49 protein-coding genes and 2 tRNA genes (2 of these 51 only partly in view) are annotated in these 57,284 nt (G+C 70.8%); 21 read left to right on the top strand and 30 right to left on the bottom strand.

Translation table 11 applies throughout. The features are described 5' to 3' along the window. The 4 genes from AB0G79_RS07310 to AB0G79_RS07295 form a co-directional block, all read right to left on the bottom strand. Positions 1 to 3,369, bottom strand: the 5' portion of a protein-coding gene (locus AB0G79_RS07310; protein ID WP_360801507.1) for an Rne/Rng family ribonuclease. The gene continues 345 nt to the left of window position 1, outside the view; 3,369 of the gene's 3,714 nt are visible here — the first part of the coding sequence; the start codon lies at positions 3,367 to 3,369; the stop codon falls past the left edge of the window. Between the two features lie 232 nt (positions 3,370 to 3,601). Beyond that, a complete protein-coding gene (locus AB0G79_RS07305; protein ID WP_360801504.1) occupies positions 3,602 to 4,393 on the bottom strand; it encodes a TIGR03936 family radical SAM-associated protein in 792 nt (263 codons plus the stop codon). 256 nt (positions 4,394 to 4,649) lie between these two features. Beyond that, positions 4,650 to 5,300, bottom strand: coding sequence for a hypothetical protein (locus AB0G79_RS07300; protein WP_360801502.1), 651 nt, complete (start codon positions 5,298 to 5,300; stop codon positions 4,650 to 4,652). Between the two features lie 181 nt (positions 5,301 to 5,481). Then, complete coding sequence (locus AB0G79_RS07295) at positions 5,482 to 9,078, bottom strand: CDP-glycerol glycerophosphotransferase family protein (protein ID WP_360801499.1); 3,597 nt, start codon at positions 9,076 to 9,078, stop codon at positions 5,482 to 5,484. Between the two features lie 435 nt (positions 9,079 to 9,513). Here AB0G79_RS07295 and AB0G79_RS07290 point away from each other — a divergent pair, with 435 nt between their 5' ends. After that, positions 9,514 to 11,808 (top strand): bifunctional glycosyltransferase family 2 protein/CDP-glycerol:glycerophosphate glycerophosphotransferase, encoded by a 2,295-nt coding sequence (locus tag AB0G79_RS07290; RefSeq protein WP_360801496.1) that lies wholly within the window; start codon positions 9,514 to 9,516, stop codon positions 11,806 to 11,808. Between the two features lie 64 nt (positions 11,809 to 11,872). Here AB0G79_RS07290 and AB0G79_RS07285 read toward each other — a convergent pair whose 3' ends face one another. The 10 genes from AB0G79_RS07285 to AB0G79_RS07240 form a co-directional block, all read right to left on the bottom strand. Beyond that, positions 11,873 to 13,801 carry a TIGR03960 family B12-binding radical SAM protein gene (locus tag AB0G79_RS07285; RefSeq protein ID WP_360801492.1) on the bottom strand — a complete coding sequence of 643 codons (1,929 nt, stop codon included), beginning with the start codon at positions 13,799 to 13,801 and terminating at the stop codon, positions 11,873 to 11,875. 52 nt (positions 13,802 to 13,853) lie between these two features. Then, positions 13,854 to 15,383: a CYTH and CHAD domain-containing protein gene (locus tag AB0G79_RS07280; RefSeq protein WP_360801489.1), complete on the bottom strand. Its 1,530-nt coding sequence runs from the start codon at positions 15,381 to 15,383 to the stop codon at positions 13,854 to 13,856. A 19-nt stretch (positions 15,384 to 15,402) separates the two neighbouring features. Beyond that, entirely contained in the window at positions 15,403 to 16,599 is a 1,197-nt protein-coding gene (gene rodA, locus AB0G79_RS07275; RefSeq protein ID WP_360801486.1) for a rod shape-determining protein RodA, read from the bottom strand. A gap of 19 nt (positions 16,600 to 16,618) precedes the next feature. Further along, complete coding sequence (mrdA, locus tag AB0G79_RS07270) at positions 16,619 to 18,808, bottom strand: penicillin-binding protein 2 (protein ID WP_360801483.1); 2,190 nt, start codon at positions 18,806 to 18,808, stop codon at positions 16,619 to 16,621. Between the two features lie 19 nt (positions 18,809 to 18,827). Next, positions 18,828 to 19,496, bottom strand: coding sequence for a rod shape-determining protein MreD (gene mreD / locus AB0G79_RS07265; protein ID WP_360801480.1), 669 nt, complete (start codon positions 19,494 to 19,496; stop codon positions 18,828 to 18,830). Further along, the gene (mreC, locus tag AB0G79_RS07260; RefSeq protein ID WP_360801477.1) at positions 19,493 to 20,521 is read right to left on the bottom strand and encodes a rod shape-determining protein MreC; all 1,029 of its coding nucleotides are present in this window, start codon (positions 20,519 to 20,521) and stop codon (positions 19,493 to 19,495) included. The genes mreD and mreC overlap by 4 nt, the downstream gene beginning before the upstream one ends. Before the next feature lie 158 nt (positions 20,522 to 20,679). Further along, the gene (locus AB0G79_RS07255; RefSeq protein ID WP_046905593.1) at positions 20,680 to 21,699 is read right to left on the bottom strand and encodes a rod shape-determining protein; all 1,020 of its coding nucleotides are present in this window, start codon (positions 21,697 to 21,699) and stop codon (positions 20,680 to 20,682) included. Positions 21,700 to 21,923: 224 nt separating this feature from the next. Next, positions 21,924 to 22,337 carry a nucleoside-diphosphate kinase gene (gene ndk / locus AB0G79_RS07250; protein ID WP_360801474.1) on the bottom strand — a complete coding sequence of 138 codons (414 nt, stop codon included), beginning with the start codon at positions 22,335 to 22,337 and terminating at the stop codon, positions 21,924 to 21,926. A gap of 112 nt (positions 22,338 to 22,449) precedes the next feature. Beyond that, a complete protein-coding gene (locus AB0G79_RS07245; protein WP_360801471.1) occupies positions 22,450 to 22,821 on the bottom strand; it encodes a DUF4233 domain-containing protein in 372 nt (123 codons plus the stop codon). A 4-nt stretch (positions 22,822 to 22,825) separates the two neighbouring features. Next, positions 22,826 to 24,346, bottom strand: a complete 1,521-nt coding sequence (locus AB0G79_RS07240) for a folylpolyglutamate synthase/dihydrofolate synthase family protein (protein ID WP_360801468.1) — start codon at positions 24,344 to 24,346, stop codon at positions 22,826 to 22,828. Between the two features lie 100 nt (positions 24,347 to 24,446). On the opposite strand from AB0G79_RS07240, the gene AB0G79_RS07235 reads away from it, so the two are divergent. Further along, entirely contained in the window at positions 24,447 to 25,469 is a 1,023-nt protein-coding gene (locus AB0G79_RS07235) for a rod shape-determining protein (RefSeq protein ID WP_360801465.1), read from the top strand. A gap of 98 nt (positions 25,470 to 25,567) precedes the next feature. Here the strand turns inward: AB0G79_RS07235 and AB0G79_RS07230 are convergent, their stop codons facing one another. Then, positions 25,568 to 26,707 carry an ATP-binding protein gene (locus tag AB0G79_RS07230; protein ID WP_360801462.1) on the bottom strand — a complete coding sequence of 380 codons (1,140 nt, stop codon included), beginning with the start codon at positions 26,705 to 26,707 and terminating at the stop codon, positions 25,568 to 25,570. Positions 26,708 to 26,973: 266 nt separating this feature from the next. Beyond that, positions 26,974 to 29,601, bottom strand: a complete 2,628-nt coding sequence (locus tag AB0G79_RS07225) for a valine--tRNA ligase (protein WP_360801459.1) — start codon at positions 29,599 to 29,601, stop codon at positions 26,974 to 26,976. Between the two features lie 138 nt (positions 29,602 to 29,739). On the opposite strand from AB0G79_RS07225, the gene AB0G79_RS07220 reads away from it, so the two are divergent. Then, complete coding sequence (locus AB0G79_RS07220; RefSeq protein WP_360801456.1) at positions 29,740 to 30,696, top strand: hypothetical protein; 957 nt, start codon at positions 29,740 to 29,742, stop codon at positions 30,694 to 30,696. 93 nt (positions 30,697 to 30,789) lie between these two features. Here the strand turns inward: AB0G79_RS07220 and clpX are convergent, their stop codons facing one another. From clpX to AB0G79_RS07195, 5 genes are all read right to left on the bottom strand, one after another. Next, a complete protein-coding gene (gene clpX / locus AB0G79_RS07215) occupies positions 30,790 to 32,073 on the bottom strand; it encodes an ATP-dependent Clp protease ATP-binding subunit ClpX (protein WP_015033605.1) in 1,284 nt (427 codons plus the stop codon). A gap of 156 nt (positions 32,074 to 32,229) precedes the next feature. Beyond that, complete coding sequence (locus AB0G79_RS07210; protein ID WP_360801453.1) at positions 32,230 to 32,889, bottom strand: ATP-dependent Clp protease proteolytic subunit; 660 nt, start codon at positions 32,887 to 32,889, stop codon at positions 32,230 to 32,232. A gap of 62 nt (positions 32,890 to 32,951) precedes the next feature. Beyond that, on the bottom strand, positions 32,952 to 33,569 hold the full coding sequence (locus AB0G79_RS07205; RefSeq protein ID WP_360801450.1) for an ATP-dependent Clp protease proteolytic subunit: 618 nt from the start codon (positions 33,567 to 33,569) through the stop codon (positions 32,952 to 32,954). 218 nt (positions 33,570 to 33,787) lie between these two features. Further along, positions 33,788 to 35,173 carry a trigger factor gene (tig, locus tag AB0G79_RS07200; protein WP_360801447.1) on the bottom strand — a complete coding sequence of 462 codons (1,386 nt, stop codon included), beginning with the start codon at positions 35,171 to 35,173 and terminating at the stop codon, positions 33,788 to 33,790. A 170-nt stretch (positions 35,174 to 35,343) separates the two neighbouring features. Beyond that, positions 35,344 to 35,420, bottom strand: a tRNA-Pro gene (locus tag AB0G79_RS07195). Between the two features lie 133 nt (positions 35,421 to 35,553). On the opposite strand from AB0G79_RS07195, the gene AB0G79_RS07190 reads away from it, so the two are divergent. The 6 genes from AB0G79_RS07190 (at position 35,554) to AB0G79_RS07165 (ending at position 40,388) form a co-directional block, all read left to right on the top strand. After that, a tRNA-Gly gene (locus AB0G79_RS07190) sits at positions 35,554 to 35,627 on the top strand. A gap of 163 nt (positions 35,628 to 35,790) precedes the next feature. After that, positions 35,791 to 37,227 carry a tyrosine-type recombinase/integrase gene (locus AB0G79_RS07185; protein ID WP_360801444.1) on the top strand — a complete coding sequence of 479 codons (1,437 nt, stop codon included), beginning with the start codon at positions 35,791 to 35,793 and terminating at the stop codon, positions 37,225 to 37,227. Positions 37,228 to 37,296: 69 nt separating this feature from the next. Further along, positions 37,297 to 37,947 (top strand): hypothetical protein, encoded by a 651-nt coding sequence (locus AB0G79_RS07180; protein ID WP_360801441.1) that lies wholly within the window; start codon positions 37,297 to 37,299, stop codon positions 37,945 to 37,947. A gap of 136 nt (positions 37,948 to 38,083) precedes the next feature. Then, on the top strand, positions 38,084 to 38,332 hold the full coding sequence (locus AB0G79_RS07175) for a helix-turn-helix domain-containing protein (RefSeq protein ID WP_360801438.1): 249 nt from the start codon (positions 38,084 to 38,086) through the stop codon (positions 38,330 to 38,332). Beyond that, positions 38,329 to 39,291, top strand: a complete 963-nt coding sequence (locus AB0G79_RS07170) for a bifunctional DNA primase/polymerase (protein WP_360801435.1) — start codon at positions 38,329 to 38,331, stop codon at positions 39,289 to 39,291. Before AB0G79_RS07175 ends, AB0G79_RS07170 begins: the two co-directional genes overlap by 4 nt. Next, on the top strand, positions 39,288 to 40,388 hold the full coding sequence (locus AB0G79_RS07165; RefSeq protein ID WP_360801432.1) for an AAA family ATPase: 1,101 nt from the start codon (positions 39,288 to 39,290) through the stop codon (positions 40,386 to 40,388). The genes AB0G79_RS07170 and AB0G79_RS07165 overlap by 4 nt, the downstream gene beginning before the upstream one ends. 77 nt (positions 40,389 to 40,465) lie before the next feature. Here the strand turns inward: AB0G79_RS07165 and AB0G79_RS07160 are convergent, their stop codons facing one another. Then, complete coding sequence (locus tag AB0G79_RS07160; protein ID WP_360801429.1) at positions 40,466 to 40,750, bottom strand: hypothetical protein; 285 nt, start codon at positions 40,748 to 40,750, stop codon at positions 40,466 to 40,468. 4 nt (positions 40,751 to 40,754) lie between these two features. Continuing rightward, entirely contained in the window at positions 40,755 to 41,099 is a 345-nt protein-coding gene (locus AB0G79_RS07155) for a hypothetical protein (protein ID WP_360801426.1), read from the bottom strand. 479 nt (positions 41,100 to 41,578) lie between these two features. Here AB0G79_RS07155 and cutA point away from each other — a divergent pair, with 479 nt between their 5' ends. Further along, positions 41,579 to 41,896, top strand: coding sequence for a divalent-cation tolerance protein CutA (gene cutA / locus AB0G79_RS07150; protein WP_360801423.1), 318 nt, complete (start codon positions 41,579 to 41,581; stop codon positions 41,894 to 41,896). 49 nt (positions 41,897 to 41,945) lie between these two features. Here cutA and AB0G79_RS07145 read toward each other — a convergent pair whose 3' ends face one another. After that, positions 41,946 to 42,302, bottom strand: a complete 357-nt coding sequence (locus AB0G79_RS07145; protein ID WP_360801420.1) for a hypothetical protein — start codon at positions 42,300 to 42,302, stop codon at positions 41,946 to 41,948. 17 nt (positions 42,303 to 42,319) lie between these two features. After that, a complete protein-coding gene (locus AB0G79_RS07140) occupies positions 42,320 to 43,504 on the bottom strand; it encodes a helix-turn-helix transcriptional regulator (RefSeq protein WP_360801417.1) in 1,185 nt (394 codons plus the stop codon). A 192-nt stretch (positions 43,505 to 43,696) separates the two neighbouring features. On the opposite strand from AB0G79_RS07140, the gene AB0G79_RS07135 reads away from it, so the two are divergent. The 3 genes from AB0G79_RS07135 to AB0G79_RS07125 all read left to right on the top strand — a co-directional run bounded on the left by AB0G79_RS07135 (position 43,697) and on the right by AB0G79_RS07125 (position 45,638). Next, complete coding sequence (locus AB0G79_RS07135; RefSeq protein ID WP_360801414.1) at positions 43,697 to 43,864, top strand: hypothetical protein; 168 nt, start codon at positions 43,697 to 43,699, stop codon at positions 43,862 to 43,864. Then, the gene (locus AB0G79_RS07130; protein ID WP_360801411.1) at positions 43,861 to 44,067 is read left to right on the top strand and encodes a hypothetical protein; all 207 of its coding nucleotides are present in this window, start codon (positions 43,861 to 43,863) and stop codon (positions 44,065 to 44,067) included. The genes AB0G79_RS07135 and AB0G79_RS07130 overlap by 4 nt, the downstream gene beginning before the upstream one ends. A 143-nt stretch (positions 44,068 to 44,210) precedes the next feature. Beyond that, entirely contained in the window at positions 44,211 to 45,638 is a 1,428-nt protein-coding gene (locus tag AB0G79_RS07125) for a Mur ligase domain-containing protein (RefSeq protein WP_360801409.1), read from the top strand. Between the two features lie 4 nt (positions 45,639 to 45,642). On the opposite strand, the gene murF is transcribed toward AB0G79_RS07125, so the two are convergent. Further along, entirely contained in the window at positions 45,643 to 47,034 is a 1,392-nt protein-coding gene (murF, locus tag AB0G79_RS07120) for a UDP-N-acetylmuramoyl-tripeptide--D-alanyl-D-alanine ligase (protein ID WP_360801406.1), read from the bottom strand. A 122-nt stretch (positions 47,035 to 47,156) separates the two neighbouring features. Here murF and AB0G79_RS07115 point away from each other — a divergent pair, with 122 nt between their 5' ends. The 5 genes from AB0G79_RS07115 to AB0G79_RS07095 all read left to right on the top strand — a co-directional run bounded on the left by AB0G79_RS07115 (position 47,157) and on the right by AB0G79_RS07095 (position 51,252). Beyond that, positions 47,157 to 48,110, top strand: a complete 954-nt coding sequence (locus AB0G79_RS07115; protein ID WP_360801403.1) for a D-alanine--D-alanine ligase — start codon at positions 47,157 to 47,159, stop codon at positions 48,108 to 48,110. After that, positions 48,107 to 49,099 carry a threonine/serine dehydratase gene (locus AB0G79_RS07110; protein ID WP_360801400.1) on the top strand — a complete coding sequence of 331 codons (993 nt, stop codon included), beginning with the start codon at positions 48,107 to 48,109 and terminating at the stop codon, positions 49,097 to 49,099. Before AB0G79_RS07115 ends, AB0G79_RS07110 begins: the two co-directional genes overlap by 4 nt. Then, positions 49,092 to 49,697, top strand: coding sequence for a C39 family peptidase (locus AB0G79_RS07105; protein ID WP_360801397.1), 606 nt, complete (start codon positions 49,092 to 49,094; stop codon positions 49,695 to 49,697). The genes AB0G79_RS07110 and AB0G79_RS07105 overlap by 8 nt, the downstream gene beginning before the upstream one ends. Positions 49,698 to 50,011: 314 nt before the next feature. Further along, positions 50,012 to 50,335 (top strand): hypothetical protein, encoded by a 324-nt coding sequence (locus tag AB0G79_RS07100; RefSeq protein WP_360801394.1) that lies wholly within the window; start codon positions 50,012 to 50,014, stop codon positions 50,333 to 50,335. Between the two features lie 305 nt (positions 50,336 to 50,640). Next, positions 50,641 to 51,252 (top strand): amphi-Trp domain-containing protein, encoded by a 612-nt coding sequence (locus tag AB0G79_RS07095; protein WP_360801391.1) that lies wholly within the window; start codon positions 50,641 to 50,643, stop codon positions 51,250 to 51,252. 75 nt (positions 51,253 to 51,327) lie between these two features. Here AB0G79_RS07095 and AB0G79_RS07090 read toward each other — a convergent pair whose 3' ends face one another. Further along, on the bottom strand, positions 51,328 to 51,522 hold the full coding sequence (locus AB0G79_RS07090) for a hypothetical protein (RefSeq protein WP_360801388.1): 195 nt from the start codon (positions 51,520 to 51,522) through the stop codon (positions 51,328 to 51,330). Between the two features lie 211 nt (positions 51,523 to 51,733). Between AB0G79_RS07090 and AB0G79_RS07085 the strand changes: the two genes are divergently transcribed. Beyond that, the gene (locus AB0G79_RS07085) at positions 51,734 to 52,804 is read left to right on the top strand and encodes an acyltransferase family protein (RefSeq protein WP_360801385.1); all 1,071 of its coding nucleotides are present in this window, start codon (positions 51,734 to 51,736) and stop codon (positions 52,802 to 52,804) included. On the opposite strand, the gene AB0G79_RS07080 is transcribed toward AB0G79_RS07085, so the two are convergent. After that, on the bottom strand, positions 52,785 to 53,930 hold the full coding sequence (locus AB0G79_RS07080) for a PP2C family protein-serine/threonine phosphatase (protein ID WP_360801382.1): 1,146 nt from the start codon (positions 53,928 to 53,930) through the stop codon (positions 52,785 to 52,787). The two genes, AB0G79_RS07085 and AB0G79_RS07080, sit on opposite strands and share 20 nt — an antisense overlap. A gap of 106 nt (positions 53,931 to 54,036) precedes the next feature. Between AB0G79_RS07080 and AB0G79_RS07075 the strand changes: the two genes are divergently transcribed. Beyond that, positions 54,037 to 55,266, top strand: a complete 1,230-nt coding sequence (locus tag AB0G79_RS07075; RefSeq protein WP_360801379.1) for a GNAT family N-acetyltransferase — start codon at positions 54,037 to 54,039, stop codon at positions 55,264 to 55,266. Positions 55,267 to 55,276: 10 nt separating this feature from the next. Here the strand turns inward: AB0G79_RS07075 and AB0G79_RS07070 are convergent, their stop codons facing one another. Next, complete coding sequence (locus tag AB0G79_RS07070; protein WP_360801376.1) at positions 55,277 to 56,086, bottom strand: DNA-formamidopyrimidine glycosylase family protein; 810 nt, start codon at positions 56,084 to 56,086, stop codon at positions 55,277 to 55,279. Beyond that, entirely contained in the window at positions 56,086 to 56,580 is a 495-nt protein-coding gene (locus AB0G79_RS07065) for a ribose-5-phosphate isomerase (protein ID WP_360801373.1), read from the bottom strand. Before AB0G79_RS07065 ends, AB0G79_RS07070 begins: the two co-directional genes overlap by 1 nt. Before the next feature lie 169 nt (positions 56,581 to 56,749). Between AB0G79_RS07065 and AB0G79_RS07060 the strand changes: the two genes are divergently transcribed. Next, positions 56,750 to 57,284 carry the beginning of an amino acid permease gene (locus AB0G79_RS07060; RefSeq protein ID WP_360801371.1) on the top strand. Its footprint extends 902 nt past the window's final position, so 535 of the gene's 1,437 nt are visible here — the first part of the coding sequence; its start codon is at positions 56,750 to 56,752; its stop codon lies beyond the right edge, outside the window.

Below are 57,284 nucleotides of genomic sequence, written 5' to 3'. Positions count from 1 at the left end.
GACGGCGGGCTCCGGCGCGGCCTCCACGACGGGCTCCGGCTCCGGGGCGGTCTCGACGACCGGCTCGGCGACGGGAGCGACGGGCTCCGCGGCCACGGGGGCCTCGGCGGTCTCCGTCGACACGACCGGGGACGTCGCCCGGCGCGTGGCGCGACGACGGCCGCGCGGGGCCGGGGCCTCCTCGGCCACCGGCTCGACCACGGTCTCGACGACGGGCTCCGCGACCAGCTCGGCCACCGTCTCGACGACGGCCTCGGCGACCGGCTCCTGCGCGGTCACCCGCGTCGGCTCGACCACGAAGGTCTCGGTCTCCACGACCGCCGGGCGGGCCGGGGCGGCCGGCGCGGTCACCCGGCGGGTGGCGCGACGGCGTCCGCGGCCACCGCGCGAGGCGGCCGCCTCGGCCTCGGCGACGGAGCCGTACAGCTCCTCGTCCGCGGCGATCGGCTCCGGCAGGGCCACCGGGGCGGCCAGCTCGGCCGCGACCTCGGCCTCGGTCTCGTGCTCGGCCTCGTGCTCGGCACCGGTCTCGACGGTGGTGTCGTGCTCGTGCTCGTGGGTGTGCTCGGCACCGCCGCGACCGCGCTTGCGCGCCCGCTTGCCGCCACCGCCGCCGGCCGTGGCCGGCTGCTCCATGTGGACGATGACACCGCGGCCGTTGCAGTGGACGCAGGTCTCGGAGAAGGACTCCAGGAGACCCTGGCCGACCCGCTTGCGGGTCATCTGGACCAGGCCGAGCGAGGTGACCTCGGCCACCTGGTGCTTGGTCCGGTCCCGGCCCAGGCACTCCAGGAGGCGGCGCAGCACCAGGTCGCGGTTGGACTCCAGGACCATGTCGATGAAGTCGATGACGACGATGCCGCCGAGGTCGCGCAGCCGGAGCTGGCGCACGATCTCCTCGGCCGCCTCCAGGTTGTTCCTGGTGACGGTCTCCTCGAGGTTGCCGCCCTGGCCGGTGAACTTGCCGGTGTTGACGTCGACGACGATCATCGCCTCGGTCTTGTCGATGACCAGCGAACCGCCGGAGGGCAGCCAGACCTTGCGGTCGAGCGCCTTCATGAGCTGCTCGTCGATCCGGTACGTCGCGAAGACGTCGACCTCGCTGGTCCACTTGGACAGGCGGTCGGCCAGGTCGGGCGCGACGTGCGAGACGTACCCGTGGATGGTCTCCCACGCGTCGTCGCCGCTGACGATGACCTTGGAGAAGTCCTCGTTGAAGATGTCGCGGACGACGCGGACCGTCATGTCCGGCTCGCCGTAGAGCAGGCTCGGCGCGGACGTCGAGATCTGGGCGGCCTTCTTCTGGATGTCGGCCCACTGCGCCTGGAGGCGCTCGACGTCACGGCGCAGCTCGTCCTCGCTGGCGCCCTCGGCGGCGGTGCGCACGATGACGCCCGCGTCCTCGGGGACGATCTTCTTGAGGATGGTCTTCAGGCGCGCGCGCTCGGTGTCCGGGAGCTTGCGGCTGATGCCGGTCATCGAGCCCTCGGGGACGTACACGAGGTAGCGGCCGGGGAGGGAGACCTGGCTGGTCAGGCGGGCGCCCTTGTGGCCGATCGGGTCCTTCGTGACCTGCACGAGGACCGACTGGCCGGACTTGAGGGCGGACTCGATGCGGCGGGGGCCGTGGCCCATGCCGAGCGCCTCGAAGTTGACCTCGCCGGCGTACAGGACGGCGTTGCGGCCCTTGCCGATGTCGACGAAGGCGGCCTCCATCGACGGCAGGACGTTCTGGACCTTGCCCAGGTAGACGTTGCCGACGTACGAGGTGGCCTGCTCCTTGTTGACGTAGTGCTCGACGAGCACGTTGTCTTCCAGGACGCCGATCTGGGTGCGCTCGCCGCTCTGGCGGACGACCATGACGCGCTCGACGGCCTCGCGGCGGGCGAGGAACTCGGCCTCGGTGATGATCGGGACGCGGCGGCGGCCCTGCTCGCGGCCCTCGCGGCGGCGCTGCTTCTTGGCCTCCAGACGGGTCGAGCCCTTGATGGACTGCACCTCGTCCGACGGCTCGGCCTTCTCGCGCGCCGGACGGGGCTCGCGGACCTTGACGACCGTACGGACGCCGTCCTCGTCGGCGGCCTCGACGTCGGCGGAGGCGTCCCCGCTGCGACGGCGGCGACGACGGCGACGGCGGGAGCTGCTGGAGCCGCCGGCGTACGCCTCGGCGTCCTCGTGCTCGTCCTCGGCGTCCTCGGCGTCGTCCTCGGCGCGGGCCTCGTCCGACTCCAGGGGCTCGGCACCGTCCTCGGCGTCCTCGGTCTCCTCGATCTCGGCGAGCTCACCGCGACGGCGACGACGGCCACCACGACGGCGACGACGGGACGGGCGGTCGCCGTACTCGTCCGACTCCTCGGTCTCCTCGGCCTCGTCGAGCTCGTCGGCGACGGCCTCGACCTCGGGCTCGTCGGCGACGGTGGCCGGGACGGGCTCGACGGCGACGGGCTCACCGCGACGACGGCGGCGACGGCGGGAGCCGGTCTCGCGCTCGACGGGCGCGGGGGCCTCCTCGACGGCCTCGACCGTCTCCTCGGTCTCCTCGATCTCCTCGATGTCCTCGATCTCGTCCTCGACGGCCTCGACCTCGGCCGCGGCGGCGATGGCCGCGGTCTCCGGGGTCTGGAACATCGGCTCGGCGAAGACCGGGGCCTGGAAGACGGCGACGGCCGGGCGCGTGGCGCGGCGGGCGCGGGAGGTCTCCGGGGCGGTGGCCGGCTCGGAGGTGAACTGCGGGGAGGTGGCGCGGCGGCGGCCGCGGCCACGGGTGGCGGCGGTCTCGGCGGCGGTGACCTCGGCCTCTTCGGCGGCGATCTGGGCGACGGCGGCCTGGGGCAGCGTCTCGCCGGTGGCGCCCTCGGCCGCCTCGGGCGAGGTGGCCTTGCGGGTGGCGCGGCGACGGGTGCGCGGCGCGGGGGCCTCGGCGGCCTCCTCGACGACCGGCGCGGGCGCGGCCTCGGCCTCGACGGCCGGGGCCTCGGGGGCGGCGGTGGACGTCACCGGCGAGGTGGCCTTGCGGGTGGCACGGCGGCGGGCGCGCGGCTCCGGGGCCTCGGCGGCCTCCTCGACGGCCGGCGCGGGCGCGGCCTCGGCCTCGACGGCCGGGGCGGCGGCTTCGACGGCCGGGGCGGCGGCTTCGACGGCCTCGGGGGCCGGGGTGGTGACCTTGCGGGTGGCGCGGCGGCGGGTGCGCGGCGCGGGGGCCTCGGCCTCGGCGGCCGGGGTCTCGACGGCCGCGGGGGCCTCGGTGGCCGCGGTGGTCTCGGCGGTCGCCGTCACCGGCGGGCCGGCGGGGCGGGAAGCGGCGCGGCGCCGGCGGCGCGGCGGCAGCTTGTCACCGGGGGCGTTGGTGTCTTCGTTGGACTCGAGCATGCGGGGTTCTCCCGTCACGCTCCCGGGCGCCGCGCCTGGTTCCGGTCCGGCGGCACGATCGCGCCTGTGGCGCGGTGCCGCCGTCCGGGGCGCGGGCGCCGCACGGGAGCTGATGTCTGGCTCGCCGGTTCCGTACGCCCTGTGCGGACGGCCTGGCGAAAGTCTCCTGGTCTGTGCGCTGCCCGACCCAGGTGGCTCCCGAGTACGAGGGCTGCGCTACAACGACCGCTCCCTACGCGGTACCCGCACCCGGCGCCGTCGCAGAGGCGGTCGCGGCGGCCGTGGGTGAAGCGGCCGTGACTGCCTCGCGGTCGGGCGCGAGCGGGTCGGTCACCGTGCCGGACTCCTCGTCGAAGAGCCCCTGCGCCAGCCTGGTCACCGCAGCGGGGACCGGCGGCGCCAGGTCGGCCACAGCTCGGAGACCGGACAGGACGTCGTCGGGTCGCACGGCAGGTGTCACGTGCCGAACAACCAGCCGCAGTATCGCACAGGCGCTGTCCAGCGGCCTATCACCCTGGGGATCACCCTGGGGACGGGACACCGTCAGCTCGCTGACCGCGGAACGCGCGTCGAAGGTGCGGATGCCGTTCTTGGTCTTGCGCTGTACTTCCACGGTCTCGGCGGCGAGAAACGTCTCGGCGGCCTTCGACGCGTCCTCGACGGCGACGCCCTCGAGCCGCAGCTCCCACACGGAGGCGGTGAGGCGGTCGGCGAGTCCCGAGGTGCGGGCCTCGACGGCGTCGGTGATGTCGAGCCCGGCGGGCAGGGACTCGTCGAGCAGGGCGCGGAGCGTCTCGGGGTCGCGCGGCTGGGTGAGCGCGATCTCCAGGTACTCGGCCTCGGAGCCCGTGCCGGTCGGCGCGGCGTTGGCGTACGACACCTTGGGGTGCGGGGTGAAGCCGGCCGAGTACGCCATGGGTACCTCGGCGCGGCGCAGGGCGCGCTCGAAGGCGCGCTGGAAGTCGCGGTGGCTGGTGAACCGGAGGCGGCCGCGCTTGGTGTAGCGCAGTCGGATGCGCTGCACCGCCGGTGCGGGCGGCGGGCCTTCGGGCTGTCGCTTGCCCAGTGGTTCTTCTCCTCGGTGCGGGGCGGGCGCGGGTGGCGCGCCGCCCAAAAGCCTGGGGACCGTTCCCGGGGGGCCTGCCCGGATCACCCCCGCGGCGAGCGGGGAGATTCTCGGGGGCGGGCGCCACGCCGGGGACGTTCGTTGTACTACCCAGAGTACGCGCCCCGGCCACCTCGGGTTCCCGGGAGGTGGACGGGGCGGGGGCGCCGGCCCGTCAGCGGGCGCCTCCGAACAGGGCCGCCCGCACCTCGCGGGCGGCGGCGCCCACGGCGCGTCCGACGACGGCGAGCGGCTCCCAGACCCAGGCGCGCAGCGCGTGTCCGAGCGGGGTGAGCAGGACGCGGTAGGTCCAGGCGAGGGGGCGGCCGACGAGGTTCCACAGGGTCCGGCGGACGGCCCGGCCGACGGCGCCGAGGATCTGTCCGGCGATCCGCCAGGCCCAGGCGAGGGCCGCGCCGGCGACGCGGCAGACGGGGCCGAGCACGTACCGCCAGAGCCAGGTGAGCGGGGTGACGAGGAGCAGGTCGACCAGCCACCACACGGCCCGGGCGACCGGGAGGAGCACCCATTCCCAGAGCCACCGGAGCGGAACGACGAGGAGGTGATGCGCGAGCCGGGCCAGGGCTCGGCCGATCGGGGCGAGCACCCATTCCCAGAGCCACCGGAGCGGAACGACGAGGAGGTGATGGGCGAGCCAGGCCAGGGCTCGGCCGATCGGCGCGAGGATCCAGCGCCAGAGCTGCCGGAGGCAGAAGGCGAGGGCGTCCCAGAGCAGCCGGACGGGCAGGACGACGACGAGGGCGACGGCGCGCGCCGCTCCGGTGAGGCAGCCCGGGGCGTCCGAGCCCGGGTTTTCCGTGTTCATGCCCAGAACGACGTCGCGGGTGGACGGGGGGTTTCCGCCGCCCCGGTCCGTCATCAAGGCGTTACGGAAGGGGGAACCCGGAGACGGGAAGGGCCCCGGAGACGGGAAGGGACCCGGAGACGGGAAGGGCCCCGGCCCGCAGGTCTCCCCGCGGGCCGGGGCCCCTTTCCGCACCGGTGGGTTACAGCGGCGCGCCGTCCTCGGCCGTCTTGAACATCAGGTCGGCCAGGCGCTCCGACGCGTGGCCGTCGTCCAGGTCGCAGAAGTTGTGGTGGAACCGGTCGTACCGCTCCTGGTACTCGCCCGCCACCTCGTCGACGTCGCGGATCGCCTGGATCAGCTCCTCGGAGGTCTGGATGAGCGGACCGGGCGCGTCCTCCTCGAAGTCGAAGTAGAAGCCGCGCAGGCGGTCGCGGTAGTGCTCCAGGTCGTACGTGAAGAACAGCATCGGACGACGCAGGTGGGCGTAGTCGAACATGACCGACGAGTAGTCCGTGATCATGATGTCGGCCGCCAGGTACAGGTCCGCGATGTCCGGGTACTCCGAGACGTCGAAGACGAAGCCGTTCCCGGCACCGGGGACGAGGTCCACGATGTTCGAGTGGCGGCGCACGAGGAAGACGTGGTCGTCGCCGAGGCGGCGGCGGGCGTCCTCGAGGTCGACGCGGAGGTCGAACTTGAACTGGCCGCGGCTGTGCGACAGGTCGTCGCGCCAGGTCGGCGCGTACAGCACGACCTTCTTGCCCTTCGGCAGCCCGAGCTTCTCCTTCACGGCCGCGGCCCGCTCGTCGCGGTCCCCGGCGTAGAGGTAGTCGTTGCGCGGGTAGCCGATCTCGGCGATCAGGCCGTCGTAGCCCATCGCCCGCTTGAGGATCGGCGTGCTGAAGCGGTTCGACGAGACGAGGATGTTCCAGCTCGCCGCCTCCTGGACCAGACGCTCGTGGTAGTTCGGGTCGAACTGCGGCGCCTCGATGTCCAGGCCGATCTTCTTCAGCATCGTGCCGTGCCAGGCCTGCACGATGACCTGGCCCTCGCGCCGCTTGATCCAGTGCGGCAGGTGGGCGTTGGTCACGATGTACTTGGCGCGGGCGAGCGCCTCGTACCAGTCGGCGCCCTGGAAGCGGACGGCCTTCAGCGTGTCGGGCAGCTCGACCTGGCCGTCGCGGACGACCCAGAGGTGCTCGACCTTCGAACCACGGCGCAGCAGCTCCTCGTGGAGCGCGCGCGGGCTGTCGGAGAACTGCTTGCCGTTGTAGCTGATGTACAGGACCTGCTCGCGCAGCGGCAGCTTGCGGCCGGCCTCGTACACCTCCTGGCGGAGCTGGTACTGGCGGTTGGCGCCGCTCTCCTTGTCGTTCAGGTCGGGCAGGCAGTTGAGCTGCGCGTGGTCCTGCCAGTGGACCTCGAGGCGGTAATCGCGGCCGTCGGCGGAGCCCTCCAGCGGGAACTGGGCCACGGCGAGCCGGTCCGCGACGACCGTCAGCTGCGGGTCGGTCTCCTGCGCGCCGTCCAGGCGGAAGATCCAGCGGCCGGCCTTCAGCGGCAGGTTGCCGTTGGCGCCGGACATCCGGGAGGGGCGGAAGGTGGCCTCGAAGGTGCCGTCCGCGTTCAGCGTCAGCGGGATCTTGCGCTCGTCGAAGCGGTTCTTCGCGCTGACGACCAGGTGGTAGCCGTCGAGGGCGATCGGGGCCGTACCGCGGATCGTGAACGCGCCGTCGGCCTTCGAGATCCCGGTGATCTTGCCGCGCAGGGGGCGGCCCGAGAACTTCAGGTAGCCGTTGGTGCCGGAGAGGACCGCGACCTCGTTGAGGTCGGCGCCCTCGCCGAAGGACTCGGGCAGGCGGACCTGGAGGTCGGAGAGACCGTCCTTGACGACGACCTTGACGTTCCGCGGCTTCTGTCCGGGCTCGTGGATGCGCAGCTGGCTGCTCCAGTTGCGGCGCATCGCCTTCGCGGCGTCGGCGTTGCCCGCGGCGTCGAGGTGCTCGGGGAGCAGCGCGAGGTCACGCAGGGGGACGCGGGCGCGCAGCGGCTTCCGGCGCTCGCTGTCGTCGAGGATCTCCGCCGGGTAGAGCATGGCCTCGCCGCTGCTCTGGTTGATCACGCGGAGGAAGAGCTCGGTGCCCTCGGGGACGGTCTCGCTGAAGACGGCCTCGACGACGATGTCCTCGCCGTCGGCGCGGAAGGACGTGACGACCGTCGGGACCTTCTCGATGCGCAGCTTGAGCGCGGCCTTCCGCACCTCGGGGACCAGGCGGTAGTCCGCGTCGAGCCACTGGTAGGGCGGGTACGAGAGGCGGTCGGAGCCGTACGAGTGCACGGAGCGGGAGCGCACGAGGCCACCGGACATGACGCGCATGCCGACGTGCCAGAGGCCTTCCTGCCACTGGTCGCCCTTGCGCAGGCGCGCGGGGTCGATGACGGTGTCCCAGCCGGCCCAGTCGAAGTTGTGGCCGCGGCCCTTGTGACCGGAGGCGGTGGTGGCCTCGGGGGCGAAGGTGTTGCCGAGGGGGATGAGGGTACGGCGCTGCGTGCCCTCCTTCTTCAGCTGGAGGACCTTGACCACGCTGCGCTTGCCGGTCTGGTCGACACGGTCGATCCAGGCGTGGCCGGCCAGCTTCAGCTTGCCGTCCTCCCAGGACAGCTCGGTCAGCGGGGAGCGCAGCTGGAGGTCCTTGTCGACCCGGAGGATCTTCTTGGGGACCAGGTTCGGCTGGGACTCGAGCGCGGGGTACTTGGCGTACTTGCGCAGGACGCCCTCGAGGAGGACCGGCTCGCCGAGGCGCTCGTCCTCGATGAAGGAGATGAGCTCCTTGACGGCGTGCTTGCGGACGAGCAGCCACTTGACGCGCAGGGCGGTCGCGAGGCCGTCGATCAGCGTGAAGTCGATGCCGTCGAGGAACTTGTTGGCCGAGCGCATGAACTCGGCGTGGTACTCGGCGTCGCCGTCGGGCATCACGTTGAGGAAGATGCGCAGGTCGCCGGTGAGGACGGTGCGGTCGTACTCGCGCTTGAGGGCGTCGGCGCCGGGGCCGGTCTGCTCGGCCAGGAAGCGGCTGACGGACTCGACGGCGGAGGCGCGGTCGCGGGCGGCCTTCGGCACGTTGCGGCGCTGGGTGATCGACGGGTTGGAGACGCCGTCGCGCAGCCGCCAGTAGTACGTGGTCTGGCTGATGATGTCGACGGACTCGGCGAGGTACTGGGCCGGCACGATGACCGGCGTGTCCTCGTACAGCACGCCCTCGGGGAAGCGGAAGCCGTGCTGGTCCCAGAAGGAGCGGCGGAAGACCTTGTTGCACGCGATGCGGTCGGTGAGCAGGATCCGCTTCTTGCGGACGTGCGTCTTGCGGACCGCGCCGCGGGACAGGAACTTGTGCATGGGCGACTGCCACACGCGGGTCGAGTTGATGTGCTCGACGTTGCCCGTCGCGAACGAGGAGCGGGTCTCGTCGAGGGTCTCGATCATGATCCGGTAGGCGTCCGGCGGGATCACGTCGTCACTGTCGACGAAGGCGAGGTACTCGCTCTCCGGAGCCAGCTTCTCCAGACCCGTGTTGCGCGCGGCACCCAGGCCGGCGTTCTCCTTGCGGATCAGCCGGAAGCGCTCGTCCTGCGCCGCGAACTCGGCGGCTATGGAGTTGGACTCGTCCGTGGAACCGTCGTCGATCATGAGAACTTCCAGGTCCTGGAAGGTCTGCACGGCGAGCGAGTTGAGGCAGGCGGGTAGGTACTCCGCCACGTTGTAGATCGGGACGATGACGCTGAGCCGGGGTGCCATGAAGTTCTGCGTTCCTTTCCGTTTCAGACCCGCTCGACGTGCTCGAGCGCCTGAGGGGGTGACGGGGGCGTGCTTTCTGTTTTCCGTCAGATCCCCGAGATCCGACGGACGACGTTCTGGGCCGCACACCCGCCGTCGAACTGCAGTACTTGTCCCGTACCCGGTTCGCAGCTTAGCTGCCGACTCCTCCGCCCCCACCCGAGCTCAGGGTCCCGCGGGACCTGTCCTGACTCGGGCAGCGCCGTGGCCCCCCCGAGCGCCGCAGCGCTCCAGAATAAACGATCCGTCTTTCCGGGGTTCTTTCCTCGTTGGCCGGGCTCTCGTCGGATCGTCACGGTCTCACGGTCGCGAACGCCACACCCGCGGACACTCAGGGCTTACTGACACGCCTGTCATACTGCGTTCGAGCGGGTTCGACTGAGGAGAAACACGAGCATGCCGGCTGCAGCTGCCCCCCGATTCAGCGTGATCATCCCGGTGTACGGGGTCGAGGGCTACATCCGCGAGTGCCTCACGTCCATCGCGACGCAGAGTTACGAGAATGTTGAGATCATCGCGGTCGACGACTGCTCCCCCGACAGCAGCGGCGCCATCATCGACGAGATGGCCGCCCGCGACCCGCGCATCCGCGCGGTCCACCGCACCGAGAACGGCGGCATCGGCGCGGCGCGCAACACCGGCGTCGAGCACGCCACCGGCGACTACCTCCTCTTCGTCGACGGCGACGACTCGATCCGCCCCGGCTCCCTCGAAGCCATGGCGAACCGGCTCGCCGAGGCCCAGGACCCCGAGGTCCTCCTCTTCGACCACGTCCGCACCCACGTGGACGGCTCCGTCGAGGCCAGCCGCAGCGGCGAGATCCTCGCCGGCATCCGCGACGAGGTCGTGAACCCGGTCGAACACCTGGAGCTGCTCCGGCTCTTCGCCGTCGTCTGGAACCGCGCCTACCGCCGCGACTTCTTCACCGGCGAGGGCTACCGCTTCACCGACGGCCTGTACGAGGACGCGCTCATGGTCTACACGACCATGGCCGCCGCCCGGCGCGTCGCGGGCCTGGAGCACGTGGTCGTCGAGTACCGCCAGCGCCGCGCGGGCAGCTCGATGCGCAGCAGCTCCCCGCGCAAGCACTTCGTCATCTTCGAGCAGTACCAGCGGGTCTTCGACTACCTCGCGGGCCGCCCGGGCCTCGACGAGTACCGCAAGGTCGTCTTCGAGCGGATGGTCTCCCACTTCCTGTACACCTTCGCGCGCGGCTTCCGAATACCCCGGAGCCACCGGCGCGCCTACCTCAAGCAGGCCGGCAAGACCTACCGGCGCAACGAGCCCAAGGGCTTCACCCCGCCGCCCGGCATGGCGGGCCGCAAGTTCAAGGTGCTGCGCTCCGGCTCGTACACCGCCTTCGAGAGCCTCAAGCTGGTCAACGGCACCCGCGAGAGCGTCTTCGGCGTCCTCGGCCGGATGAAGCGCTGGGGCGGCCGCAAGGCCCTGCGCGCCTACTACTCGCTGCAACGACGCCTCCCGGTCGACCCGAACCTCGTCGTGTACTCCGCGTACTGGGGCCGCACCCCCGGCTGCAACCCGCTCGCCGTCCACGAGGCCGCCAAGCGGCTCGCCCCGAAGCTGCGCGGCGTGTGGGTCGTGAACCGCGCGCACGCCTCCGGCGCGCCGGCCGACCTGACAAAGATCGCGCCCGCCACCTTCGCGTACTGGAAGGCGATGGCGCGCGCGAAGTACCTGGTCAACAACGTCAACTTCCCCGACTCCGTCATCAAGCGGCCGGGTCAGGTCCACCTGCAGACCCACCACGGCACCCCGCTGAAGCGGATGGGGCTCGACCAGCAGTACTTCCCCGCCGTCCACAAGAGCATGGACTTCGGCAAGCTCCTGGAGCGCGTCGACCGCTGGGACTACAGCGTCTCGTCGAACCAGCACTCCACGGAGCACTGGGAGCGGGTCTACCCCGCCGCCTTCCGGTCCCTGAACACCGGCTACCCCCGCAACGACGTGTACTACCGCGCCACCGCCGCGGACGTCCGCCGCATCAGGGGCGAGCTCGGCATCCCGGCCGGCAAGAAGGCGCTGCTCTACGCCCCCACCGTGCGCGACCACCAGCGGAACGCCTTCGTCTCGCGGCTCGACCTCGCCCGTTTCGCCCGCGAGCTCGGCCCGGAGTACGTGCTCCTCGTCCGCGCCCACTACTTCTACGGCTCCGACCCGGAGCTGAAGGCGCTCGCCGACCGGGGCGCGCTCGTCGACGTGTCGCGGTACCCGTCGGTGGAGGAGCTCTGCCTCGCGTCGGACGCGCTGATCACGGACTACTCGTCGATCATGTTCGACTACGCCAACCTCGACCGGCCGATCGTCACCTACGCCGACGACTGGGAGATGTACCGGACCTGCCGCGGTGTCACCTTCGACCTGCTCTCGGGCGAGCCCGGGGACACCCCCGGTGTCGTCGCGACCACCGAGGAGGAGCTGGTCGAGGCCTTCCGCGGCGGCGCCTGGGACGGCGAGCGGGCCGCGGCCCTGCGGCAGGCGTTCCGCGAGCGGTTCTGCGCGTGGGACGACGGCTTCGCCGCCGAGCGGGTCGTCCGGCAGGCCTTCCTCGGCGAGGAGCAGACGCGTCCGGCCTTCGTGCCGCTCACCGAGCGGACGACGGCTCCGTCGCCGCGCGCCGCCGAGGCCGGTTTCTGGCGGGCCGACCAGGACGAGCTGGCGACGGCCCCGTAGGACTTCCCCGCGTACGACGAAGGCGCCCGGACCGCGAACGGTCCGGGCGCCTTCGTCGTACGTGCTACTTCTTCACCGAGAGCGGCAGCAGCTTCTTGCCCGTGGGGCCGACCTGGATCTCGGTCTGCATCGCGGGGCAGACACCGCAGTCGAAGCACGGCGTCCAGCGGCAGTCGTCGACCTCGGTCTCGTCGAGGGCGTCCTGCCAGTCCTCCCAGAGCCAGTCCTTGTCGAGACCGGAGTCCAGGTGGTCCCAGGGCAGGACCTCCTCGTACGTGCGCTCGCGGGTCGTGTACCAGGCGACGTCGACGCCGACGGACGGCAGCGTCTTCTCGGCGCAGGCCATCCAGCGGTCGTACGAGAAGTGCTCGCGCCAGCCGTCGAAGCGGCCGCCGTCCTCGTACACCGCGCGGATGACCGCGCCGAGACGGCGGTCGCCGCGGGAGAGGAGGCCCTCGACGATGCCGGGCTTGCCGTCGTGGTAGCGGAAGCCGATCGAGCGGCCGTACTTCTTGTCGCCGCGGATCTTGTCGCGGAGCTTCGCGAGGCGCTCGTCGGTCTCCTCGGCGGAGAGCTGCGGGGCCCACTGGAACGGCGTGTGCGGCTTCGGCACGAAGCCGCCGATCGAGACGGTGCAGCGGATGTCGTTCTGACCGGAGACCTTGCGGCCCTCGGCGATCACGTTCATCGCCATGTCGGCGATCTGGAGGACGTCCTCGTCGGTCTCCGTCGGCAGGCCGCACATGAAGTACAGCTTCACCTGGCGCCAGCCGTTGCCGTACGCGGCGGAGACCGTACGGATCAGGTCCTCCTCCGAGACCATCTTGTTGATGACCTTGCGCATGCGCTCGGAGCCGCCCTCGGGGGCGAAGGTGAGGCCGGAACGGCGGCCGTTCCTCGTGAGCTCGTTGGCCAGGTCGACGTTGAACGCGTCGACGCGGGTGGACGGGAGGGACAGACCGATCTTGTCCTCCTCGTACCGGTCCGCCAGGCCCTTCGCGATGTCGGCGATCTCGGTGTGGTCCGCCGAGGACAGCGAGAGGAGGCCGACCTCCTCGAAGCCCGTCGCCTTGAGGCCCTTCTCGACCATCTCGCCGATGCCGGTGATGCTTCGCTCCCGCACGGGGCGCGTGATCATGCCGGCCTGGCAGAAGCGGCAGCCGCGGGTGCAGCCGCGGAAGATCTCGACGGACATGCGCTCGTGGACGGTCTCCGCGAGCGGGACGAGCGGCTGCTTCGGGTAAGGCCACTCGTCGAGGTCCATGACCGTGTGCTTCGACACGCGCCACGGCACGCCGGAGCGGTTCGGCACGACACGGCCGATGCGGCCGTCCGGGAGGTACTCGACGTCGTAGAACGCCGGGATGTAGACCGCGCCGGTCTTCGCGAGACGGAGGAGGACCTCCTCGCGCCCGCCCGGCCTGCCCTCGGCCTTCCAGGCGCGGATGATCTCGGTCATGTCGAGGACGGCCTGCTCCCCGTCGCCGATGATCGCCGCGTCGATGAAGTCCGCGATCGGCTCGGGGTTGAAGGCGGCGTGGCCGCCGGCGAGCACGATCGGGTGGTCGACGGTCCGGTCCTTGGCCTCCAGCGGGATGCCGGCGAGGTCGAGGGCCGTGAGCATGTTCGTGTAGCCCAGCTCGGTCGAGAAGCTGAGTCCGAAGACGTCGAAGGCGCCGACGGGACGGTGGCTGTCCACGGTGAACTGCGGAACCTTGTGCTCCCGCATCAGCTCCTCGAGGTCCGGCCACACGCTGTACGTGCGCTCGGCGAGGACGCCCTCGCGCTCGTTGAGCACCTCGTACAGGATCATGACGCCCTGGTTGGGCAGACCGACCTCGTACGCGTCCGGGTACATCAGCGCCCAGCGGACGTCGGCCTCTTCCCAGGGCTTGACCGTGGAGTTCAGCTCTCCACCGACGTACTGAATCGGCTTCTGCACGTGCGGGAGCAGAGCTTCGAGCTGCGGGAAGACAGACTCGGCAGCAGACATCTCGAACCTTCGTGAGCTGGCAGGGGGGCGACTCTCAAGCGTACCCCGGTGCTCAGGGAGTCAGCGCCGCCTTGGCTTTCCGGGGCCGGGCACGGGCCCAGACGCGGGGCAGCTCCCGGGCCGCGTCCGCCGCGGCCGCCTCCTCCCTGCCGTAGAGAAGTCCCCAGGTGAAGGCCGATTCGCCGGCTCCGTGGGCCTCGATCGCGAGCTCGCGGAGGGCCGCGCGGGCGACGACGGCGTCCTGGTGTTCGCCCAGGAGGGACTGGACGGCCTTCACGCGCTTCGCGAGCCGTTTCGCGGGTTTGCCGAGGGTGGGGCGGGCGGCGTCGGCAGCGTAGCGGGCGCGTTTGGCGGCCTTGCGGGCCTCGTGGAGGGCCAGGTCGCGCTCGGCTCCGGGGGCGAGGGCGAGCGCGCGGTCGACGCGGTCGGCGAGGCGGCGGTGGTCCTTGCGGACGGCGCGGGCGAGGACCTCCGGCGCGGCACGGGCCGCGTCCTTCCGCAGCGGCGGGGCGTCGAGGAGCCGGTGCAGGCGCTCCAGGAGGTCCAGGTACCGGTCGGAGTCGAGCGCGGCCAGGGCCCGCCGCCGGGCGTCCGTGGCGCGGGCCGCGTCCCTGCGGCGCAGCCTGGCGCGAACCGGCCCGAGGACCAGGGCGTCCGGCAGCTCCGCGACCCGGGCGCGCAGCCGGGCGTCCAGGACCTCCTGGTCCCGGGCGCCGCCGAGCTCCCCGGCGAGCCACTTCAGCTCGGCACCGAGGGGGTCGGTGGCCTTCCGGTCGAGGACCCGGCGGTACGTCTTGAGGGCGCTGCGCAGCCGACGGCAGGCCACCCGCAGCTGGTGCACGGCGTCGGGCAGGTCGCGCCGGACGGCGGGGTCGAACGCGACGATCACGTCGACCTGCTCCCGCGCGTACGCGAGGACGGCGGCGCCCGCGCTGCCCGGGGGCGCCGGGGCGGGGCGCGCCGTACGGTCGTCCTCCTCGTCCGGTGCCGTCTCGGCCAGCGCCCGCCCGACCTTCGACGTGTCGGAGGACGGCCGGATGCCCGCCTTACCCAGCCGCTTCCCGATGCGGTCGAGGAGCTCCGGTTCGACGTCGTCGGCAAGCTCGACCTCGATCTCGGTCCAGGAGGTCTCGGGGCCGTCGGGGAGGCGGCGGGCGTGGACGGTGTCGACGGACAGCTCGGCGAGGAGGCCGCCGGAGGCGTCCAGCAGGTGGCGGACGTCGCGGGACGAGTGGAGCCGTACGACGGGGACGACCGCGGCGGAGCGGACGCGGGACCGCAGGAGCCCCGCCAGCTCGCCCGGGAGGGCGTCGGCCAGCGGGGCCCTGATCTCGTCGCGGACGCCCGCGGCGACGGGGAACTTGAGGTGCCAGCCCTCGTCGTCCCCGCCGGTGCGCCGGCGCAGGGTGACCTGGTCGGCGGCGAGCCGCAGGTCGGGGGTGTCGTGGTAGACCGCGTCGAGCTCCATGACGCCACGGTCGCGGACGGAGGCGACGCCCCGGACCCGGGTGAGGTCCGGCGGCCGGGTCCCGTCCGTGGCTTCGTACTTCCGCTCGATCTCGCGCTTCGTCTCCGAGGCCATGCCTCGAATCTAGCGGTCCTCAGGCCGTTATGGGTCGCTGCACCCTGATCGACTGGAGCAGTCCGACCGCCACCCACACCGCGAACATCGACGAGCCGCCGTACGAGACGAACGGCAGCGGCAGTCCCGCGACCGGCATGATGCCGAGGGTCATGCCGATGTTCTCGAAGGACTGGAAGGCGAACCAGGCGATGATGCCGGCGGCGACGATCGTGCCGTACAGCTCGGTGGTCTCGCGGGCGATGCGGCAGGCGCGCCAGAGGATGACGCCGAGGAGGACGAGGATCAGGCCCGCGCCGACGAAGCCCAGCTCCTCCCCCGCGACCGTGTAGATGAAGTCGGTCTGCTGTTCGGGGACGAACTGGCCGCTGGTCTGGTGGCCCTTGAAGAGGCCCTCGCCGAGCAGCCCTCCCGAGCCGATCGCGATGCGCGCCTGGTTCGTGTTGTAGCCGACGCCCGAGGGGTCGAGGTCGGGGTTGGCGAAGGCGGCGAAGCGGTTGATCTGGTACTCGTCGAGCATCCCGAGCGCGGTGACGAGCACCGCCCCGCCGACGCCCGCGCCGATGAGTCCGAGGACCCAGCGGTTGGACGCGCCGGAGGCGAGCAGCACGCCGAGGACGATCACGGCCATGACCATGACCGAGCCGAGGTCGGGCATCAGCATGACGATGCCCATGGGGAGCGCGGCGAGGAGCAGCGCCTTGGCGACGGTCCGGTGGTCGGGGTGGAGCTGGTCGCCCGCGTCGACCTTGGCCGCGAGCAGCATCGCCATGACGAGGATGATCGTGATCTTGACGAACTCGCTGGGCTGGAGCGAGAAGCCGCCGCCGACCACGATCCACGCGTGCGCGCCGTTGATGGTCGCGCCGAGCGGGGTGAGGACGGCGAGGATCAGCAGGATCGAGAACGCGTAGAGGATCGGCACCGCGCCGCGCAGCGTCCGGTGGCCGAGCCAGATCGTGCCGATCATCAGGGCGACCCCGATGCCGGTGTTGAGCAGGTGGCGGAAGAGGAAGTAGTACGGGTCGCCGTTGTTGAGCTCGGTGCGCCCGCGGGTCGCGGACCAGACGAGGAGCGCGCCCAGGACGGAGAGCGTGAGGGCGGAGAGCAGGATCGGCCAGTCGAGCCGCCGCAGGACCGAGTCGCGGGCGGTGAGACGCGCGACCGGCCCGCGGTCGGGGGTGTAGCGGGAGACGGAGAAGGTACGGGTCGTCATGGTGTCGGTCCTCAGTCCCTCAGTCCCTCAGGTGGGCGGGCGGGCCCGCGACCGGCTTCGTCCCGCCGCCCGGCGCTTCGGGGTCGACGAGCTGGGACTTGGGGTCGTACGCCTTGATGGAGGGGGCGTCGATGGTGCCGTCCGCGTTGATCTTCGGCAGGGACTTCTGCGGCTGCGGCAGCAGGGCCCGCTTGAGGTCCTGGTTCCCGGCGTCGTCGAGGCCGTAGATGGCGTCGTAGATGTTGCGCACGGCGGGGCCGGAGGCGCCGGAGCCGGTGCCGCCCTGGGAGATCGTCATGACGATCGTGAAGTCCTTGGTGTACGTCGCCAGCCAGGACGTCGTCTGCTTGCCGTACACCTGGGCCGTACCCGTCTTGGCGTGCATCGGGATCTTGTCCTGCGGCCAGCCGCCGAACCGCCAGGCCGCCGTGCCGCCGGGCTCGACGACGGACCGCAGGCCCTTGTCGAGGTCGCTGATGGTCTGGGCGTCGACGGGCAGCCTGCCGTGCGGCGTGGGCTTGATCTCGCGGACGGACTTGCCGTCGGGGCTGACGACGGCCTTGCCGACGGTGGGGTTGTAGAGCGTGCCGCCGTTGGAGATGGCGGCGTAGGCGGTGGCCATCTGGATGGGCGTGACGAGGACGTCACCCTGGCCGATGGCGAAGTTGATGCTGTCGTACGCCTTCAGCTGGTTGCCTTCGAGGCAGCTCTCGTACGCGATCTGCTCGACGTACGTGCCGCCCTTCTTGCCCTGCTTGCACCAGGCGTCCTTGTTCGCCGCCCAGAAGTCCTGCTTCCACTTCCGGTCGGGGATGCGGCCCTTGACCTCGTTGGGCAGGTCGATGCCGGTCTCGGAGCCGAGGCCGAAGTCGCGGGCGGTCGTGTAGAACCAGTCCTTGGCATCCTTGGTGGGCTTTATCCCGCCGTCCTTCTGCCACTCCTGGTGGCCGAGGGCGTAGAAGACGGTGTTGCAGGAGAACTTGAGCGCCTCGCCGAGGGTGATGGGGCCGTGCCCCTTGGACTCGAAGTTGGCGAAGCTGCGGCTGCCGAGGCTGTACGAGCTGCTGCAGTTGTACTTGTCGTCGAACTTGTGACCGGCCCGGACGGCGGCGCTCGCGGAGACCACCTTGAAGATGGAGCCGGCCGCCGCCTGGCCCTGGATGGCCCGGTTGAGCAGCGGGTAGTTGGAGTCCTTGCTCGTCAGGGCCGCGTAGTCGTTCGCGGAGATGCCGCCGACCCAGGCGTTGGGGTCGTAGTCGGGCTGGGAGGCCATCGCGACGACCCGGCCGGTCTTCGACTCCATGACGACGACGGCGCCGGCGTCGGCCTCGTACTTCCGGCCGGTGATCTTGTCGGTCTCGTTCCTGACGGCCTTCATGGCCTCGCTGAGCTCGTACTCGGCGACGGCCTGGACGCGGGCGTCGATGCTCGTGACCAGGGTGGAGCCGGCGACGCCCGGGTCGGACTTCGTCTGCCCCATCACGCGCCCGAGGTTGTCGACCTCGTACCGGGTGACGCCGGCCTTGCCGCGCAGCTCCTTGTCGTAGGTGCGCTCGATGCCGGAGCGGCCGACCTGGTCGGAGCGGAGGAACGGCGAGTCGGTGTCCTTGGCCTTCTCGATCTCGCCGTCGGTGACGGGCGAGAGGTAGCCGAGCACCTGGGCCGTACGGGCCTTGCCGGGCGCGGGGTAGCGGCGGACGGCGGTGGGCTCGGCGGTGATGCCGGGGAAGTCCTCGGAGGCCTCGCGGATGGTCAGCGCCTGCTGGGTGGTGGCCTCGTCGGTCACCGGGATCGGCTGGTACGGGGAACCGTTCCAGCAGGGCTTCGGCGTCTGCGAGTCGCACAGCCGGATCTTGTTGATGACGTCCTCGGGCCTCATCTCCAGGACGCCCGCGAGCCGGGTCAGGACCGCCTTGCCTCGGTCCTTCATCTTCATCATCTCGGTGCGGGAGGCGGAGACGACGAGGCGGGTCTCGTTGTCGGCGATCGGCACGCCGCGGGCGTCGAGGATCGAGCCGCGGACGGCCGGCTGGACGACCTGCTGGACGTGGTTGTTCTTCGCCTCGTCCGTGTACTCCTTGCCGTTGCGGATCTGGAGGTACCAGAGGCGGCCCCCCAGGGTCAGGAGCAGCGAGAAGACCAGGATCTGGATGATGACGAGCCGGATCTGGACCCGCGGGGTCCGCCCGGTCTCGGGGATGTTGCTCATGGTGCGAGGGCCCCCTCGGTCACAGTCGCTTGACTCCCTTGATGCGGCCGGCCCGCGTGGCGCGGCCGCGGGCCGCCTTCACGCGCAGGCCGCCGCGCTGCTCGCCGATGCGCAGGCCGGTGCCGGAGGAGAGCCACCCGGAGGAGACGTCGGCGCCGCCCGCCCCGGTCGCGTCGGCGACCGGGTCGTTCTCGGCTCTGCGGGCCAGGGCCATGACGAGCGGGACGACGAAGGGCGCGAGGAGCAGGTCGTAGACGGCCGCGGTGAACAGCAGGAAGCCGAGGCCGACATGGCGGGCGGCGGTGTCGCCGACGAGCGCGCCCACTCCCGCGTACAGGAGGGTGGAGCCGAGGGCGGCGGCCACGACGACGGCCATGGGGCCGACGGCGGAGGTCAGTCGGCCGTTGTCGGGCCGGGCGAGGCCGACGAGGTAGCCGATGACGCAGAGCACGAGCGCGTAGCGGCCGACGGCGTGGTCGGCGGGCGGCGCGAGGTCGGCGAGGAGACCGGCGGTGAAGCCGATCAGGCAGCCGCTGAGCGGGCCGTAGACCAGGGCGAGCGCGACGACGGTGAGGAGGACCAGGTCGGGGACGGCGCCGGGGAGTTGGAGGCGGCCGAGGACGGAGACCTGGACGACGAGCGCGACGACGATCAGGGTCGCGGAGAGGAGGATGCGGTTGAACTTCACGGTGTCGCGTCCCCCTGGTTCTGGTTCTGCTGGTTGTCGTTCGGCTGGTTCGCCGGGTTCTGGTCGGCGGCGTTCTGGTTCGCCGCGTTCTGGTCGGCCTGCTGTCCGTCCGCGTTCGGGGGCGGTGTCGGCGTGACCGTGACCGTCATGGTCGGCGCGGGCTTCGGCTTCTGCGGGAGGACCATGTCGCGGGGGTCCGAGCGGGGGGCCTGGACGACGACGCCGACGATGTCGAGCCGGCTGAAGCCGACGTACGGACGGACGTGGACGTTACGGGTCAGGCCGCCGCCCGCCGGGTCGACGCGCACGATCTCCCCGACGGGGACGCCGGGCACGAACGGCTTGTCACCGGCCGAGCCGAAGGTGACGAGCCGGTCGCCCGGCTGGACCTTCGCCTTGCCGTTGAGCAGCTGGACGAGGAGCGGGCCGTTGCCCTGGCCGGTGGCGAAGCCGAGCTCGTCGGTCTTCTCCATGCGCGTGCCGACGGTGAAGTCGGGGTCGTTGGCGAGGAGGACCGTGGAGGTCGACGGGCCGACGGTGGTGACGCGGCCGACGAGTCCGGACCCGTTGAGCACGGTCATGTCCCGCTTGATGCCGTCGCGGGCGCCGACGTCGATGGTGACGGTCCAGGAGAAGCCCTGGGCCGCTCCTATGGCGACGACCTGGGCGCCCTTGATGCCGTACTGGCCCGCTCCGGCGGTCTTGAGCATGGAGTCGAGTTCGCGCAGCCGGTTGCGGTTGCGGTCGTCGCTGCCGAGCTCCGCCTTGAGCTCGGCGTTCTCCTTCTCCAGGGCGGCGATCCGGGTGTTCCGCTCCCCCGAGTCGCGCACCGCGCCTATGGCGTTGCCGATGGGGTCGACGGCGGCCGCCACACCGTTCTCGACAGGCCCGAAGACCGCCGCGGCGGCCTGTCGGGCACCGTCGACGGGTGACTCCTGGCCGCCGCGGATGTCCACCGTGATCAGTGCGAACGCGATGGCGATCAGCAGCACCAGGAGCAGCCGGCTCTCTCGTGTGTCCCTCACGTGCGGCGGCCGTGCCTTTCCTCGTGGTCCGGTGGTGCGGTTGTACGGCTGTGCTGTTGTGCGGCTTCTGCCGGTGTACGGCTGTGCTGGTGTACGGCTGTGCTGTGGTGCGAACTCCGCCGCCGCCGCTCGGCCGAACGGGTGAGGCGGCGGTACGGCTAGCGGCGCGGCTGGGCGTCCAGGACCTGCTGGAGGGCCTCGAACTCCTCCACGCACTTGCCGGATCCGAGCGCCACCGAGTCCAGCGGGTCCTCGGCGATGTGGATCGGCATGCCGGTCTCGCGGCGGAGTCGCTCGTCCAGGCCGCGCAGCAGGGCGCCGCCACCCGTGAGAACGATGCCGCGGTCCATGACGTCACCGGAGAGCTCCGGCGGGCACTTGTCGAGGGTCGTCTTGACGGCGTCGACGATCGCGTTGACCGGCTCCTCGATGGCCTTGCGGACCTCGGCGGCGGAGATGACGACCGTCTTCGGGAGGCCGGAGACGAGGTCGCGGCCGCGAATCTCGGTGTGCTCGTCCTGGTCGAGGTCGTAGGCGGAGCCGATGGTGATCTTGATCTGCTCGGCGGTCCGCTCACCGAGGAGGAGGGAGTACTCCTTCTTGATGTGCTGGATGATCGCGTTGTCCAGCTCGTCGCCGGCGACCCGGATCGACTGTGCCGTGACGATTCCGCCGAGGGAGATGACGGCGACCTCGGTGGTGCCGCCGCCGATGTCGACGACCATGTTGCCGGTGGCCTCGTGGACGGGGAGGCCCGAGCCGATGGCCGCCGCCATGGGCTCCTCGATGATGTGCACCTGGCGGGCACCGGCCTGCGTCGACGCCTCGATCACGGCGCGGCGCTCGACCCCGGTGATGCCGGAGGGCACGCAGACGACGACGCGGGGGCGGGCCAGGTAACGACGCTTGTGGATCTTGAGGATGAAGTAGCGGAGCATCCGCTCGGTGATCTCGAAGTCGGCGATCACGCCGTCCTTGAGCGGGCGGACGGCGACGATGTTGCCGGGCGTCCGGCCGATCATCTTCTTCGCCTCTGCGCCCACCGCGAGAATGCCGCCGGTGTTGGTGTTGATCGCGACGACGGACGGCTCGTTCAGAACGATGCCCCGCCCCCTGACGTACACCAGCGTGTTGGCGGTCCCGAGGTCGACAGCCATGTCACGGCCGATGAACGACATTGAGCTCCCCTTGATTTCCCATGGCGGAGGGTGGTGCGGCGTGGAGTTTTCCATCGTAGTGCCGCCCGCACGCATGCCGCGCGGTGGTCCACCTCATGTACAGGTGACGGCAGATCGCGGCGATCCGTTCCCGGGATTGGCGTTCATATGCCTGGGGGCGACCGAAATTCCTCCGGTCGCCCCACGGCGTTGCGCCGATCGGATGATCCGACCGGCTCGTCGGGTCAGACGAGACCCGGGAAGAAGATCTTCAGCTCGCGCTCGGCCGACTCCTCGGAGTCCGAGGCGTGGATGAGGTTCTCGCGGACGATGGTGCCGAAGTCGCCGCGGATGGAGCCGGGCTGGGCGGCGATCGGGTCGGTCGGGCCGGCCAGCTGGCGGACGCCCTCGATGACCCGCTCGCCCTCGACCACGAGCGCGACGACCGGACCGGAGGACATGAAGCCCATCAGCGGCTCGTAGAAGGGCTTGCCCTTGTGCTCGCCGTAGTGCTGCTCCAGGGTCTCCTGGTCCAGCTCGCGCAGCTCCAGGGCCGCGAGGGTCCAGCCGGCCTTGCGCTCGATGCGGCCGATGATCTCGCCGACCAGGCCACGGCGGACGGCGTCGGGCTTGAGCAGGACGAGCGTGCGCTGGCTCACGGGGGAACTCCTTCGGAAAAGCGGTGTGCGGGCCTCCGAGGCTACAGGGCCCGCCCGCCCACCGATTACGCAGCGTCAGGCCCTGCCGTGCACAAAACCGGCCGGACGGGCCCTAAGCGGTCTGCCCGGCCGGCGCCGTCGCCTCCGCCGCCTCCGCCTGCTCCGCCCAACGGGCCTTGATGGCGTCGACCTTGCGGCCGTAGTGCACGGAGCACCACCACAGGACGGCGAAGGCCGCCCCGAGCACGTACATCACCGGGACGAAGAAGCCGCTGGCGATCAGGCCGATCTGGAGGGCCCAGCCGAGCTGCACGCCACCGGGACGGGTGACCATCCCGCAGAGCAGCACCGAAAGGACCATCGCCGCGCCGCAGACCCACCAGACGGTGGACGTCGACAGGCTGTCGTCCTTCATGGCGACGAGACCGGCGAAGCCGATCACGAAGAACTCGCCGATGAGGGTGGAGGAACAGAGCACGCGCATCGGTTCAGCCCCTTCGCCGCAGCAGCAGTCGGGCGTCGCCGACCGTGAAGATCGAACCGGTCACGAGGACGCCGGCGCCGCCGTACTCGGCCTCTTCCTCCGCGAGGGTGATGGCCGCCTCCAGCGCGTCGGGCAGCCGGGGCTCCACGACGACCCGGTCCTCGCCGAAGACCTCGACCGCGATCGCGGCGAGCGCGTCGACGTCCGTGGCCCGCGGGTTGGAGTTCGCCGTGATCACGACCTCCGCGAAGATCGGCTCGAAGGCCTCCAGGAGACCCCGGGCGTCCTTGTCCCCGCTGGTGGAGACGACACCGATGAGCCGCGAGAAGCCGAAGGCCTCGCTGACGCCCTCCGCCGTGGCGCGCGCGCCGTGCGGGTTGTGCGCGGCGTCGAGGATGACGGTCGGCGAGGAGCGGACGATCTCCAGGCGGCCGGGCGAGGCCACCTGGGCGAAGGCCCGGCGGACCGTGTCGACGTCCAGGGTCCTGGCGTGCTGCGCGCCGATGCCGAAGAAGGCCTCGACCGCGGCGAGCGCGACCGCCGCGTTGTGTGCCTGGTAGGCGCCGTGCAGCGGCAGGAAGACCTCCTCGTACTCGCCGCCGAGGCCGCGCAGGGTGAGGAGCTGTCCGCCGACCGCGACCTCGCGGGAGACGACGCCGAACTCCATGCCCTCGCGGGCGACGGTGGCGTCCTCGCCGACGGCCTTCTTCAGCAGGACCTGGGCCGCGTCGACCGGCTGCTGGGCCAGGATGACGGTCGCGTCCTTCTTGATGATCCCGGACTTCTCGGCCGCGATCTCGCCGGTGGTCCCGCCGAGGCGGTCCGTGTGGTCCAGGTCGATCGGGGTGACGACGGCGACGGTCGCGTCGATGACGTTGGTCGCGTCCCAGGTGCCGCCCATGCCGACCTCGACGACGGCCACGTCGACCGGGGCGTCGGCGAAGGCCGCGTACGCCATGCCGGTGAGGACCTCGAAGAAGGAGAGGCGGTACTCCTCGCGGGCGTCGACCAGCTCCACGTACGGCTTGATGTCCTGGTACGTCTCGATGAACCGCTCGGCGGAGATCGGGGCGCCGTCCAGGCTGATCCGCTCGGTGATCGTCTGCACGTGCGGCGAGGTGTACCGGCCGGTGCGCAGCTCGAAGGCGCCGAGGAGGGCCTCGATCATGCGGGCCGTCGACGTCTTGCCGTTGGTGCCGGTGATGTGGATCGAGGGGTACGCCCGCTGGGGCTCGCCCAGGACGTCCATCAGGGCCGCGATCCGGGTGACCGAGGGCTCCAGCTTGGTCTCGCCCCAGCGGGTCGACAGCTCGGTCTCGACGTCCCGCAGCGCCTTGTCCAGCTCCGGGTCCTCGGGGCGGCTCGGCACGGGATCGCCCTGCGGCGCTCCGCCCTGCGTGCGCAGGGTGCGGCTGCCGGCCTCGATCACCGCCAGGTCGGGGTCGCGGTCGGTCTCGGTGTCGACGATGTCGTCGAACGCGTCGGGGGTCAGGGGCGCGTCGAACGGGTCGCGGGGCTCACTCACAGGGCCAGTCTACGGAGGGGTACCGACAGGACCATGGACCCACCCCATTCGGGACTTTCGACCCGCCGTCCACCGGACCGGCCCGGCAAACTTGGCGATCATGGACATAGGGATCGACCTCGGCACGGCCAACACGCTCCTCTACGCGCGGGGGCAGGGCATCGTGCTCAACGAGCCGTCCGTGGTGGCGGTGCAGGAGGGCTCCCGGCAGGCGCTCGCGGTCGGCACGGAGGCGAAGGAGACGATCGGCCGGACGCCCGGCTTGATCAGCGCGATCCGTCCCCTCAAGGACGGTGTGATCAGCGACTACGAGGCGGCCGAGGAGATGATCCGGCACTTCGTGCGCAAGGCGGTCCCGGGCCGCCGCCGGCCGCGCACCCGCATGGTGGTCTGCGTGCCGAGCGGGGTGACCCCGGTCGAGCGGCGGGCGATCGTGCACGCCTCGCTCTCGGCCGGCGCGCGGGCCGTGCACCTCGTCGAGGAGCCGATGGCGGCGGCGATCGGGGCGGGCCTGCCGGTCTCCGACCCGCGCGGCTCGATGGTCGTCGACATCGGCGGCGGCACGACCGAGGTGGCCGTCATCTCGCTCGGCGGGATCGTCACGGCCCAGTCGCTGCGAGTCGGCGGCGACCGCCTCGACGCGGCCATCACCGACTTCGTCCGCAGGGAGCACTCGCTCCTCATCGGCGAGCGGACCGCGGAGGACGTCAAGGTCGCGATCGGCTCCGCCTGGCCGGTCCCCGGCGACGAGGAGCTGGAGCGGCGCACCTTCACGATCCGGGGGCGGGAGAAGGTCAGCGGCCTGCCCCGCACCGTCGAACTGACCGTTCCGGAGGTGCGGGAGGCGCTCGACGAGCCCGTGGAGGCGATCATCGCGGCCGTGCGGGCGACGCTGGAGGAGTGCCCGCCGGAGCTCTCCGGCGACGTGATGGAGCACGGGATCGTGCTGACCGGCGGCGGCGCGCTGCTGCCCGGCCTCGACCTGCGGCTCTCCTCGGCGACGGAGATCCCCGTCTTCGTCGCGGACAGCCCGCTGGACTGCGTGGCGCTGGGCTCGGGCCGGTGCGTGGAGGACTTCGACAGCCTCCAGCGCGTCATGGGGAAGGCGGAGCGGGGGCGTTAGGCCGTACGGGTCGGGGGCGGCGCCTCGGCGGCGCCCTCGCGGCTCCCTCGTGGCTCCCTCGGCAGCACCCTCGTGGCTCCCTCGGAGCCGTACGCCTCTCAGCGCGGCAGGCCCGTCGGGAGGAGTGCCGTCACCACGTACTCCCCGCCCTCCCCGCCCGCCTTCAGCGTCCCGCCCATGCTCGTGACGCGCTCCTCCATGGAGAGCAGCCCCGTCCCGGTCGAGACGGGGGACGGCTCCGGCGGGGTCTGCGGCAGCGGGTTGCGCACCTCGATGCGCAGGTCGGGCCCCTCGACCGTGATCGCGGCCGTCACCGGCAGGCCGGGCGCGTGCTTGGCCGCGTTCGTCAGGCACTCCTGGACGACCCGGTGGACGGCCGCCTGCCGCAGCGGCGAGAGCGCACGGGCCTCGGCCGCGACCGTCAGGTCGACCGGCCCGCCCATCCGCTCGCTCTCCTCGGCGAGCGCGGCGAGCCCGTCGAGGCCGGGCGTGGCGCCCTCCCGGTCGACGCGGCGCACGATCGTCTCGTTCAGCATGAGGTGGGCCCTGCGGGCGGTGTCCGCGAGCTCCTCGAAGTCCTTCTGGTGCGCGTCCCCCCTGGCCCGTACGGCGAGGACCTCGGCCCGTACCGCGAGGACGGTCAGCTCGCGCCCGACCAGGTCGTGGACGTCGCGGCCCACGGAGATCCGCTCCTCCTGCACGGCCTGCCGCGCGGCGGCGTCCCGGCGCTGGTCCTCCAGGGCCCTGACGAGGTCCTGCCGGTAGGCGGCGATGCCGACGCCGGCCGCGAGGACGCCGATCGGGACGACGATGCCGAGGAAGTCGATCAGGGTGTCACCGTGCCGGTTCGACCAGCCGGGCGTGAGGAAGAAGCCGCAGGCGACGAGGATGTAGAGCAGGGTCGCGCCGACGGCGGCCCGCCGGCCCCGGAAGCGGCCGATCGAGTACAGCGCGAACTGGATCATCGTCAGCTCGTGGACCCAGCCCATCAGCCCGAGCGCCACGAGGTACGGGACCCAGGGCGCCCGGCGCCTGAGCACCAGCGTGGCCGCGCCCGCCGCGAGCACGAGGGTCGCGGTGACCCCGGTCAGGGAGTTGTCGGCGCGGGCGAGCCCCGGCACGTCGAGGACCATGAGCGCGAAGGCGCTCAGCGCGGTGACGACGTCGAGGGCGCGGGGCGTCGCGGCCCACCGGTCCACGCGTCGGCGGAGCGCGGGGACGGCGGGGAGGCGGGGCATGCCTCCCATCATCCAGGGTCTTTCGGCCCGGAGCCGTGGACCCGAAGTCCCGTTCGGTGTGAGATCGGGCACTTCGCCCACATTGCTGTTTGACTCCGAAATGCGCACGAAGCATCCCGTACATGTTCTTCCAGCCGATCCCGCACCTGGCGACGCGGTCCGGTCGCGACGGAGGCGTGAGGGGTAGGGGGTGCGGGAGTCCGGGGGTACGGGGGTACGGGAAAGGGGCCCGGAACCGATGGCGGTTCCGGGCCCCTCGTCACTCGCTACGCCTGCGGGAGGCTCGCCAGCTGGTTCTGGATGCGGGCGATGTCCTCGTCCGCCTTGGCGAGACGGCCCTTGATCTTGTCCACGACGTTGTCCGGCGCCTTGGCGAGGAAGGCCTCGTTGCCGAGCTTCGCCTCGGCCTGCGCCTTCTCCTTCTCGGCGGCCGCGAGGTCCTTCGCGAGACGCTTGCGCTCCGCGGCGACGTCGATCGTGCCCGACAGGTCGAGCGCGACGGTGGCACCGGCGATCGGCAGGGAGGCGGTGGCCGAGAAGCCCTCGCCCTCCGGCTGGAGCCGCAGGATCTGGCGGATGGCCGCCTCGTGCGCGACGAGCGGGGTGCCGTCGAGCGTCAGGCGGGCCGGGACCTTCTGGGCGTCCTGGAGGCCCTGCTCCTTGCGGAAGCGGCGGACCTCGGTGACGACCCGCTGGACCAGCTCGATCTCCTGCTCGGCGGCCTTGTCACGGAAGCCGCTGTCCTCGGGCCAGTCGGCGATGACGAGGGACTCGCCACCGGTGAGCGTGGTCCACAGGGTGTCGGTGACGAACGGGACGATCGGGTGCAGCAGGCGCAGCATGACGTCCAGGACCTCGCCGAGGACGCGGCCGGAGACCTTGGCACCCTCGCCGCCCGCGAAGAACGTCGTCTTCGACAGCTCGACGTACCAGGCGAAGACCTCGTCCCACGCAAAGTGGTAGAGCGACTCGCTCAGCTTCGCGAACTGGAAGTCCTCGTAGTACGCGTCGACCTGGGCGACCGTCTCGTTGAGGCGGGACAGGATCCAGCGGTCGGTCGCCGACATCTCGGAGGCGTCCGGCAGCGGACCCTCGATCGTGGCGCCGTTCATCATCGCGAAGCGGGTCGCGTTCCAGATCTTGTTGGCGAAGTTCCGGGACGCCTGGACCCAGTCCTCGCCGATCGGGACGTCCGCGCCAGGGTTGGCGCCCTTGGCCAGGGTGAAGCGGACGGCGTCGGAGCCGTACGCGTCCATCCAGTCCAGCGGGTCGACGGCGTTCGGGTTGGACTTCGACATCTTCTTGCCGAACTCGTCGCGGACGAGGCCGGTGAGGGCGACGGTCTTGAAGGGGACCTCGCCGTCCATCGCGTACAGGCCGAACATCATCATCCGGGCGACCCAGAAGAAGATGATGTCGTGGCCGGTGAGCAGGACGTCGGTCGAGTAGAACTTCGCGAGGTCCGGGGTCTTCTCCGGCCAGCCGAGCGTCGAGAACGGCCACAGGCCGGAGGAGAACCAGGTGTCCAGGACGTCGGGGTCCTGGGTCCAGCCCTCGGCCTCGGTGCCGGGCGGCTCCTCGTCGGGTCCGACGCAGACGACCTGGCCCTCGGGGCCGTACCAGATCGGGATGCGGTGGCCCCACCACAGCTGGCGCGAGATGCACCAGTCGTGCATGTTGTCGACCCAGTCGAAGTAGCGCTTGGAGAGCTCCTTCGGGTGGATCTCGACGGAGCCGTCGCGGACGGCGTCGCCGGCGGCCTGCGCGAGCGGGCCGACCTTGACCCACCACTGCATCGACAGGCGCGGCTCGACGGTTGTCTTGCAGCGCGAGCAGTGGCCGACGGAGTGCATGTACGGGCGCTTCTCGGCGACGATCCGGCCCTGCTCCTTGAGCGCGCCGACGATCGCCGAGCGGGCCTCGAAGCGGTCCAGGCCGAGGAAGGGGCCGTGGACGGTGATGACGCCGTGCTCGTCCATGACCGTCAGGGACGGCAGGTCGTGGCGGCGGCCGATCTCGAAGTCGTTCGGGTCGTGCGCCGGGGTCACCTTGACGGCGCCGGTGCCGAACTCGGGGTCGACGTGGGTGTCGGCGACGACCGGGATGGTGCGGTCCGTCAGCGGCAGCTTGATCTGCTTGCCGACCAGGTGCTTGTACCGCTCGTCGTCGGGGTGGACGGCGACGGCGGTGTCGCCGAGCATCGTCTCGGCGCGGGTCGTGGCGACGACGATGGTGTCCTCGCCCTCGCCGTACGTCATGGAGACGAGCTCGCCGGCGTCGTCCTGGTACTCGACCTCGATGTCGGAGATGGCCGTCAGACAGCGCGGGCACCAGTTGATGATGCGCTCGGCGCGGTAGATCAGCTCGTCCTCGTAGAGGTCCTTGAAGATCTTCTGGACGGCCTTCGAGAGGCCCTCGTCCATGGTGAAGCGCTCGCGGGACCAGTCGAGGCCGGCGCCGAGGCGGCGCAGCTGGCCGAGGATGCGGCCGCCGTACTCGTCCTTCCACTGCCAGACGCGCTCGACGAACTGGTCGCGGCTCAGGTCGTGGCGGGACTTGCCCTCCTCGGCGAGCTGCTGCTCGACCTTGTTCTGGGTCGCGATGCCCGCGTGGTCCATACCGGGCAACCAGAGCGTCTCGAAGCCCTGCATGCGCTTGCGGCGGGTGAGGGCGTCCATGAGCGTCACCTGGAAGGCGTGGCCCAGGTGCAGGGCACCGGTGACGTTCGGCGGCGGGATGACGATGGTGTACGGGGGCTTCTCGCTCTTCGCGTCGGCCTCGAAGTACCCGCGCTCTACCCAGCGCTCGTACAGCTTCCCCTCTACCTCGGCCGGCGCGTACGTCGTCGGCAGTTCGGTGGTGGGCGCTGTCTGCTGCTGAGTGTTCTCGGTCACGGGCCCAGTTTAGGGGTGTCCTCGCCTTGTCCTGAAACGCTTTGGTTCGGTAACGGTGTGGGCCCCGCCGCACTTCATGGTCATCGCTTCCGCCAGGATGTTCGGCAGGCATAAACATCCTGTGAGGGGAACCTGTCGATGAGCTACAACCAGCCCGGCCCGTACGGCGGCCAGCAGCCCGGTCCTTACGGTCAGCAGCCCGGCCCCTACGGCCAGCCGCAGCAGCCGAACCCGTACGGCCAGCCGCAGGCCCCGCAGCCGGGCTACGGGTACCCCCAGCAGGCCCCCCAGGGAGTGCCGCCGCAGCAGCCCCCGTACGGCTACCCCCAGCAGCAGCCCAACCCGTACGGCCAGCAGCCCCCGTACGGCGCCCCGCAGCACCCGGGCGGCTACATGCAGCCCCCGCCGGCCCCGAAGAAGTCGAAGGCCGGCATCGTCATCGGCGCGATCGCGGTCGTGGCGGCGCTGGGTGTGGGCGCGTACTTCCTGCTCGGCGGAGGGGGCGGGAACGGCGCTGTCGCCGACGACACCAAGGGGTACAAGATCACCCCCGCGGCCACGATCGGCGAGTACAAGAAGAGCGGCGCCGACCAGACCACGATGAACGACAAGCAGAAGGCCAGCGCCGTGGCCATGGGGATCACGAACGCGAAGTCGGCCGCGGCCTCCTACAAGGGCGGCGACTCGACCGACCCGCTCAAGGGCAAGTCCATGAGCCTCCACGGCATGTATGGCGAGATCGCCGACCCGGAGAAGGCGCTCGACACCGCCTTCGCGAACTACTCGAAGGACCAGTCCGGCGAGGAGGGCCTCAAGGTCACCCCGATCGGCAGCCCGGAGGAGAAGACGCCGGCCGGTTTCGAGGGCGCGCTGATGAAGTGCCAGAAGATCACCATCGAAAGCACCAAGGAGAGCACGACCCCCGGCCCGAAGGCCTTCACGGTGCCCACCTGCATCTGGGCGGACTACAGCACCCTCGGCGCCGTCAACGCCATGGACATGTCCACGATGATGACCGGTGGCGAGGGCATGACCCTGGACCAGGTCGCCGAGCTGACGGCCCAGCAGTACAAGGCGTCCCGCAGCAAGGCCTGATGCCGTAGGGCCTGACGCCTGGCATGAGAAGGGGCGCCCCGCCGGTCTCGGCGGGGCGCCCCTTTCACATGTCCGTACGGCTACGGCTACGGCTCAGGCGGACTTCTCGTGCCTGCCGTCGTTCTTCACGATCCGCGGGACCAGCGTCGGGTTGACGTTGTTGCGGACGACGTCGGCCGTGATGACGACGCGGGCCACGTCCTTGCGGGACGGGACCTCGTACATCACCGACTGGAGGACCTCCTCCATGATGGCCCGCAGGCCACGCGCGCCGGTGCCGCGCAGGATCGCCTGGTCGGCGATGGCCTCCAGGGCCGGGCGGTCGAAGTCCAGCTCCACGCCGTCGAGTTCGAAGAGGCGCTGGTACTGCTTCACCAGCGCGTTGCGCGGCTCGACGAGGATCTGGAGGAGCGCCTCGCGGTCCAGGTTGTGGACCGAGGTCAGGACGGGGAGACGGCCGATGAACTCCGGGATCATCCCGAACTTCACCAGGTCCTCCGGCATGACCTCCTGGAACTGGTCGCTCGCCTCGATCTCGCGCTTGGAGCGGATGGTCGCCCCGAAGCCGATGCCCTTGGCGCCCGCCCGCGACTCGATGATCTTCTCCAGACCGGCGAAGGCGCCGCCCACGATGAAGAGCACGTTCGTCGTGTCGATCTGGATGAACTCCTGGTGCGGGTGCTTCCGTCCGCCCTGCGGGGGAACCGAGGCCGTCGTCCCTTCCAGGATCTTCAGCAGGGCCTGCTGGACGCCCTCACCGCTCACGTCGCGCGTGATCGACGGGTTTTCGCTCTTACGGGCGACCTTGTCGATCTCGTCGATGTAGATGATCCCGGTCTCGGCCTTCTTGACGTCGTAGTCGGCCGCCTGGATCAGCTTGAGCAGGATGTTCTCGACGTCCTCGCCGACATAGCCGGCCTCCGTCAGCGCCGTCGCGTCGGCGATGGCGAACGGGACGTTGAGCATGCGGGCCAGGGTCTGCGCGAGCAGCGTCTTCCCGGAGCCCGTAGGGCCGAGCAGCAGAATGTTGGACTTCGCCAGTTCGATGGCGTCGTCCCGGCCCTGCGCGCCGCCGTTCTCGCCGGCCTGGACGCGCTTGTAGTGGTTGTACACCGCGACCGAGAGGGCCTTCTTCGCGGGCTCCTGCCCGACGACGTACCCCTCGAGGAACTCGTAGATCTCGCGGGGCTTGGGGAGTTCCTCCCAGCGCACCTCGCTCGTCTCCGCGAGTTCTTCCTCGATGATCTCGTTGCAGAGGTCGATGCACTCGTCGCAGATGTACACACCGGGTCCCGCGATGAGCTTCTTCACCTGCTTCTGGCTCTTTCCGCAGAACGAGCACTTGAGCAGGTCGCCGCCATCACCGATGCGTGCCACGAGGTGCTTCCCCTTCGCCTGGGAGTGCTTGGTTCAGCTACTCCTGGTGCCTCATATTCGACGGTACCTTGCCGGGCCCCTGGTTCGGGCCCCCCTTGGCACGGTTCACATGGACGGGAATGCGCCATGTGCCCCGTGCCGAGGGAAGGTCGGGCGTCAGTGTGCCGCGGCGTTGCTCTTGCGGGTCGACACGATCTGGTCGACCAGGCCGTAAGCCAGCGCGTCCTCGGCGGTCAGGATCTTGTCACGCTCGATGTCCTCGCGGATCTTCTCGATCGGCGTCGAGGAGTGCTTCGCGAGCATCTCCTCGAGCTGACCGCGCATGCGCAGGATCTCGTTGGCCGCGATCTCCAGGTCGGAGAGCTGCTCACGGCCGGTGCCGCCGGAGGGCTGGTGGATCAGCACACGGGCGTTGGGCAGCGCCATGCGCTTGCCGGGCGTACCGGCGGCGAGCAGCACGGCGGCGGCGGACGCGGCCTGGCCCATGCAGACCGTCTGGATGTCGGGCTTGACGAACTGCATCGTGTCGTAGATCGCCGTCAGCGCGGTGAAGGAGCCACCGGGGCTGTTGATGTAGATCGAGATGTCGCGGTCCGGGTCCATCGACTCCAGGCACAGCAGCTGCGCCATGACGTCGTTGGCCGAGGCATCGTCGATCTGCACGCCGAGGAAGATCACGCGCTCCTCGAACAGCTTCGCGTACGGGTCGTACTCGCGGACGCCCTGCGAGGTGCGCTCGACGAAGCGGGGCACGACGTAGCGGTTGTCCATCGGAGCGCCGGTGTAGAGGCCGCTCGCGGAGAGGTTGTTCTGCATCTGGGTGTTCACCGTCCTGGTGGCGTTCGGTGGGCTGGGGCTCTTGAGCGGAATGCCGGGGCTCAGGCGCCCGTGCCGCCGCCGCCGGGAACGCCCGAAGCGGCAGAGATGATCTCGTCGATGAGGCCGTACTCCTTGGCCTCCTCGGCGGTGTACCAGCGGTCGCGGTCGCCGTCGCGGATGATCGCCTCGACGGTCTGGCCGGAGTGGCGCGCGGTGATCTCGGCCATGCGCTTCTTCGTGCGAAGGAGGTACTCGGCCTGGATCTTGATGTCCGAGGCGGTGCCGCCGATGCCGGCGGAGCCCTGGTGCATCAGGATGTCGGTGTTCGGCAGCGCGAAGCGCTTGCCCGGGGCACCGGCGGTGAGGAGGAACTGGCCCATGGAGGCCGCCATGCCCATACCGATGGTGACGACGTCGTTGGGGATGAACTGCATGGTGTCGTAGATGGCCATGCCGGCCGTCACCGAGCCACCGGGGCTGTTGATGTAGAGGTAGATGTCCTTGTCCGGGTCGGCGGCCAGGAGGAGCATCTGCGCGGTGATCTTGTTGGCGATCTCGTCGTCGACCTGCTGGCCGAGGAAGACGATGCGCTCGCCGAGCAGCCGGTTGTAGACATGGTCGCCGAGGCCGCCACCGATGGACGGCTCACCCGCGGCGTAAGGCTTCAGATTCGTCACGTATCCACCTGCTCGTCTCCGACGGCCAAGGCCGTCTCAGCGTCTCGTTCCGAGGGCACTGCCCTCGTATTCATGGACCCTAACGCGCAGGTAGGACAACGCCATCCCGGTTCCCGAACTGTTCGCTGGGAGCGCAAGGTCCGAGGGGTCGTGAGACGCCCACGGGCCCGGGACGCACAGGGGTGCGTACCGGGCCCGTGGACCTGTCTGACGTGGACTTACTTGTCCTCGGAGACCTCGGCCTCGCCGGCGACGGCCTCGACGGCCTCGGCGGCGGTCTCGACCTCGTCCTCGTCGTCGGAGAGGTCGACGACCTCGCCGTTGGTGTCGACGACCTTGGCGGCCTCGACGACGACCGCGAGGGCCTTGCCGCGGGCGACCTCACCGACGAGCATCGGGACCTGGCCCTGCTGCGCGACGGCCTGGGCGAACTGGTCGGGGCTCATGCCGGAGGAGGCGGCACGGCGGAACAGGTGCTCGGTGAGCTCCTCGCGGGAGACGTCGAGCTTCTCCTTGTTGACGAGCTCATCGAGGATGAACTGCGTCTTGATGCCCTTCTCGGCCTGCTCCTTGGTCTCGGCCAGGAACTCTTCCTCGGTCTTGCCCTGGATCTCCAGGTACTTGGCGAGGTCGAGGCCCATCTGACCGAGCTGGTGGTGCTCCAGGTTGTGCTTGCGGGTGTTGATCTCGTCCTCGAGAAGCTTCTCGGGCATCGGGACCTCGACCAGCTTGAGGAGCTCGTCGAGGACGCGCTCCTGGGCCTGGGTGGCCTGGTCGAACTGCTTCATGTTCTCGAGGCGCTTGCGGCTGTCGGCCTTGAGCTCGTCGAGGGTGTCGAACTCCGAGGCGAGCTGCGCGAACTCGTCGTCCAGCTCGGGGAGCTCGCGGGCGGCGACGGCGGTGACCTTGACGGTGACCTCCGCGTCCTTGCCCTCGGCGGAGCCGCCCTTCAGCTGCGAGGTGAAGGTGGCCTCGCCACCGGCCTCCAGGCCCTTGACGGCCTCGTCGATGCCGTCGAGGAGCTCGCCGGAACCGATGGTGTACGACACGTCGCCGGCGACACCGTCGGGCAGGACCTCGCCGTCGACCTTCGCCTCGAGGTCGATCGTGACGACGTCGCCGTCGGCGGCGGCGCGCTCGACCGTCTTGGTGGACGCGAAGCGCTCGCGGAGCTGCTCCACGGACTTCTCGACGTCCTCGTCGGTGACCTCGACCGCGTCGACGGTGACCTCGATGCCGGAGTAGTCCGGGATCTCGATCGTCGGGCGGATGTCGACCTCGGCGGTGAAGGCCAGCAGCTCGCCGTCCTTCAGCTCCGTGATGTCGACCTCGGGCTGGCCCAGCGGGTTGACCTCGGCCTCGTTGACGGCCTCGGTGTAGAACTTCGGGAGCGCGTCGTTGACGGCCTCCTCCAGCACGGCGCCGCGGCCGAACCGCTGGTCGATCACGCGAGCCGGGATCTTGCCCTTACGGAAGCCCTTGACCGTGACCTGCTGGTTGATCTTCTTGTACGCCGCGTCGAGGCTGTCCTTGAGCTCCTCGAAGGGCACCTCGACAGTGAGCCGAACCCGGGTCGGGTTCAGGGTCTCCACGGCGCTCTTCACGGTTCGGTCTCCTTGTGGCTGATTCCTGGAATCCGCCGGATCCGCGTCGAGCGGTCCGGCGGCTCGGCCCGGTCAGAAAGACACACGGGCACGCAGCTTGCATAGTAACCGCAAGCGGGGAGACGGCCACAACGTGATCAAGAAGGCGGCAGGCGACCGCGTGATCATCCTGGTCGGGGTGGCGGGATTTGAACCCACGGCCTTCCGCTCCCAAAGCGGACGCGCTACCAAGCTGCGCCACACCCCGTCGGTGCGACACGTAGGGTACATGGACGGGGACAGCGCGGCGCCCCTCGTTTCGAGGGGTGTGCGAGAAGGCCCCCGGACCGGCTACCATGCTCTTCGTGCCGCGGTCCTCGTGACCTGCGGCGCGATGCTGTGCGGGTGTAGCTCAATGGTAGAGCACTAGTCTTCCAAACTAGCTACGCGGGTTCGATTCCCGTCACCCGCTCCACGTGGCGAGTTGCCTGGTCAGAGCCGGTTTTCCGTGAACAACGGAGACCGGCTCTTTCCGTTCCCGTACCGCCGAGCGCGGGATAGCGCGGGATAGCGCGCGAGGAAGTCACCCCGGAGGGGATGGCTGGTGTCACCACCGACACCCGAGAGGCACGAGTCCCTTGTCCCCCACTCCCCCTCCTTCCCCTTCCTCCGAGGCATCGGCCCCGAGGACCGGCCGCCCGCGCAAGCGCGTCCGCTCCTCGGGAAGCGGCTCGGCCGAGCGCCAGAAGTCCGGCAGGTACCGCGCGAGCTATCTGCATCCGGCCACGGGAGAGCGCCACTACGCCCCCGCCACCTTCGCCACCAAGGGCGAGGCGCAGGCATGGAACCGCCAGCACCTCGCGGCGATCGACCGGGGTGACTGGTTCGACCACAGCAAGGGCGACCGGCTGCTGACCGACTACCTGTTCCTGTGGCTGGCCACGAACCCCAAGATCACGAAGGACTCGACGAGGGAGCTCAACCGCGACGAGGCCCGGCGCTGGATCTTCGCGAAGCTCCCGGACCCCGACGGGCGCGGGGGAAGCGTCGAGCTCGGGGCGATGACGCTGCGGGAGATCGACCCGGCGACCGTGCGCCGTTGGTACGCCGCGATGCGCGCGGCGGTGAAGGCGAGCGCCGTCGCGAAGGCGCGGGCGGTGAAGTCGCGCGAACACCCGGCGCGCTGGTGGGCGCGCGAGACGGGACGCGAGGTGAAGTCCTCGGGAAGGTTGAGCCCCCAACTCCTCGCCGCGTGGGCCGAGGCCGGTCACCCCGCCCCGCCCGCGCCGGAGGCGAAGCCGACCGCCGGCGAGGAGGTGGCGGCGAGGGTCTATCGCCTCCTCCACGCCGTCCTGGCCGCCGCAGTCACCGACGAACTGATCAAGGACAACCCCTGCAAGATCAAGGGCGCGGGCCAGGCCCCGGAGGTGGACCGTGCGCCGGTCTCAGCGGACGAGGTCACGGCCATCGCCCAGAACTACCCGGCCCGCTACCGGGCGGCGGTCTGGTTCGCCGTCTTCACTGCCCGCCGCCCCGGCCAGGTCTTCGCCCTGCGCCGCCGGGACGTGGACCTGAACAAGCGGCTCGTGCACGTGGCCCGGTCCGTCGGCAAGGTGCACGGCCGCAAGGGCCACCACTTCAGTACGCCCAAGACCGCCGACACGGACCGCTGGAAGCGCATCCCCGAGGAACTGGCGACGATCCTCGCGGCCCACCTGGACGAGTTCGTGGAGTCGGACAAGGACGCGCTCCTCTTCACCACCACCCACGGCAACGTCCTCGCCAGCTCGCACCGTTCGACGTTCTTCACCCGCGCGAAGCGGAAGATCAACCGCGAGGACCTCCGCTGGTACGACCTGCGGTCGGCGTCGGCCATGTTCATGTACGAGCAGGGCGCGACCCGTTCCGACGTGAAGCGCCACCTCAACCACCGCACCGACGCCGCCGCCGCGCGCTACGAGCGCACGAGCGACCAGCGGCGCCGGAACCTGATGAGCGGGTTCGGGGCGACGCTGGGGCTGACCGCAGCAGCGACGCCGCCGCCTCCGAGCGGTCAGACGGAGGGCCCCGCATAGTGCCCCCTCGCGCCCCCGGGTGGCCGCCCTCGACTTGCAGGGTCCCGTGAGGCGCCTCATCCTGCACTCATGAGCGTGATCATGGCAGCGCCGAGCGAGCCCCCCGCCGGGGACGCGTTCGGCGCTGCGGTGCGTTCGATGGCCATGCAGGCCGAGAAAGTAGCCGCATCCCAGGCACACATGCGGAACGTGCTGGACACGATCGGTCCGGCAGTGGAAGCCGCCCGAACCCTGTCCGCCACCGTCTCCGCCGCCTCCGCCGGATGGAACGTCGCGGCGATTGAGCTCATGGGAACGCGGCAGAGCCGCCGCCGGGACGCCACGGTGAACGGGCGAGTGCGGCTCCTGATGGGCTTCGCCGTGAAGACGTACGGGCAGAGCCTGGGCGAGCTGCGTATGCGGGACTTCGCCGACGTGGCCACCGGCAACGGCGATGCCGACTCCTTCGCCGCCCGTACTGGCCTCCCCCGCCACATCTGCGCGGCCCTCCTGACCATGTCCAAGGTGATACGCACCCTCGCGCGCTGCGCCGCCCTGCTCGTCCGCCGCCTGCTGCTTCTGGCGACGACTGCTCATGACGCGGAGACGTACGGACCGGCCCTCGGGAAGCCCGTCACGACGGACGCCGGTCCCCCACCGATCGGGCCCCGAGTACGCGCACGTTGTCTGCCTCCGAACGGCCCGAACCCGGCTGGGCTCGGCACGGCTCGCGCCAGCTGATCCCACCCCTTCTCTGTGAGGGGTCGACACAGGGCACGCCCCGACACGCGCCGCGCCGAGAGCCCACCCTCGAACTCCCCGGCCGCCATGGGTGGCGGCGGGGCTTCGGAACAGCGTGCCCGGTACCGGATTGGTCATGACCGAAGTCATCACCACCGCTGCGGCGGCGGTCCCCGAGCAGAACCACGCCAACCCCGACCCGTTGCTCAGCATCGAGGGGGCCGCCGCGTATCTCGCGGTCCCCACGCGCATGATGCGTCGACTCCGCGCCGAGCGGACGATCCCGGCGGTCAAGGTGGGGCGGCATGTCCGCTTCCGCGTCTCGGCTCTTGAGGCCTACCTCACGGAGCAGACCGTCCCCGCCCGCCGGGAGGTGCGCCGGTGACCGCGTCGGACATGAGTGATGCCCGCCCCAGGCAGGAGGCGGGCATCACACAGAAGACTCAGTTCAGTCATCACCAGCGTAGCTCCGCCCCCGCCCACCCGTCGGGCGTCACCGACGCTCTCGCGCTCGCCGCTCTCGGCTGGCACGTCTTCCCCCTACGCGTGGAAGACAAGCGCCCCGCGGTAAGCGCGTGGCCGACACGCGCCACGACCGACCCCGAGCGCATCACGCGGGCGTGGTCCCACGGGCCGTACGGCGTGGGCATCGCCTGCGGACCGTCGGGTCTCGTGGTGGTCGATCTCGACGTGGCCAAGGGCGACCAGCCGCCCGCCGAGTGGGCGCTGCCCGGGGTCGTCGACGGCAGGGACGTGTTCGCCGCCCTGTGTGAGCGGCACGGCGAGGTGCTCCCGTTCGGGCGCTCGCCTGTCGCCCTGACGGGCTCTGGCGGCCTGCACCTGTACTACAGGGCCCCGGCTGACCGAGAGGTCCGTAACAGCGCGGGGCGAATCGGCTGGAAGATCGATGTGCGGGCCGTCGGCGGATACGTCGTGGCGCCTCCGACGACGGTTTACCGGCGCACCTATCGGTGGGCCGGCGGGTCGCCCGGAAACACACTCACCCCGTTGCCCGACTGGCTGGCAGATCTCGCCGCGCCCGTCGTCGAGCTCGCGGCAGCCGCCGTCCGGCCGCTCACCGTCCGGGGATACAGCGCCGCCGCACTGCGGCGAGAGGTCGAGACCGTGTTGCGCGCTCGACCCGGCACCCGGAACGACACCTTGCACCGCGCCGCGTTCAGCCTGGGCACCCTGACCGGCTGCGGCGTGCTCCCCGCTGACGCCGTGGAGTTCGCCTTGAAGGAGGCAGCCGCGTCCATTGATCTCGGTCCGGCGGAAGCGATCCGCACCATCGCATCGGGGCTCGCCGCCGGCGCGAATCATCCGAGGAGGGTCGCGGTATGAGCAGCGAATTCGCCGAACAGGCGGACCGGATCGTCCGCTCACTGCCCGTACAGGCCGTCCCGGACCGGCCTGCCGCATCAGCCAGGGTCGTGCGCATGTCGACCGTGCGCCGCAAGCCGATCGCATGGCTATGGAATCGGTACGTGCCTGCCGGGAAGCTGACAATCTTCGAGGGCGACCCCGGAGACGGCAAGTCCACCATGGTCTGTGACCTCGCCGCGCGGTTGACCCGTGGGCGCCCCATGCCGGACGGATCGCCCGCGCAACCGGGCCTCGTGCTGCTCCTCACCGCCGAGGACGGCGTGGAAGACACCATTGCGCCTCGCCTCCAGGCCGCCGGTGCCGACATGGCAGGCGTCATGGTGATGACGGAGGTGTGCGAGCCGGACGAGTACGGCAACGTGCACGCCCGCCCCGTGGAGTTGCCCGCTGACCTGCCCCATGTCGCCCGGATCATCCGGGAGGAGAGCGTGCGCATGGTCGTGGTCGACCCGCTGATGGCGTTCCTGGCCGGCGTCGACTCCCACAACGACCAGAGTGTCCGGCGGGCCCTGCACCCGATCGCGAAGCTGGCCGAGACGACCGGCGCCGCCTTCGTCGTCATCCGGCATCTCAACAAGAGCGCGGGAGGCAAGGCGATGTGCCGGGGCGGAGGATCGATCGGCATCATCGGCGCCGCGCGTGCCGGGTATCTCATCGCTCCCGACCCCGACGACGCGGGTGGCCCCCGCCGACTCATGGCTTCGGTGAAGGTGAACGTGGCCGTCAAGCCTCCGACGATGGTCTACCGGCTGGTCGAGGCAACCGAGTTCGGCTGCGCCCGCATCGAGTGGGACGGCACCTCGGACTACCGGGCCGAACACCTCGTCGCGGCCGAGACCGACGACGAGCGCAGCGAGAAGAAGGCGGCCGTCGATCTGCTGCGCGAGTACCTGGCCGACGGGCCGCGTCGCTCCAAGGACGTCGCGGAGGAAGCCCGCGAGTCGTGGGGAATCGACCAACGCACCCTCATTCGCGCACGTCAGCGTCTAGGCGCGCGGGCGTTCAAGAACGGGAAGGAGTGGTGGATCGAACTTCCGCCCGAGCCGAACGAGTGAGAGAAGGCGGCAAGGGTGCCACTTCCAGGAAGTGGCACCCTTGCCGTCTTGGCGATACCGCGCCGTGAAATGGCGCTCTACTTCGTGTCGAGCTCTTCGATCAGAGCCGAGGAGAAGATGGTCCCAGCAAGCCAAGCATCTTTGTCTGGGCCAATCTTCGGAATGATAAGGCGCCGCCGGTTCCAGGTCTCCGGCTGGTCGGGGAGTTCGACCTCCGCCGCCACCCAGATTCCTTCTTCGTCCTCAGAAAACGAGAGACCGAGCAGCCTGGAGCCACGCTCCATGAGTTCGGTGGCGACACCATCTGTCACCTCGGAGCGAAACTCCTCGATGTACTCCCGGTACGTGATGATCATCGGCACTTTGTCAGCATCCACAGCCGTAATAGTAGGCCGTGATGATGCCGACAGGACGGTGATCCCTGGACCGGGAGTCCACGCGTTCGGTGAACACGACGATCATTCCGCCCGCGCGAGGGTTGGAGAGGGAGTTGCTCCTCAGGTTGCACGTGGTCTTGCTGCCGGACGTCGGACACGTGCCACGGTCCAGTGTCTTGTCGATGTCCCGCTTCATGTTCGTCCAGCTCGAAATCTCATCCGAGTGGCCCGACTCGATGTGCCGCTTACCGAACCCATCCACGCTCCCCGCGTCCTTCTGACCGACCCGGAGCGGCAAGTCTTCACCATCCGGGCCGAAGTGCGTGGAGTACACCTTCCAATCGATCGGGTTGGGATTCGTAGCGGCCTGGGCAGGTGCTGCCCCTGCTCCGAATAGACACAAGGCGGCCGCAGTAGTCGCCACTGCGGTACGACGCCGTAAAAGAGCAAGCATCAGTTCCCCATATCTGCTGCTGAGGCCGTCGGCTTCAGGTCAGTCACCGACGGCTGCTTGGCTCTCATGCTTGATGCCGACTTGCCGAGTGGTCAAGAACCAATACTCGCCATACCCTTGCTTGCCGCACTCGCCCGAGCGGACGGATAAAGCGTTGAGGAAGGGGAGTCATACCGACCCCAGGGCTGGTCCTCACACCTCAGCGTGAGGTTGGAAAGGCCGAGTTTCGACCACCCGAACGCCCCCAAGCGTCAGGAAGGGAATCAGCGGGTCCCTTGTTGCCCGGACGCTCTGGAACTGGCCCGATAAGCTCAGGCGTTCCCGGGACCAGCCTGACACTGCCCGGCTACCGTGCCCGCATGGCTGACTTCATGATCGTGATCACGACCACCGACACCCCGGATGCCGCCCGCTCCCTCTCGCGCTCGGCGGTCGAGAAGGGCCTTGCCGCGTCCGGGCAGGTGACCGGCCCGGTCGAGACGACGTACCGGCATCTCGGGGAGGTCTCCGAGGGGACGGAGTGGCAGATCACGTTCCGTACGGCCGCCGACCGGCGCGAGGCCCTGGAAGGGCACATCGTGGCCGAGCATCCCTACGACTCCCCGGAGGTCATCGCCTTCGGGATCGACGCCGGGCGGGCCGAGTACCTGGAGTGGATCACGCGCGCGACCCACTAGACCCCACGCGACCTGGATCGGTGCGGGCTCGCGCCGCCCCGGGGAAGGCTCAGACCGTCTGCTCGATGCGCTCGAAGATGTCCGCGTCCGTCTCCTGCTGCCAGGCGGGAAGGTCGGCCCAGTCGGCGACGTAGCCGGGCTTCGGGTCCTTGAAGTGCTTGAACATCTGGGCCGTCCAGCAGATCGCGACGAAGCGGCTCTTCTGCTCGCGGGTGAGTCGGGCGGCGTGCCCCTCGCTGATCGCGAGAAAGTCGCGCACCTGCCCGTACACGGCTGCGGCGGCTTCACGCTCCCACTCGGGCGTCTCCTCCCACGGCGTGATGTAGCCGGGCTTCGGGTCACCGGGGAAGTGCCTCTGCACCCCGGCGATCCACGCCTCGCGGAAGATCCGGCCGTCCTCGTTCATCCCGTCCCCCTTCCTCATCAGACAGTCGCTCCGATCTTCTCCGAGAACCGGCGCAGCCCGGGCATCTCCGGGTGCAGCATCAGCAGCTCCGAGGCGATTCCCCGGACCTTCGGCCGGGTCGCCTCCTCCGGCGCGTACGAAGCCAGGGCACGGAGGGCGTGGAACGTCTTCTCCGGCTCGTCGAGCGCCTGCCAGACCCGGGCGATGTCCATGCACATACGCCCCCGTCGCTCGGCCGTCGGCAGTCGGCGCGGGTCGAGCTTCTCCGCGTACATCAGCGCTTGGTCGTCCTCGCCGAGGGCGTGGTGGACGGAGATGCGGAAGCCGCGCGTCTGGGCTTCCCCGAACTCGCCGGGGATGTAGAGCCGCTGTGAGGCCGTCTCCCGTCGCTTCGCCGTGTCCTCGGCCTCGCCGATCAGCTCCATCGCCTGGCCCCGCCAACCGGCCTGCGCGGCGCTGTACGAGGCCGTCAGCATCAGCGTGCCCCGCATGGCGAGTTCGTCGGGGTGCTGCCCCAACCGTCCGGCTGCTTCCTGGAGATGGTCGATCGCTGCTTGATAGTCACCACTACGGCGCAGAGAGACACCCATGGAGTGCGCGGCCTCACCCATCACCACCGGGCTTCCGGTCAGCTCCGCCTGTGCACGCGCCCGTTCGGCCGCGATCCACGCCATGCCCTGATAGTTCTTGATCGCGAGCTGCGCGAGCAGCACATACCCACGCGCCGCAATGTCGTGGGCCTGTGAAGCGAGTGAGCCGGAGATCAGCGACGGCAGTGTGCGCCCCAGCTTGCTGTACTGCGCCGCCTGGAACACCGTTCGGGCCTCCACGAGCGCGGAAAGCAGCGCTTCACGCGAGGCCGGCCGCGCCTCGGGCAGGTGGAACAGCGACCGCTCCACCAACTCCTTGGGATCGGCCGCAGCAGCGGCAGTGCCAGGCAGCGCGGCAGCGATCCCGACTCCCAGCCCGAGCGTGAGCACTTTTCGGCGGTGCACGGCATCCCCTTCGAGTCCGACATCAGCGGCAGTCAGCCCCAGGACACCACATAAGACGAGCAGCGTGTCCTCGTCCGGATGGATCTTCCCGGATTCGACCCGCGACAGCCATGAACCGGAGTACCCGACGGCCTTACCCACCTTCTCCTGCGACAGACGCATGGCGTTCCGAGCCTGCCGCAGCACATCCCCCAGCGAATCAGCCATGCACAGAGTGTGCCGATCCACGCACAGTCTTTGCAGACCCTTCGTCAGACATAGTCCGAACGAGTCCGGCCGCATTCACTGGTCACACGCCCCCGGAGGTGAGGAACCCTCCGGGCGGCTCCCCCGAGGCAGCGGGCCGTGTTGCGTCCCGAACTGCGGCCCGCTGCTGCCCCGTACGAGAGGAGTGAGCGCGTGACCATCTCCGAACCGCCCCGCAGGAACCCGGGTGCCAGTGGCCGTACGGACGCGCCGCCGGAGCCTCTGCCGGTTGCGCCGAGCCGGGCGCTCCGGCTGCGGGCGGCCGATGGCTGGGAGAGGTTCATGCGCCGCGCCGAGGCTCGGCAGGAGCCGGGGACGTGAACCCGGTAGGCCCTGACGGCTACGAGCAGCACCCGCTTCTGAACAAGCCCGTCCGCGACATCGCTTCGCGCGGGACGGGGGTGCTCGTCGCCGTCGTCCACGAGCTCCACAGCCACGGCACCGTCCGGGTCGCCCACGTCCGGCCGCCCAGCGGCGTCGAGTGGACGACGGCGGCCGACAACATCCAGGCCGCCGACCACTGAGGCCGCCTGACCCACAGATTTCCGCCGCACCCGACAAGGGGGCGGCGGAGGTGGGCGCCGGGGCTTCGTCCCTCAGGCGCCCGGCGCCCTGCACGTACCAACCACCGATCCGCGATCGATCTCCCTCACCTGGAGGAAGCGGCATGGTAGAAACCCGGCACCACGAGATCCTTCCCTTCGACGGCGTCCCCGACCTGACCCGTCCCCGCCTCGTCGGCATCGGCGGGGCAGGGATGTCCGGTCTGGCCCGTCTCCTCGTCGCCCGTGGCTCCGAGGTCAGCGGCTCGGACCTGCGCGCCGGCGCGATCACAGAGACGCTGGCCACGGTGCGCTGCACCGTCCACGTCGGCCACCGGGCCGACAGCGTCGGTGAGCCGACCGCCGTCGTCTGGTCGAGCGGCATCGCCCCGGACAACGTCGAGATCGCTCACGCGGTGGAGCTCGGTCTCCCCGTGCTCCACCGCAGCCAGGCCCTCGGGCACCTGCTCGCCCAGGCGGCCACGTCCGTCGTCGTCGCGGGCACGCACGGCAAGTCCACGACCACCGCCATGCTCGGGACGATGCTCGGGCACCTGGGCGCGTCCTGGGTTGGGGGCGGTGCCCTCGTGGGCGGGGAGAACGCCCACGCCGGTCACGGCGGCATCCTCGTGGCCGAAGGTGACGAGAGTGACCGCACACTCGTCCAGTACCGCCCGGACGTGGCGGTCGTGCTGAACGTCGACGACGACCACCCCGAGACGTACGTCGACCGCGACGACGTCCTCGACGTCTTCGAGACATTCGCGGGCAACAGCGCGCACCTGGTGGTGTCCGCCGACGACGAGGGCGCGCGGCTCCTCACCGAGAGGGTGCGGGCCCGTTCCGGTCTGGCCGTGACCACGGTCGGCAAGACGCCCGGCACGGACTTCCGCGTCATCTCCGTCGAGGCACGCGGGGAGGGCAGTCGGGTGGTGGTTCGGGAGCCCGGCGGGGCAGAGGCGGTGCTCACCGTCCCGGTTCCGGGGCGGGTGAACGCGCTGAACGCGGCCGTGGCCTACGCCTGCGGGCGCGTCCTCGACGCTGACCACCGGCCCCTCCTCGACGCGCTCGCCGCGTTCCCGGGGGTCCAGCGGCGCATGACTCCCGTCGGCACCGGCGAGGAGTCCGGGATCACGGTCCGGGACTCCTTCGCCCACCACGCGCGTGCCGTGGAGGCGGACATCGCCACGGGCCGTGAGCTGGCCTCGGGCCGCGTAATTGTCGTCTTCGAGCCGTCCGGCGGGGCGCGCACGCTCGCGCACGGCGAGGAGATCGGGCGGGCGCTCGCGGCGGCCGACGAGGTGGTCCTGTTGGACGTTCACTCGCTCGTGGGCACCGCCACGTCCGACGGCGTTACGTCGGACCGGATCGCCGCCGCCGTCGCTGAGCACGGCGGCCGGGTCACGGTGGTGCGCGAGCACGCCCAGGCCGTCGGGGTCGTACGCGCCCTGGTCGGGCCGGGCGATCTGGTGATCACGATGGGTACGGGCGAGGTGACCGCGCTGGGGCCGCAGATCCTCGCCCTCGACGGCGCGGCCGTCCTCGCCTCGTAATCCGTTAGGCCACGGGGTCGGGCTCGGCGAGGCGTTCCGCCGTCTCTTCGAGTCCGACGCTGTGGGAGCCCTTCACGAGCACCACGTCTCCGGGACGTACCAGCCCGCGCGTGAGCGTCAGGGCCTCGCCCCGGTCGGCGGCCCGCAGGACCTCCAGGGCCGGGTTCGCCGTCCGGGCGGCCTCAGCCAGGACATCGGCCTCCTCGTGGCCCACCGCGACGAGCACGGCCGCGCCGCTCTCGGCGGCCATCTGGCCGACCTCGGCGTGGCCGTCCCGGGAGTCCTCGCCCAGCTCGCGCATCTCGCCGAGGACCGCGACCGCGCGGTGTCCTTCCGCCATCGCCGTCAGGGCCCGCAGCGCCGCACGCATCGAATCGGGGTTCGCGTTGAAAGCGTCGTTGACGACCACCACACCGTCCGGGCGCTCGGTCACCTGCATCCGGCCGGACGTGAGCAGCACCGCGCCACTGAGGGCGGCGGCCGTCTTGCCCACGTCCGCGCCCAGTCCGATGACCACGGCCGCCGCGCCGAGGGCGTTGGAGACGTGGTGCTCGCCGTGCAGGTTCAGGGTGACGGGGGCCGAACCGTCGGCGGTAACGAGGGTGAAGGAGGGGCGGCCGAAGGGGTCGAGTCGGATGTCCTCGGCGCGCACGTCAGCGTCGTCGCCGGTGCCAAAAGTCAGGACGCGGGCCCGGGTACGCGGGGCCATGGCGGCCACCATCGGGTCGTCGGCGTTGAGGACGGCGAGGCCCTCGGCGGGGAGCGCCTCGACGAGTTCGCCCTTCGCCTGCGCGATGGCTTCCCGTCCGCCGAACTCGCCCACGTGCGCGGTACCGACGTTGAGCACCAGGCCGACCGTGGGGCGGGCGATGGTCGTGAGGTGGGTGATGTGCCCGATCCCTCGGGCGCCCATCTCCAGGACGAGGTACCTGGCCGTCGTGTCGGCGTGGGTGATCGCGAGCGGCATGCCGATCTCGCCGTTGAAGGACCGCAGGGTCGATGTCGTCGGGCCGAGCTCGGGAAGCACCTGCGCGATGAGGTCCTTCGTCGAGGTCTTCCCCGCCGAGCCGGTCAGGCCGATCACCGTGTGGTCCGGGATGCGCGCGAGGATCTCGCGGGCCAGGGCTGCCAGCGCCTCCAGGACGTCGTCCACGACCACGGCGGGAACGCCGACCGGGCGCGCCGCCAGCACGGCGACCGCGCCCGCCTTCACCGCGCATTCGGCGAAGTCGTGACCGTCCACGTGCTCGCCGACCAGCGCGACGAACAGGCCGCCGGGCACCACCTCGCGCGAGTCGCTCGCCGCCGGGGCCGACACCACGGCGGACGGGTCGGCCACGTCGGTCAGCCGACCTCCGGTGAGGGCGGCGATTTCTTCCAGCGTGAGGGGGATCACCAGCGGCTCCGTCTCAGATCTCGCCCCGGGCACATCCGACCGCCCCCGGGAGGCACGTAACGACGCTATCGCCTCCCCCGTCCCTCATCCGGCCATCATCACCGAAGCGGAGTACGCACATCATGAGCGAGCAGAAGCCCGGCCTCGTCGCCGTCGTCAGTGGAGGACGCTCCGCCGAGCGGGACCGTTCCCTCCTGTCCGGGAACACCGTCCTGGCATCCCTGGACCGCCAGGGCTGCCGGTCCGTCTTCCTCGACGCCTCGGACCCCGACTTCGTCGACCGCGTCCGGACCGCCGACGTGGCGTTCCTCGCCATCGCCGGCCAGTACGCCGAGGACGGGAAGCTCCAGGGCCTCCTGGAGACCCTCGGCGTGCCGTACACCGGATCGGGGGTCATGGCGTCGGCGATCGGCATGAACAAGACCATGGCGAAGAGCGTCGTCGGTGCCGCTGGCGTGTCCGTACTCCCCCAGGCGCTCATCCCGCCGCAGGGTGAGCCCGGCGCCGTGGCCAAGGCCATCGCCGACGCCATCGCCTTTCCCGTCATCCTCAAGCCCCAGTCCGAGGGCGGGTCGGTGGGCATGACCGTGTGCCACGGGATCGTCGATCTCGTCCGGACCGTCTCGGCCATCGACCGGCAGGGCGGGGCCTGGCTGGTCGAACCGTTCGTCAGCGGCACGGCCGTCACCGCCGCCGTGCTTGACGTGGACGGCGACCGCATCGTCCTGCCCGTCCTTGAGACCCTGCCGACCGAGGCCGAGTTCTACGACTACGCCACCAAGCGGGACAAGAACCTGCACCGCTACCGCTGCCCCGCCGAGCTGCCCGAGACGACCGCCGAACAGATCTCCGCCGCCGCGCTCACCGCCCACCGGGCGCTCGGCTGCGCCGGGTACTCCCGGTCCGACTTCATGGTCGGCGACGACGGCACGGTGGTTTGGCTGGAGGTCAACACGCTGCCCGGTCTGTCGCGTACCGGGAACCTCGCCACCATGGCCGAGGCCGCCGGGATCGACTACGACGCGCTCGTCCGGCTCGTCCTCGCCACCGCCGAGCGGACGGGGTACCGGCCGTGACCGGGCTCGACGCGCATGATGTCGAGGCAGCGGCGGCCCGGCTCGCGCCGGTCGTCACCCGCACCCCGGCCCTGACCGCGCTCTCCCTCGACCAGGCCGCCGGATGGCCGGTGGTCTGCAAGGCGGAGAACCTCCAGCGCACCGGCTCCTTCAAGTTCCGGGGCGCCTACCACCACTCCGCCTCCCTCACCGCCCGGGAGCGGGAGCGTGGCCTGATCGGGGCGTCGTCGGGGAACCACGCCCAGGCGCTCGCACTCGCCGGCCGACTCCTGGAGGTGCCCGCCGCCGTCGTCATCCCGGACGACGCTCCGGCCCCGAAGATGGAGGGCGTGCGCGCCCTCGGCGGGAAGGTCGTCACCTACCGCCGGGGAGTCGACGACCGGGACGCCCTGGTCGCGGAGACGGCCGACCGCGAGGGCCTGGCCGTCGTCCCGTCCGCGAACTCACGGCACATCATGGCCGGTGCCGGAACCACCGCCCTCGAACTGCTCGCCGACCACCCCGGGATCGGAACCCTCGTGGTGCCCATCGGCGGCGGAGGTCTGGCGGCGGGCAGCGCCGTCATCGCCAAGCACGTCGCGCCCGACATCCGCGTGTACGGGGTCGAGCCCAAGGAAGGCGCCGACACGATGCTGTCACTGCGGTGCGGGCAGCGCATCGCGCTACCCGCACCGCCGTCCACGATCGCCGACGGCCTCGGGCACAGCAGCCCCGCGCCGCTCACGTGGGCCGTGAACTCCCGGCTCCTCGACGGCGTGGTGACGGTCACCGACCGGGACATCACGGCCGCGATGGCCTTTGCCTTCCGCCACCTCAAGCTGGTGGTGGAACCGAGCGGGGCATGCGCGCTGGCCGCGATCCTCGCCGGGGCCGTCCCGCACGAATCGGGCACGATCGGTGTCGTGCTCTCCGGCGGCGGCGTGGACCTCCCCACCTTCCACCGGCTGATCATCGACGCCCCGCACCGGAAGGAACCCGCCCGTGTCTGACCCGTTCCCCACGACCACGCAGTTCGCGAGCCCCGACCTGATCGCGTCGATCGTGTACGAGGGCCACGACCCCGGCGACGACCCTCGCTGGCCCGAATCCGGCGCGGCCGACCAGGCCGACTACGCCCGCTGGTGCGGTCACCTGTGCGGCATGGCGTGCCTGCGCATGGCGCTCCACCACCGCGACGGCCACGCGCCGAGCCTCTTCGAACTGCGGGACGGCGCCCTCCGCTACGGCGCGTACGTCGAGGAGGGCGGGAACATCCGTGGCCTGATCTACGCCCCCGCCGTCACGTACGCGCAGGAGGTCCACGGCCTGGACGCCCAGGTCCACCCGACCCTTCCAATCGACCGACTGGTCGAACTCCTCGACGAGGGCCACCAGGCGATCGTCTCCGTCCACAAGGAGATCCGGCGCCCGGACCGTCCGGCACCGGGACAAGGCGGCCACCTCGTCCTCGTCACCAGCCACAAGGACGGCACGCTCGCCTTCCGCAATCCCTCGGGTCACACCGATGAGGCCCGGAACGCAGAGCTGCCCGTCGTCACCTTCGCGCCCTTCTTCGCGGGCCGAGGAATCGTCATCGCCCCCAACTGACCCCACCCGCCCACTGCGGCCCAGGAAGCACGCTCTGGCGCTCCGAGTCCTCGCGAACGAGACGGCGGAGCGGGAGGCACCTGAACGCCCCTCAGGCGGGCGCCTGGCCGGTTTTCTGAGCAGGCGGGTACGCGGGCACCCCGCGCCCCCCTGTTCTCTCTCCCCGGGGAAAGAAAACGATCGACCTCAAACGCGCTCATAAGCTCCTGAACAGGCACAATCGAGGCATGGCGTCTACTACCCGCGCTCGAGGCGAGCGGGGGGCCAGCGAGACGGGGGTCTCCCGGCCGTCGCCCGGGCGTGTCGAGCGGCGCGTGCAGGAGGCGCTTCGGGCCGGGCACGGCGGGGACAAAGCCGACCGGCGGTTCGTCGCCGTCGAGGCCGTCGCGCTCACGCTGGGGCGCGCCCTGGACGGGGCTTCGGAGCGTGGTGACGGGCAGCAGGTGGGGCGGCTCTCCCGGTATCTCATGGAGGCGCTGCGCGAGCTGCGGCTGACTCCCGCGACCGCCGCCGACGGCAGCGGGCCCGAGGACACCTGGGAGGCGTTCGCTCGGGCGATGGCGACGCCCGAAGTGGTGTACCCCACAGGCGCCCCGGTCCCCTGGGAGTCGCCCGACGCGCGGGATCGCGCAGGATAACGCCGGATAAAGAGCGGTACACAGCGGTCATCATCGGGCCGTAGCGGTCGTGATCAAGACCGGGCGCTGGTACGTTGTTGCAGGTCAGCGGGGCAAACACCGAGCTCGCTGACCACCGGCCAAAGCCTCCAGGGCGAGCCTTCCAAACTAGCTACGCGGGTTCGATTCCCGTCACCCGCTCCACGACCTCAGGGCCTGGTCGGAGACACGTCTCCGACCAGGCCCTGAGGCGTTTCCGGAGATGCCGGTTCCGGTGGCCGGCCGCAGACTGGTGTGATCCACTCCCCGCGGTATCGGAGGCATCGATGAAGGACCTGAAGTTCGAGCGGAAGCGTGCGCTGACCCGGCGCGAGGCGGCCGACCAGCTGACGGCGCTCGCGGACGCCCTGCGGAAGGGCGGGGAGGCCGAGCTGGAACTGGGGTCCGGGACGCTGAGCCTGCGCATCCCCGAGGAGCTGGAGTACGAGGTCGAGTTCGAGGTCGACGAAGGGGAGATCGAGCTGGAACTCGAGTTCAAGTGGGCGACGGGCCGCCCGAAGGAGAAGGAGCCGAAGGAGAAGGAGCCGAAGAAGGAGTCCCCGGCTCCGAAGGCGAACACTCCCAAGAAGGAAGCTCCCAAGAAGGCGGCCCTCAAGAAGGAGGAGCCCAAGAAGCCGGTGGCGAAGCCCGGCTCGGAGAAGGTCGGCTCGGAGAAGGTCGGCTCGAAGCCCGCCTCGAAGCCGGTCGCGAAGAAGCCCGCCTCCAAGCCCGCCTCGAAGCCCGCCTCCAAGCCCGCCTCGAAGCCGGTCGCGAAGAAGCCCGCCTCCAAGCCCGCCTCGAAGCCCGTCGTGAAGAAGCCCGCGCCGAAGGCGTCGCGGTCCGCCAAGGCGGTCGAGCCGGCTCCGGCGAAGGGCAGGCCGGTTCCGAAGGCGGGTTGAGTTCCCGGCGGTCCCGGGTGGCGGGCGGCGGTTCGGCGGTGGCGCCGGCCGTCGCCCGTACGCGTACCCCGCCGGTCAGAACTTGATGGACGCGACCGTCTGCGTTATCGAGTCCAGGAAGCGCTGGATGTCGTCGGCCATGCCCGTGGAGGCGAGGAAGAAGCCGAAGAGCACGGCGATCACGGCCGGTCCGCCCTTGAGGTTCCCCCCACGGATCAGCACCACCAGGATGATTGCCAGGAGCAACACCACAGACAGTGAAATGGCCATAACTGATCACACCTTCGGTCGGTCCCGCCTTGCCCGCCGGGGAGCGCACGCCACAGGACACCCCCCGACCTCATCGTGCCACCAACTCTCCTGCCCCCGCCGCCAAGTGACGAATCCTTCGGCCGCGTCGCACGGAAGAGAGACGAAGAGCACAGCCTGAAGGGGAACCCCGGCTCCGCCGCCGCGCGGCGCGCGGATACCGTCAACAGCCATGTCCTCCCTTACGCTCCAGGGCCCCGTCGACGCCGAGGCCCCCGCCCCGCGCGTCGCCCCGGCCGCATCCCGCCGGGATCCGTACTTCGACAACGCGAAGTACCTGACCATCCTGCTGGTGGGGGTGGGGCACCTGGTGCCCGTCGTCATGGTGGACAGCCGGGCCACGCTCGCGCTCTACCTGTACGTCTACGTCTTCCACATGCCGGTCTTCGTGCTGGTCTCCGGCTACCTGTCGCGGAGCTACACAGGCCGGCCCGACCAGCTGCGGCGGCTCCTGACCGGTGTGGCGCTGCCCTACGTCGTCTTCGAGATCGCCTACACCCTGCTCATCCGCTGGGGGAAGGAGCCGAACTACCCGGTCAGCCTGCTCCACCCCTCGTACGTGATGTGGTTCCTCGTCGCGCTCTTCGTCTGGCGTGTGACCTCGCCGTTCTGGTCGGTCGTGCGGTGGCCCGTGGCGGTGTCGGTCGTCATCGCGGCGCTCGCGGTGGCGACCCCGGACCTCGGCGGCGCGCTGGGGCTGCCGCGGATCCTCCAGTACCTGCCGTTCTTCGTGATGGGCCTGCGGATGCGGCCGGAGCACTTCCGGGCGTTGCGCCGGACGCCCGTCCGGATCGCGGCGGTCGTCGTCCTCGCCGTGGCCCTGGTGATCGCCTACCAGGTGGCGCCGCGGGTGTCCCTGAACTGGATCTGGCGGACCCGGAGCGTTCAGGAGCTGGACATGGAGCTCGTGCCCGGGCTGTTCTGGGCCGGGGTGCTGTTCCTGACCGCCGTCCTCACGACCGCCGCCTTCCTCGCGCTCGTGCCCGGCACCCACCGCTGGTTCACGGTCCTCGGCTCCGGCACCATCTGCGCCTACCTGCTGCACGACCTGATGATCAAGACGGGGGTCTACACCGGCTTCTTCGCGGGGGCGGCATGGCTGCACACCCCACTGGGCCGCGTGGTCCTCGTCCTGTCGATGCTGGTGGTGATGACGCTGCTGTGCACCCCGCCCGTGCGGAGGGTCATGAAGCCGGTGACCGAGCCGGAGCTCGCCTGGGCGTTCAGGCGCGACGGGAGATGAGCAGGAGGGCCCGGTCGTCGTTGACGTCCTTGGCCACGGCCTCGATCAGGTGGTAGGTGACGCCCTCGAAGCCCTCGGCGACGCAGCGGTCGGCCTCGCCGGTGAGGCGGTCGATGCCTTCCGCGATGTCCCGGTCCGCGGCTTCCACGAGGCCGTCGGTGAAGAGCATGAGGACGTCGCCGTGGTGCAGGGAGCCCTTCACGGGGTGGAACTCGGCGCCGTCGTAGACGCCGAGGAGCGGGCCGTCGGCGGCCTTCTCCTCCCAGCGGCCGCTGCCCGCGTGGAGTTGGAGCGCGGGCAGGTGGCCGGCCGAGTACAGCTCGTAGTCCCCGGACTCCAGGTCGAGGACGAGGTGGATCGAGGTGGCGAAGCCCTCGTCCCAGTTCTGGCGCAGCAGGTAGCCGTTGGCGGCGGGCAGGAAGCCGTGCGGCGGGAGCGAGCCGAGGAGGCCGCCGAAGGCTCCGGAGAGGAGGAGGGACCGGGAGGCGGCGTCCATGCCCTTGCCGGAGACGTCGGTGAGGACGACCTCCAGGGTGCGGCCGCCGTGGGTGCGGGCGGCGACGACGAAGTCGCCGGAGAAGGACTGTCCGCCGGCCGGGCGGAGGGCCATCTCGCGGTGCCAGCCCTGTGGGAGGCGGGGCAGGGCGCTCTGGACGCGGATGCGTTCGCGCAGGTCGAAGAGCATGGTGCCGCCGCGCCGCCAGGGGACGCCGACGCGGGCCCTGAACTGGGCGATCAGGAGGCCGAAGAGGCCGCAGGCGGCCACCACCAGGACGGTGCCGGGGGTGACCCTCGCCGGGCCCTGGGTGTACGGGCCGAGGACGACGGACTCGACGATGAGGGCGCCGGCGGCGGTCGCGTACAGGCCGAGGAGGCTGGCGGGGCGCAGCAGCAGCCCGCCGGCCACGATGGGCAGGACGAGAGCGGCGGGCGCACACCAGACGGGGTTGTACAGCGTGCCGCAGGCGATGGCCGGGATCATGAGCAGGAGTCCGGCGAAGGCGAGCCAGTCGGAGCCGTCGCCGCGGAAGTAGTCGACCCCGGACTTGCGCAGCGCGATGCGGGCCCGGCGGACGCGTCTGCGCGTGCGGGCCGCGTACGTGTTCACTCCGGCGCGATGTCCCATTGGCCTGGACCCTATCCACACGGTCCGACATCGCGCAGGGGTACCCCGGTGACAATGTGCGTGAAATCGGGTCGCCTCGGGCGCGCGGCCTTGATATCGATGGCATATGACGACTGAACTGCGGGTTCTCGACCCGACTGAGTGGGACCGCTGGTTCGCGGTGCTGGAGCTGGCGTTCGGTGGGGTGCCGGAGGCTCCGGAGGAGAAGGAGCTGTGGCGCGATCTCACCGAGTTCGAGCGGTTCCTCGGGGTCTGGGACGGCGACCTGTGCGTGGGGACGGCGGGGGCGTTCTCGTTCCGGGTGACGGTGCCGGGCGGGGCGTCGGTCCGGGCCGGCGGGGTGACGATGGTGAGCGTGGCCGGGACGCACCGGCGGCGCGGGATCCTGACCTCGATGATGCGGCGGCAGCTGGACGACCTGCGGGCCGCCGGGGAGCCGCTCGCGGTGCTGACGGCCTCGGAGCCGGAGATCTACGGGCGGTTCGGGTACGGCATCGCCGCGTACTCGATGCGGGCGACGATCGACACGACCCGGGTGCGGCTCTCGGTGCCCGAGGGCACGGACGGGGTCTCGCTGCGGTTGGCGGACGTGACGGAGTCCTCGGCCGTGTGCGAGGAGCTGTACGCGAAGCTCGTGCCGGCCCGGCCGGGGATGATCGCGCGGCTGCCCGGGTGGGAGCGGCAGCCGCTGCTCGATCCGGCGCAGCACCGTGAGGGCGCCTCACCCAAGCTCTGTGTGCTCGCGGAGCGGGACGGGGAGCTCGTGGGCTTCGCGCACTACGCGGTGAAGCCGGACTGGAACTTCGCGGGGGCCGACGGCGCGGTCCAGGTCCATCAGGTGATGGGGCTCGACCCGGTGGCGGAGGCGGCGCTGTGGCGGTACCTCTGCTCGGTGGACCTGACCGCGCGGGTACGGGTCTACGGGCGGCCGGTCGACGAGGGCTGGCAGCACCTGGTGAGCGATGTGCGGCGGTGCGAGCCGACGCTGCGGGACGCGCTGTTCGTGCGTCTGGTGGAGGTGGGCGCGGCGCTTGAGGCGCGGACGTACCAGGCGCCGGTGGACGTGGTGTTCGAGGTCGCGGACGCGTTCTGTCCGTGGAACGAGGGGCGTTGGCGGCTGACGGGGGACGCCAAGGGCGCCTCGTGCGTGCGGACCTCCGACCCTGCGGATCTGGAGCTGTCCGTACGGGAGTTGGGTGCGGCCTACCTGGGCGGGATCTCGCTGGCGTCGCTGGCCTCGGCCGGGCGGGTGCGGGAGCTGTGCGAGGGGGCGCTCGTGGAGGCGTCGGTGGCCTTCGGCTCGCCGGTGGCTCCGTGGCTTCCGCACGGGTTCTGAGCGGGCCGTCTCAGCGGGTCTGGCAGCCCGGGCACCAGAAGAGGTTGCGGGCGGCCAGGTCCGCCGTGCGGATCTCCGTGCCGCAGACGTGGCAGGGGAGGTTCGCCCGGCGGTAGACGTACACCTCGCCGCCGTGGTCGTCGACGCGCGGCGGGCGGCCCATCGCCTCGGGCGTGTGCTCGGGGCGGACGGTGTCGATGCGGTTGAGGCGGACGCCCTCGCGCATGAGCGCGGCGAGGTCGGTCCAGATCGCGTCCCACTCCCCCTCGGCGAGGTCCTTGCCGGGGCGGTACGGGTCGATGCCGTGCCGGAAGAGGACCTCGGCGCGGTAGACGTTGCCGACGCCCGCGACGACCTTCTGGTCCATGAGGAGGGCGGCGATCGTCGTACGGCTGCGGGAGATCCGGTGCCAGGCGGAGGCGGGGTCGTCGTCGGCCCGGAGCGGGTCGGGGCCGAGGCGGTCGTGTATCGCCCGCTTCTCGGCGTCGGTGACGAGCGCGCAGGTGGTGGGGCCGCGGAGGTCGACGTACCCCTCTGGGTTCGCGAGGCGGAGGCGGACGGTGTCCGTGGGCGGGAGCGCGGGGGCGGCCCCGAAGTTCACCTTGCCGAAGAGGCCGAGGTGGATGTGGATCCACTCCTCGCCGGGAAAGCCCAGGAAGAGGTGCTTGCCGTGGGCCTCGGCGGTCTCCAGGATCGCCCCGTCGAGCAGCGCCGCCGAGGCGGCGAACTTGCCCTGGGGGCTGGAGACGCGCACGGGCCGGCCGCCGAACCGCTCGCGGTGGTCGGCGGCCAGCCGGTGGATGGTGTGCCCCTCGGGCATCAGGCGGTCGGCTCCTGCGGGTGGTGCGCCGGGATCGGGGGGAGCTCGCCGGTCGTCTCGTAGCGGGAGAGCATCTCGATGCGACGGGTGTGGCGCTCGTCACCCGAGTACGGGGTGCTCAGGAAGATCTCGACGAACTTGGTCGCCTCTTCCTGGGTGTGCATGCGGCCGCCGACGGAGATCACGTTGGCGTTGTTGTGCTCGCGGCCGAGGGCGGCGGTCTGCTCGCTCCAGGCGAGGGCGGCACGGACGCCCTTGACCTTGTTCGCGGCGATCTGCTCGCCGTTGCCGGAGCCGCCGATGACGATGCCGAGGCTCTCCGGGTCCGCGGCCGTCTTCTCGGCGGCGCGGAGGCAGAACGGCGGGTAGTCGTCGAGGGCGTCGTAGATGTGCGGACCGCAGTCGACGGGCTCGTGGCCGTGGGCCGTGAGCCACTCGACGAGGTGGTTCTTGAGTTCGTAGCCGGCGTGGTCGGAACCGATGTAGACGCGCATGGGACCGAGTGTGGCACGGCGCGGGCGGTGTGCCCGCCAGCGGGGTGGCCGTCGTCTTTACGTGGAACTCACAACAATCCGGAACGAGGTCTTCCGATCACCCCTGACCTCGGGGTTCAATGCTCGGGCTCGCGTTTCGAGCACCCTCCCCCACACCGAGGAAGCGTTGATGAACACGCAACCGACCCTGACGACGGACGACGGGAAGACCGGCGACCCCGGTACCCCCGGCTCCCCCGACGGCCTCAAGGCCGGACTCAAGAACCGCCACCTCTCGATGATCGCCATCGGCGGCGTCATCGGCGCCGGACTCTTCGTCGGCTCCGGCACCGGCATCGCCGCGGCGGGGCCCGCGATCCTCCTCTCGTACGCACTCGTCGGCGCCATGGTCGTCTTCGTGATGCGGATGCTCGGCGAGATGGCCGCCGCCCGCCCGTCCTCCGGTTCCTTCTCCGCCTACGCCGACCAGGCGCTCGGGCGCTGGGCCGGCTTCAGCATCGGGTGGCTGTACTGGTTCTTCTGGGTCGTCGTCCTCGCCGTCGAGGCCACCGCGGGCGCCAAGATCCTGGAGAGCTGGATCCCGGCCGTCCCGCAGTGGGGCTGGGCGCTCATCGTGATGGTGGTCCTGACCGCGACCAACCTGGGCTCCGTCGCGTCGTACGGCGAGTTCGAGTTCTGGTTCGCCGGGATCAAGGTCGTCGCCA

Source organism: Streptomyces sp. NPDC020807, from assembly GCF_040641575.1.
Taxonomy (GTDB): Bacteria; Actinomycetota; Actinomycetes; order Streptomycetales; family Streptomycetaceae; genus Streptomyces.
This window is presented reverse-complemented; position numbering and strand designations above follow the sequence as displayed.

Coding starts and splice junctions, on each gene's coding strand:
- AB0G79_RS07065 (WP_360801373.1), bottom strand. CDS start 56,580: ATGCGCGTCTACATCGGTTCCGACCACGCCGGCTACGAACTCAAGAAC.
- AB0G79_RS07220 (WP_360801456.1), top strand. CDS start 29,740: ATGAGCTACAACCAGCCCGGCCCGTACGGCGGCCAGCAGCCCGGTCCT.
- AB0G79_RS07080 (WP_360801382.1), bottom strand. CDS start 53,930: ATGGGACATCGCGCCGGAGTGAACACGTACGCGGCCCGCACGCGCAGA.
- AB0G79_RS07095 (WP_360801391.1), top strand. CDS start 50,641: ATGAAGGACCTGAAGTTCGAGCGGAAGCGTGCGCTGACCCGGCGCGAG.
- AB0G79_RS07070 (WP_360801376.1), bottom strand. CDS start 56,086: ATGCCCGAGGGGCACACCATCCACCGGCTGGCCGCCGACCACCGCGAG.
- AB0G79_RS07285 (WP_360801492.1), bottom strand. CDS start 13,801: ATGTCTGCTGCCGAGTCTGTCTTCCCGCAGCTCGAAGCTCTGCTCCCG.
- AB0G79_RS07115 (WP_360801403.1), top strand. CDS start 47,157: ATGAGCGAGCAGAAGCCCGGCCTCGTCGCCGTCGTCAGTGGAGGACGC.
- AB0G79_RS07075 (WP_360801379.1), top strand. CDS start 54,037: ATGACGACTGAACTGCGGGTTCTCGACCCGACTGAGTGGGACCGCTGG.
- mrdA (WP_360801483.1), bottom strand. CDS start 18,808: ATGAGCAACATCCCCGAGACCGGGCGGACCCCGCGGGTCCAGATCCGG.
- AB0G79_RS07140 (WP_360801417.1), bottom strand. CDS start 43,504: ATGGCTGATTCGCTGGGGGATGTGCTGCGGCAGGCTCGGAACGCCATG.
- AB0G79_RS07210 (WP_360801453.1), bottom strand. CDS start 32,889: ATGCAGAACAACCTCTCCGCGAGCGGCCTCTACACCGGCGCTCCGATG.
- AB0G79_RS07175 (WP_360801438.1), top strand. CDS start 38,084: ATGACCGAAGTCATCACCACCGCTGCGGCGGCGGTCCCCGAGCAGAAC.
- AB0G79_RS07085 (WP_360801385.1), top strand. CDS start 51,734: ATGTCCTCCCTTACGCTCCAGGGCCCCGTCGACGCCGAGGCCCCCGCC.
- AB0G79_RS07180 (WP_360801441.1), top strand. CDS start 37,297: ATGAGCGTGATCATGGCAGCGCCGAGCGAGCCCCCCGCCGGGGACGCG.
- AB0G79_RS07280 (WP_360801489.1), bottom strand. CDS start 15,383: ATGGCCTCGGAGACGAAGCGCGAGATCGAGCGGAAGTACGAAGCCACG.
- cutA (WP_360801423.1), top strand. CDS start 41,579: ATGGCTGACTTCATGATCGTGATCACGACCACCGACACCCCGGATGCC.
- AB0G79_RS07255 (WP_046905593.1), bottom strand. CDS start 21,699: ATGTCGTTCATCGGCCGTGACATGGCTGTCGACCTCGGGACCGCCAAC.
- AB0G79_RS07165 (WP_360801432.1), top strand. CDS start 39,288: ATGAGCAGCGAATTCGCCGAACAGGCGGACCGGATCGTCCGCTCACTG.
- AB0G79_RS07230 (WP_360801462.1), bottom strand. CDS start 26,707: ATGCCCCGCCTCCCCGCCGTCCCCGCGCTCCGCCGACGCGTGGACCGG.
- AB0G79_RS07295 (WP_360801499.1), bottom strand. CDS start 9,078: ATGGCACCCCGGCTCAGCGTCATCGTCCCGATCTACAACGTGGCGGAG.
- AB0G79_RS07145 (WP_360801420.1), bottom strand. CDS start 42,302: ATGAACGAGGACGGCCGGATCTTCCGCGAGGCGTGGATCGCCGGGGTG.
- AB0G79_RS07235 (WP_360801465.1), top strand. CDS start 24,447: ATGGACATAGGGATCGACCTCGGCACGGCCAACACGCTCCTCTACGCG.
- AB0G79_RS07290 (WP_360801496.1), top strand. CDS start 9,514: ATGCCGGCTGCAGCTGCCCCCCGATTCAGCGTGATCATCCCGGTGTAC.
- AB0G79_RS07125 (WP_360801409.1), top strand. CDS start 44,211: ATGGTAGAAACCCGGCACCACGAGATCCTTCCCTTCGACGGCGTCCCC.
- AB0G79_RS07090 (WP_360801388.1), bottom strand. CDS start 51,522: ATGGCCATTTCACTGTCTGTGGTGTTGCTCCTGGCAATCATCCTGGTG.
- AB0G79_RS07245 (WP_360801471.1), bottom strand. CDS start 22,821: ATGCGCGTGCTCTGTTCCTCCACCCTCATCGGCGAGTTCTTCGTGATC.
- AB0G79_RS07300 (WP_360801502.1), bottom strand. CDS start 5,300: ATGAACACGGAAAACCCGGGCTCGGACGCCCCGGGCTGCCTCACCGGA.
- rodA (WP_360801486.1), bottom strand. CDS start 16,599: ATGACGACCCGTACCTTCTCCGTCTCCCGCTACACCCCCGACCGCGGG.